The 57,671-nt window shown below is 40.9% G+C and carries 52 protein-coding genes (1 of these 52 running past the window's edge); 21 read left to right on the top strand and 31 right to left on the bottom strand.

Annotation, left to right across the window (positions count from 1 at the left end; genetic code table 11):
- Window positions 1–163: 163 nt before the first annotated feature.
- From L6773_RS08775 to gatB, 7 genes are read right to left on the bottom strand one after another with little or no spacing between them, the layout of a single operon-like run.
- Window positions 164–919: a ThuA domain-containing protein gene (locus L6773_RS08775; RefSeq protein WP_237853503.1), complete on the bottom strand. Its 756-nt coding sequence runs from the start codon at window positions 917–919 to the stop codon at window positions 164–166.
- Window positions 920–969: 50 nt separating this feature from the next.
- Window positions 970–2,049 (bottom strand): hypothetical protein, encoded by a 1,080-nt coding sequence (locus L6773_RS08780; protein WP_237853504.1) that lies wholly within the window; start codon window positions 2,047–2,049, stop codon window positions 970–972.
- Window positions 2,042–3,037, bottom strand: coding sequence for a LuxE/PaaK family acyltransferase (locus L6773_RS08785; protein ID WP_237853505.1), 996 nt, complete (start codon window positions 3,035–3,037; stop codon window positions 2,042–2,044). The genes L6773_RS08780 and L6773_RS08785 overlap by 8 nt, the downstream gene beginning before the upstream one ends.
- Window positions 3,038–3,094: 57 nt before the next feature.
- A complete protein-coding gene (gene purD / locus L6773_RS08790; protein ID WP_237853506.1) occupies window positions 3,095–4,381 on the bottom strand; it encodes a phosphoribosylamine--glycine ligase in 1,287 nt (428 codons plus the stop codon).
- Window positions 4,382–4,386: 5 nt separating this feature from the next.
- Window positions 4,387–5,151 (bottom strand): triose-phosphate isomerase, encoded by a 765-nt coding sequence (gene tpiA / locus L6773_RS08795; RefSeq protein WP_237853507.1) that lies wholly within the window; start codon window positions 5,149–5,151, stop codon window positions 4,387–4,389.
- Window positions 5,148–6,521, bottom strand: coding sequence for a TlpA family protein disulfide reductase (locus L6773_RS08800; RefSeq protein WP_237853508.1), 1,374 nt, complete (start codon window positions 6,519–6,521; stop codon window positions 5,148–5,150). The genes tpiA and L6773_RS08800 overlap by 4 nt, the downstream gene beginning before the upstream one ends.
- A 28-nt stretch (window positions 6,522–6,549) precedes the next feature.
- On the bottom strand, window positions 6,550–8,001 hold the full coding sequence (gene gatB, locus L6773_RS08805; RefSeq protein WP_237853509.1) for an Asp-tRNA(Asn)/Glu-tRNA(Gln) amidotransferase subunit GatB: 1,452 nt from the start codon (window positions 7,999–8,001) through the stop codon (window positions 6,550–6,552).
- A 245-nt stretch (window positions 8,002–8,246) separates the two neighbouring features.
- Between gatB and L6773_RS08810 the strand changes: the two genes are divergently transcribed.
- Window positions 8,247–9,041, top strand: a complete 795-nt coding sequence (locus tag L6773_RS08810; RefSeq protein WP_237853510.1) for a superantigen-like protein SSL4 — start codon at window positions 8,247–8,249, stop codon at window positions 9,039–9,041.
- 60 nt (window positions 9,042–9,101) lie between these two features.
- Here the strand turns inward: L6773_RS08810 and L6773_RS08815 are convergent, their stop codons facing one another.
- A complete protein-coding gene (locus L6773_RS08815; protein WP_237853511.1) occupies window positions 9,102–10,328 on the bottom strand; it encodes an endonuclease/exonuclease/phosphatase family protein in 1,227 nt (408 codons plus the stop codon).
- A gap of 60 nt (window positions 10,329–10,388) precedes the next feature.
- Window positions 10,389–10,556 (bottom strand): hypothetical protein, encoded by a 168-nt coding sequence (locus L6773_RS08820; RefSeq protein ID WP_237853512.1) that lies wholly within the window; start codon window positions 10,554–10,556, stop codon window positions 10,389–10,391.
- Window positions 10,557–10,595: 39 nt separating this feature from the next.
- Here L6773_RS08820 and L6773_RS08825 point away from each other — a divergent pair, with 39 nt between their 5' ends.
- The 7 genes from L6773_RS08825 to L6773_RS08855 are packed head-to-tail and all read left to right on the top strand — an operon-like array spanning window position 10,596 to window position 19,930.
- Window positions 10,596–11,237 (top strand): thymidine kinase, encoded by a 642-nt coding sequence (locus tag L6773_RS08825; RefSeq protein ID WP_237853513.1) that lies wholly within the window; start codon window positions 10,596–10,598, stop codon window positions 11,235–11,237.
- Complete coding sequence (locus tag L6773_RS08830) at window positions 11,237–12,565, top strand: NupC/NupG family nucleoside CNT transporter (protein ID WP_237853514.1); 1,329 nt, start codon at window positions 11,237–11,239, stop codon at window positions 12,563–12,565. The genes L6773_RS08825 and L6773_RS08830 overlap by 1 nt, the downstream gene beginning before the upstream one ends.
- Window positions 12,566–12,608: 43 nt before the next feature.
- Window positions 12,609–14,507: a peptidylprolyl isomerase gene (locus tag L6773_RS08835; protein WP_237853515.1), complete on the top strand. Its 1,899-nt coding sequence runs from the start codon at window positions 12,609–12,611 to the stop codon at window positions 14,505–14,507.
- A 6-nt stretch (window positions 14,508–14,513) separates the two neighbouring features.
- A complete protein-coding gene (locus L6773_RS08840; RefSeq protein ID WP_237853516.1) occupies window positions 14,514–15,413 on the top strand; it encodes a peptidyl-prolyl cis-trans isomerase in 900 nt (299 codons plus the stop codon).
- 9 nt (window positions 15,414–15,422) lie between these two features.
- A complete protein-coding gene (locus L6773_RS08845) occupies window positions 15,423–16,796 on the top strand; it encodes a peptidylprolyl isomerase (RefSeq protein WP_237853517.1) in 1,374 nt (457 codons plus the stop codon).
- Window positions 16,797–16,801: 5 nt separating this feature from the next.
- Window positions 16,802–17,797: an AAA family ATPase gene (locus tag L6773_RS08850; RefSeq protein WP_237853518.1), complete on the top strand. Its 996-nt coding sequence runs from the start codon at window positions 16,802–16,804 to the stop codon at window positions 17,795–17,797.
- A gap of 12 nt (window positions 17,798–17,809) precedes the next feature.
- Window positions 17,810–19,930, top strand: a complete 2,121-nt coding sequence (locus L6773_RS08855; protein WP_237853519.1) for a hypothetical protein — start codon at window positions 17,810–17,812, stop codon at window positions 19,928–19,930.
- 53 nt (window positions 19,931–19,983) lie between these two features.
- On the opposite strand, the gene L6773_RS08860 is transcribed toward L6773_RS08855, so the two are convergent.
- From L6773_RS08860 to L6773_RS08870, 3 genes are read right to left on the bottom strand one after another with little or no spacing between them, the layout of a single operon-like run.
- Complete coding sequence (locus tag L6773_RS08860; RefSeq protein WP_237853520.1) at window positions 19,984–21,219, bottom strand: hypothetical protein; 1,236 nt, start codon at window positions 21,217–21,219, stop codon at window positions 19,984–19,986.
- A complete protein-coding gene (locus tag L6773_RS08865) occupies window positions 21,216–21,677 on the bottom strand; it encodes a hypothetical protein (RefSeq protein WP_237853521.1) in 462 nt (153 codons plus the stop codon). The genes L6773_RS08860 and L6773_RS08865 overlap by 4 nt, the downstream gene beginning before the upstream one ends.
- Before the next feature lie 58 nt (window positions 21,678–21,735).
- On the bottom strand, window positions 21,736–22,287 hold the full coding sequence (locus L6773_RS08870) for an adenine phosphoribosyltransferase (protein WP_237853522.1): 552 nt from the start codon (window positions 22,285–22,287) through the stop codon (window positions 21,736–21,738).
- Between the two features lie 54 nt (window positions 22,288–22,341).
- On the opposite strand from L6773_RS08870, the gene tadA reads away from it, so the two are divergent.
- Window positions 22,342–22,803: a tRNA adenosine(34) deaminase TadA gene (gene tadA, locus L6773_RS08875; protein WP_237853523.1), complete on the top strand. Its 462-nt coding sequence runs from the start codon at window positions 22,342–22,344 to the stop codon at window positions 22,801–22,803.
- A gap of 1 nt (window position 22,804) precedes the next feature.
- On the opposite strand, the gene L6773_RS08880 is transcribed toward tadA, so the two are convergent.
- Window positions 22,805–24,388, bottom strand: coding sequence for a VTT domain-containing protein (locus tag L6773_RS08880; protein WP_237853524.1), 1,584 nt, complete (start codon window positions 24,386–24,388; stop codon window positions 22,805–22,807).
- A 31-nt stretch (window positions 24,389–24,419) separates the two neighbouring features.
- Window positions 24,420–25,187, bottom strand: coding sequence for a lysophospholipid acyltransferase family protein (locus L6773_RS08885; protein WP_237853525.1), 768 nt, complete (start codon window positions 25,185–25,187; stop codon window positions 24,420–24,422).
- Window positions 25,188–25,353: 166 nt separating this feature from the next.
- Between L6773_RS08885 and L6773_RS08890 the strand changes: the two genes are divergently transcribed.
- The 5 genes from L6773_RS08890 to L6773_RS08910 all read left to right on the top strand — a co-directional run bounded on the left by L6773_RS08890 (window position 25,354) and on the right by L6773_RS08910 (window position 29,709).
- Window positions 25,354–26,163, top strand: coding sequence for an alpha/beta fold hydrolase (locus L6773_RS08890; protein ID WP_237853526.1), 810 nt, complete (start codon window positions 25,354–25,356; stop codon window positions 26,161–26,163).
- A 140-nt stretch (window positions 26,164–26,303) separates the two neighbouring features.
- On the top strand, window positions 26,304–26,744 hold the full coding sequence (rpiB, locus tag L6773_RS08895; protein ID WP_237853527.1) for a ribose 5-phosphate isomerase B: 441 nt from the start codon (window positions 26,304–26,306) through the stop codon (window positions 26,742–26,744).
- Between the two features lie 7 nt (window positions 26,745–26,751).
- Complete coding sequence (gene glyA / locus L6773_RS08900; RefSeq protein WP_237853528.1) at window positions 26,752–28,050, top strand: serine hydroxymethyltransferase; 1,299 nt, start codon at window positions 26,752–26,754, stop codon at window positions 28,048–28,050.
- Window positions 28,051–28,179: 129 nt separating this feature from the next.
- A complete protein-coding gene (tatC, locus tag L6773_RS08905) occupies window positions 28,180–29,040 on the top strand; it encodes a twin-arginine translocase subunit TatC (protein ID WP_237853529.1) in 861 nt (286 codons plus the stop codon).
- A 117-nt stretch (window positions 29,041–29,157) separates the two neighbouring features.
- Window positions 29,158–29,709 (top strand): FKBP-type peptidyl-prolyl cis-trans isomerase, encoded by a 552-nt coding sequence (locus L6773_RS08910; protein ID WP_237853530.1) that lies wholly within the window; start codon window positions 29,158–29,160, stop codon window positions 29,707–29,709.
- Here L6773_RS08910 and alr read toward each other — a convergent pair.
- Window positions 29,693–30,769 carry an alanine racemase gene (alr, locus tag L6773_RS08915; RefSeq protein ID WP_237853531.1) on the bottom strand — a complete coding sequence of 359 codons (1,077 nt, stop codon included), beginning with the start codon at window positions 30,767–30,769 and terminating at the stop codon, window positions 29,693–29,695. The genes L6773_RS08910 and alr overlap by 17 nt on opposite strands.
- Entirely contained in the window at window positions 30,766–32,373 is a 1,608-nt protein-coding gene (locus tag L6773_RS08920) for a phytoene desaturase family protein (protein WP_237853532.1), read from the bottom strand. Before L6773_RS08920 ends, alr begins: the two co-directional genes overlap by 4 nt.
- 115 nt (window positions 32,374–32,488) lie before the next feature.
- On the opposite strand from L6773_RS08920, the gene sppA reads away from it, so the two are divergent.
- The gene (gene sppA, locus L6773_RS08925; RefSeq protein WP_237853533.1) at window positions 32,489–34,273 is read left to right on the top strand and encodes a signal peptide peptidase SppA; all 1,785 of its coding nucleotides are present in this window, start codon (window positions 32,489–32,491) and stop codon (window positions 34,271–34,273) included.
- Between the two features lie 5 nt (window positions 34,274–34,278).
- Window positions 34,279–35,124: an MBL fold metallo-hydrolase gene (locus L6773_RS08930; protein WP_237853534.1), complete on the top strand. Its 846-nt coding sequence runs from the start codon at window positions 34,279–34,281 to the stop codon at window positions 35,122–35,124.
- Window positions 35,125–35,404: 280 nt separating this feature from the next.
- Here the strand turns inward: L6773_RS08930 and rho are convergent, their stop codons facing one another.
- The 7 genes from rho to L6773_RS08965 all read right to left on the bottom strand — a co-directional run bounded on the left by rho (window position 35,405) and on the right by L6773_RS08965 (window position 43,275).
- On the bottom strand, window positions 35,405–36,940 hold the full coding sequence (gene rho, locus L6773_RS08935; protein WP_237853535.1) for a transcription termination factor Rho: 1,536 nt from the start codon (window positions 36,938–36,940) through the stop codon (window positions 35,405–35,407).
- Between the two features lie 80 nt (window positions 36,941–37,020).
- A complete protein-coding gene (locus tag L6773_RS08940; RefSeq protein ID WP_237853536.1) occupies window positions 37,021–38,322 on the bottom strand; it encodes a bifunctional folylpolyglutamate synthase/dihydrofolate synthase in 1,302 nt (433 codons plus the stop codon).
- Window positions 38,315–39,187, bottom strand: a complete 873-nt coding sequence (locus L6773_RS08945; RefSeq protein ID WP_237853537.1) for an aminotransferase class IV — start codon at window positions 39,185–39,187, stop codon at window positions 38,315–38,317. The genes L6773_RS08940 and L6773_RS08945 overlap by 8 nt, the downstream gene beginning before the upstream one ends.
- The gene (locus L6773_RS08950; RefSeq protein ID WP_237853538.1) at window positions 39,180–39,713 is read right to left on the bottom strand and encodes a TlpA family protein disulfide reductase; all 534 of its coding nucleotides are present in this window, start codon (window positions 39,711–39,713) and stop codon (window positions 39,180–39,182) included. The genes L6773_RS08945 and L6773_RS08950 overlap by 8 nt, the downstream gene beginning before the upstream one ends.
- Before the next feature lie 217 nt (window positions 39,714–39,930).
- Window positions 39,931–40,515 carry a gluconate 2-dehydrogenase subunit 3 family protein gene (locus L6773_RS08955; RefSeq protein ID WP_237853539.1) on the bottom strand — a complete coding sequence of 195 codons (585 nt, stop codon included), beginning with the start codon at window positions 40,513–40,515 and terminating at the stop codon, window positions 39,931–39,933.
- A gap of 2 nt (window positions 40,516–40,517) precedes the next feature.
- On the bottom strand, window positions 40,518–42,215 hold the full coding sequence (locus tag L6773_RS08960) for a GMC oxidoreductase (RefSeq protein WP_237853540.1): 1,698 nt from the start codon (window positions 42,213–42,215) through the stop codon (window positions 40,518–40,520).
- Between the two features lie 112 nt (window positions 42,216–42,327).
- Window positions 42,328–43,275, bottom strand: a complete 948-nt coding sequence (locus L6773_RS08965) for a sugar phosphate isomerase/epimerase family protein (RefSeq protein WP_237853541.1) — start codon at window positions 43,273–43,275, stop codon at window positions 42,328–42,330.
- A 136-nt stretch (window positions 43,276–43,411) separates the two neighbouring features.
- Between L6773_RS08965 and L6773_RS08970 the strand changes: the two genes are divergently transcribed.
- Window positions 43,412–44,281 carry a PfkB family carbohydrate kinase gene (locus L6773_RS08970; protein ID WP_237853542.1) on the top strand — a complete coding sequence of 290 codons (870 nt, stop codon included), beginning with the start codon at window positions 43,412–43,414 and terminating at the stop codon, window positions 44,279–44,281.
- A gap of 2 nt (window positions 44,282–44,283) precedes the next feature.
- Entirely contained in the window at window positions 44,284–46,053 is a 1,770-nt protein-coding gene (locus tag L6773_RS08975) for a DUF2207 domain-containing protein (RefSeq protein ID WP_237853543.1), read from the top strand.
- A gap of 5 nt (window positions 46,054–46,058) precedes the next feature.
- Here the strand turns inward: L6773_RS08975 and L6773_RS08980 are convergent, their stop codons facing one another.
- Together L6773_RS08980 and L6773_RS08985 are read right to left on the bottom strand one after the other, a co-directional pair.
- On the bottom strand, window positions 46,059–47,564 hold the full coding sequence (locus L6773_RS08980; RefSeq protein WP_237853544.1) for an NAD(P)/FAD-dependent oxidoreductase: 1,506 nt from the start codon (window positions 47,562–47,564) through the stop codon (window positions 46,059–46,061).
- A complete protein-coding gene (locus L6773_RS08985) occupies window positions 47,561–48,514 on the bottom strand; it encodes an archaeosine biosynthesis radical SAM protein RaSEA (protein ID WP_237853545.1) in 954 nt (317 codons plus the stop codon). The genes L6773_RS08980 and L6773_RS08985 overlap by 4 nt, the downstream gene beginning before the upstream one ends.
- A 146-nt stretch (window positions 48,515–48,660) precedes the next feature.
- Here L6773_RS08985 and L6773_RS08990 point away from each other — a divergent pair, with 146 nt between their 5' ends.
- Window positions 48,661–50,118 carry a capsule assembly Wzi family protein gene (locus L6773_RS08990; RefSeq protein WP_237853547.1) on the top strand — a complete coding sequence of 486 codons (1,458 nt, stop codon included), beginning with the start codon at window positions 48,661–48,663 and terminating at the stop codon, window positions 50,116–50,118.
- Between the two features lie 94 nt (window positions 50,119–50,212).
- On the opposite strand, the gene L6773_RS08995 is transcribed toward L6773_RS08990, so the two are convergent.
- From L6773_RS08995 to L6773_RS09015, 5 genes are all read right to left on the bottom strand, one after another.
- Complete coding sequence (locus L6773_RS08995) at window positions 50,213–51,541, bottom strand: asparagine synthase-related protein (protein ID WP_237853549.1); 1,329 nt, start codon at window positions 51,539–51,541, stop codon at window positions 50,213–50,215.
- Between the two features lie 99 nt (window positions 51,542–51,640).
- Window positions 51,641–52,099 (bottom strand): RES family NAD+ phosphorylase, encoded by a 459-nt coding sequence (locus L6773_RS09000; RefSeq protein WP_237853551.1) that lies wholly within the window; start codon window positions 52,097–52,099, stop codon window positions 51,641–51,643.
- The gene (locus L6773_RS09005) at window positions 52,099–52,527 is read right to left on the bottom strand and encodes an Xre family toxin-antitoxin system antitoxin (RefSeq protein ID WP_237853552.1); all 429 of its coding nucleotides are present in this window, start codon (window positions 52,525–52,527) and stop codon (window positions 52,099–52,101) included. Before L6773_RS09005 ends, L6773_RS09000 begins: the two co-directional genes overlap by 1 nt.
- Window positions 52,528–52,608: 81 nt before the next feature.
- Window positions 52,609–53,664: a sugar phosphate isomerase/epimerase family protein gene (locus L6773_RS09010; RefSeq protein ID WP_237853554.1), complete on the bottom strand. Its 1,056-nt coding sequence runs from the start codon at window positions 53,662–53,664 to the stop codon at window positions 52,609–52,611.
- The gene (locus tag L6773_RS09015; RefSeq protein WP_237853556.1) at window positions 53,661–54,818 is read right to left on the bottom strand and encodes a Gfo/Idh/MocA family protein; all 1,158 of its coding nucleotides are present in this window, start codon (window positions 54,816–54,818) and stop codon (window positions 53,661–53,663) included. Before L6773_RS09015 ends, L6773_RS09010 begins: the two co-directional genes overlap by 4 nt.
- Window positions 54,819–54,975: 157 nt before the next feature.
- On the opposite strand from L6773_RS09015, the gene L6773_RS09020 reads away from it, so the two are divergent.
- Window positions 54,976–56,232, top strand: coding sequence for an MFS transporter (locus L6773_RS09020; RefSeq protein ID WP_237853558.1), 1,257 nt, complete (start codon window positions 54,976–54,978; stop codon window positions 56,230–56,232).
- A gap of 2 nt (window positions 56,233–56,234) precedes the next feature.
- Here the strand turns inward: L6773_RS09020 and L6773_RS09025 are convergent, their stop codons facing one another.
- On the bottom strand, window positions 56,235–57,077 hold the full coding sequence (locus L6773_RS09025; RefSeq protein WP_237853560.1) for an O-fucosyltransferase family protein: 843 nt from the start codon (window positions 57,075–57,077) through the stop codon (window positions 56,235–56,237).
- 325 nt (window positions 57,078–57,402) lie between these two features.
- Here L6773_RS09025 and L6773_RS09030 point away from each other — a divergent pair, with 325 nt between their 5' ends.
- Window positions 57,403–57,671: the 5' portion of a PIG-L family deacetylase gene (locus tag L6773_RS09030; protein ID WP_237853568.1), read on the top strand. The gene runs 1,870 nt beyond the window's last position; the window shows 269 of its 2,139 coding nt (coding positions 1–269); its start codon is at window positions 57,403–57,405; the stop codon falls past the right edge of the window.

Below are 57,671 nucleotides of genomic sequence, written 5' to 3' on the forward strand. Positions count from 1 at the left end.
CGGCGTATTTGTTCGCTGAATTTGCGGCGTTTATTTAGTTTTCGTGTGTTCATAACTTGGTATTTAACCGGTCAAGCTATGCTAGGGATAGACAGAGATCCTTAAACCTTGAACATATAAACCTCATACATTTAAAAAAGATATTTTAAAATTAAGTCTGAGCTTAGTCTGCGTTAGCGACTCCCATAGTATAGTTGATACCACCGAGGATATGTTGCAGATATGCTTCTTCAGAAAAAGATTCTGAAGTATGGCCAAGGCCCGTATAGAATGCACGTCCACCGTCATATTCGTGATACCAGGAAATTGGGTGGTCGCCCGGGTGTTCACTTCCTTCATAGCTGTCCGTATCTAGTTCGAGGAGTGTATTGGTGCCTTCATTGAAGTACTTATAGTTATACCATTCGTCTGCCCGATTCCATTCATTCGGAAGATGTTCGGTAGCTGGGTGATCTCCATCAACCAAAAGTACAGTTGCATCACGAACGTTTGGATCACTCGGATGGCTATTGAACCAGCCTCCTACTAAATCGCCATACCATGGCCATTCATATTCGGTGTCTGCCGCTGCATGCATACCAACAAATCCACCACCGTTTTGAATGTAGTTTTCAAACGCAATCTGCTCCGGTTCATCCAAAACATCCAAAGTAGTGTTCAAAAATATAACGGCATCATATTTTGCCAGATTTTCCTCAGAAAAGCTGTAAGGGTCTTCCGTCCATGTGACAGTGAAACCATTTTCCCGGCCTAATTCTTTTACAGCCATTGCACCCGGTTCAATTGATGCATGCCTCCAGCCTTCGGTTCTTGTAAATAGAAGCACCGAGTTCTCAGGTTCAATGTTCTCATTTTGAGCACATGAAAGTGAAGAAATAAGTAAAGTTACTAATAATGTTAAGGTGATAAATCGAGCCATGTTCCAAAAGTTTATGTGTTAAATGATGATTGTTTAAACTGTGAGTTTTTTTAATGATGTGCCACTTTTTTTTGCAACCAATTTATTGTATCGATCTGATCCGGTTTCCACCACACTGGAGGAGCCTGAGCCTGCGATAACGGTTCAATATGATAGTCCTCAAGCTTTTCTCCAATATATCTTGATGTTGAATAAACGGATTGCAAACCATCTGCATATTTGGTGACCAGGTTTGAAAGAGTATCAAAATCACCTTTTATCCAATAGAGCAAAAATTTTTCTTTGGGATGAGAGAGTTTCTCTTCGATCAAAAAATCATTCAGCCAAGCCTGTGGAATTTCGAGTGCCTTGTTGTAGGCATACCTGTAAAATAAAGACTCATCCGGTTTTTGATGCTGAGGATTCTTTAACCAAAAAGATTCTACGTAATCCGTAAATTCACATTTTTCTGAGTCCAGATGATAGGGAGCCACAACAATTGCGACAGACCTGCACCCCGTTCCTCCATACCGAAAAACAGCTTCCGTTAAATCTTCCATGGTTTGAGTGTCATTGCCCTCAATAAAAGCGATTGAAAAATGAGCTATACGCATCAAGGTGGGGGTCTGGTCATCAATCATATTTAATGAACGTAAAGATGATTTCACCTCTTTCGCTGATGACTTTGAACCGGCAAAAAGAACAGCATTCATTGGGATCCCTGAAAATGCACTGAGATCTGTGCTCCACTGATCCTCTTTGATCAGATCATATGCACTAAGTTTTTTTATAAGTGTTGGCAACAGGTATGGATCTTTTTTTGAAATTTTTCCAACATAATCCCCTCCAGCTAATACCACAGCTAAAAGATCCTGGAGACCGACCAGAGGCAAGTTCCCTGCATGAAGACATAAGATATGATTATGTTTCAGGGAGTTGTACTCCAGCCCGGATCGCTCAGCCCAAATTTCCAGGTTCTTTTTTTGGAGGGTTGATTTCAGAACTAGAATCTGATGTTTGATATCCTGAAAACTAAATAAACCTTCTTCTACAGTTCGATCGATTGCTTTTTTTAGTTCAGAATTATCCGGTTGAAGCCATTCATCAATCGCTTTTGATACAGATTCGATATGTATTTGCAGGTCACTCATGATCGATCAAAAAATTGCAACCTCGAAGATCCTCGGGATTCCACCTGCCGAGCACTTTAAATCGTCCTTTATGGTCCATCACTCCCCTGTCGTCAGTAAGAATGAATGAACAAGAATGGATATTAGCCAAATCAATGATTCCAATTTTCCCCTCCTCTCCAGGTTCACATATTCTGGATGGATTTTTCGGATCACGGATACTCACCTGAACCCAATGTGGTGTTTCAAACCATTCTCCACCGGTTGCATACATCTGACTTAAAAGCTCGCACATTCCGTATTCCGAGTGGATATTGTCTGTTGCTACATCAAAACCATCTGAAAGCGCATGTCTAAGTTCCGGTTTCGTCATTTCCCGTCGATGAGTCTTCATCCCTCCTGTTTCTAAAATTTCTAAATGTTCGACCGGTTCAAAATTTCCTGATTCAATAATATCCATCAAACCAAATGCAGCCCCAAATAGAAGGATTTTCTTTTCTCTATTTTGAAATTGAAATTTCAGTTCATCCAAATTCTCTCTGGTTACAAACTGACTGCTACCGGACGGATCACTTTTTATTAAATAATTTGCCATCCATATTAATGAGGAATACGGATTTTGATCGTATCCGGGGAGGTGAAAAAGCACGATATATTCGTTAAACGGAAAATGTTTTTTGAACTCTTCAAGTATGGCCTTTTCGTAGATTTGTCGACTCAATATACGATGAATACTTCTACTCATATTGGAAGTGCCGCTACTTTTAAAAATAAGGTCCGGTTCTTTATCCGTTTCGATGAGAATTCTTCCGTCCTTAAATCCTCTAATCGGAAAGAGCGGGATATCCTGTGGATCAGGTTTGTCTGTTGGTTTTAAACCAAATGGCTCGATGAACCTTCCATAAATGGAATTGAACAATGATTGAAATTCAAAAATTTTCGAACATCTTTCCTCAAATGGAATGGATAAATCGAAAATGAGTTCGATCGCTTTCTCCGGATTTTTCATATCAGAAAAGCATCAAAATTAATGCTTCAGAAGGTGATAAGAGATGAGAATTATTATCTAAGGTCTTCGCAACCCTTTATGTCCAATATCTTTACGGTAATATCGATTTTCGAATTGAACGTGATCGATATTTTTATAGGTTTTATCGATGGCCTGTTGAAGGGTATTTCCACTGCCCACAACATTTAGTACACGGCCACCATTAGAAAGCAGTTTACCATCTTTTTGGGTAGTACCGGCATGGAATACAAAAATACCCTCGTCAACCTCATCGATACCGGTGATCTCCTTCCCTTTTTCGTACTCAACGGGATAACCTTCACTGCTTAAAACCACGCAACAATAATGGTCGTTATTGATATGAATTGATTTCTCATCCAATCGCTGCTGAGTTGTTGCCAGGAAAAGATCCAAAAGATCGTTTTCGAGCGGCGGTAAAATAACCTGGCACTCGGGATCTCCAAACCGGCAGTTGTACTCCACAACTTTGGGGCCATCGTCGGTTATCATCAATCCTAAATAAAGAATACCCGAGTAGGCCGATTCTTCAAGCTGCATTCCTGCTATCGTTGGATTAATAATTTTTTCCCGAACTTCTTCAAGGATCTCATCTGTCAAAACCGGGGCTGGGCAGTAAGCTCCCATTCCTCCTGTGTTGAGACCTGTATCGCCCTCTCCTATTCGTTTATGATCTTGTGCATTGTGAATGACGTGCGAGGTGTGTCCATCAGAAATTACAAAAACGGAAGCTTCCTCTCCCTCCATGAACTCTTCCACTACAAGACGATCGGCAGCCTCAGATAGCGATTTATCATGTTTGAGTTTGTTAAGTCGTTTTTGAGCTTCCTCTTCGTTGTCACAAATAAAGACTCCTTTACCACCGGCTAATCCATCTGCCTTCAGTACAATTGGATAAGAGTCTTTTAATTGAATGAATTTGAGGGCATCATCGAACTCTTCCGACCCAAATACAGCGTAATCTGCTGTTGGGATCTCATATTTCATCATGAAATCTTTGGCGAACTCTTTGCTGCCCTCAAGCAAAGCTGCCGACGCTTTAGGACCAAAAACGGGAATGTTTTTGTCTGATAGGTAATCGGCAATACCAGCAACCAACGGAGCTTCAGGGCCTACAACGACAAGCTCAATCTTGTTATCGGTTACAAAACTTTCAACTTCCTCAAATTTAAGAGGGTCAATACTTACATTTGTACCATATTGAGCGGTTCCGGGATTCCCGGGTGCCGTATACAGTTTTCCAAGTCTTTCCGATTGAGCCAATTTCCAGGCAATGGAGTGCTCTCGGCCTCCACTGCCAATAAGTAAAACGTTATAGGTATCCATTCAATTTAGATTGATTCAGCAATATCAATGATGTCGCTAAAGCTTTCCGCTTTAAGGCTGGCTCCGCCTATAAGCCCACCGTCAACATCTGTTTGTGAGAGTAACTCTTCAGCATTTGCCGGCTTCATGCTTCCGCCGTATAAAATACGAATTTTTTCAGCTTCATCTTCGCCCCATGCATCAGCAAGCAAGCTTCTAATGAATTGATGCATCTCTTGAGCTTGTTCTGGTGTGGCAGTTTCGCCGGTTCCAATAGCCCAAACCGGTTCGTAGGCAATCACGAAGTTATCGGCATTATTTGCATCAACGTGATCGAGAACGGCTTTAACCTGTGTTCTAACTATGTTTTCATGGTTTCCGCTTTTACGGTCTTCAAGCTTCTCGCCAACACAAACAATTACTTTCAGGTCGTCGGTCAAGACTTTTTTAGCTTTTTGGGCAATCAGTGCATCATCTTCGTGGAAATATTCTCGACGTTCTGAGTGTCCGACAATTACGTATTCACAGCCGGTGTCATTCAACATCGAGGTACTGGTTTCACCGGTAAACGCTCCGTTATCCTCAGTATGCACATTTTGGGCACCCACTTTCAGATGTGAACCACTGAAAGACTCAGCAACTGCCGGAATTGAAATAAAGGGAGGACAAATTAATATATCAGATGAGTCATCTTTTCCTTGTCTTGCAGCAACCATCCCATCAGCTAACTCTTTGGCTTCGGTAGGGCCTGCATTCATTTTCCAGTTTCCTGCTATTAATAAAGTTCTCATAAATCTGTTTGTTCTTCTGTTTGAGTTGTTATTTGTTGGAGTCCGCGAACAATATCATCATACTCTTCACCTACATATCTGCGTATGATGTTACCGTCGCTGTCAACTAAAAACCGTGTTGGTATTCTGTTTAAATTTAATCTTTCAATGAGCTGATCAGCATCAAATGAATTGGGGTGTGCCACTTTCCATAGCTGCGTTCGTTCATTGAAAAATGCATCTACAGTTACTGCGGTGTTTGCAAGTGGAATTGTGACGATCTCCAATTCAAAATTCTTATATATCTGGTGTATTGCAACCGTCCGGCTAAATTGCTGTTGATAGAGTGCATTATCAAGTCTTGTAATTTCCAGCAAATAGGGGTTGCCCAACAGATCCCGGGTGTTAAGTGAATCACCATTCAAAAGCCGGAACCCTATGTTCGGAAAGGCATACCCGGGCGCCAGGAATTCAAGATCGTAACTGATGTCTTCTGCCCATTCCATAGCTGCGTCGTACTCAGCGTACGTTTCTTTAAACTGATCGAGTACTTGTGTGGCTTGCAACGTTTCTGAACTGTCATAAAGTAGTTCAATACGCTCCATTTCAAGATCCATTTGATCTTCGAGGCCAATTTCTTTGCTTTTTAAATTTTCAATAAACGTGAGAGCTCTATCCAGTCCTTCTGTTTCGGCATAATATTCAAGAAGCGTGGATCTTGTGCTGGGTAAAATATCGTTGTAGTCTTGTATTAACTGACTAGATCGCTGGATCATCAACGAGTCGTTGAATCCGCTTAGCATAGATACAGACGTCTCCCCGGCCAGTTTTGCACCAAAAGTTTGAGGATATTTTTCATATATATCCCAATAAATATCACTCCACTTATTGATTTCAATACGAACACTGTCTGATGAGAAAGCCCCGGCATTGATGAATTGAGCAACCCTGGCAAAATTCCGTTCAACCCTCTGGAAAACATCCAAAACCTCATTTTCGCGGGAATCAATTTCAATACTTTGTTCAATATCGGGGAGTTGTCCCTGTACATTTACAGTATCATTATTGGCAAGTACAACATTTATAACACCAAACGTATTGTTATTCCGCGATATCAAGAGTGGATAGATATCTTTCTCAGGAAAAGTGGCTTTGTTAGAAAAATGACCGGTAGAATCTGTTACTGCATAATAAAGCGTATCACTTTGTTCTCCCGATGTACGTATAGAAGCAAAAATCTCAATTCCGCTGTAATCACCGGTATCATCCAATTCTGGATCAACAGTGATTTGACCCTTAATTATTGTTGAATTTTCGTTGGTTTCATTATCTCCGGAGCAGGAGAAAAGAAAAAATGCCAGAAACAGTAGTGCTAATTTTTGAGCTTTCATGTACCTGTAAGGTGCGTGTATCCCCGAATTAATTCAATTCAAGTTTTTTGGAAATGAGTTCCCGTACTAATTTGGGATTTGCTTTCCCCTTTGATTCTTTCATAACCTGGCCGATAAAAAATCCAATCAACGCCTTTTTGCCTTCCTTGTAGCGTTTTACCTCATCCGGATTCGATTCGATAACATCCTCAATAATTGGTTCCAGGAAACCTGAATCCGAAACCTGAATCAGGTTCATTTTCTTTGCAAGTTCAAGGGGCGATTCACCGTTTTCAAGCATTTCATTAAAGATTGACTGCATTGCAGATGAGTTAATTTTATCATCTTTCTTCAACTGGATTAACTCCGTTAACCGTTCCGGTGTGATTGAGAAATCAAGGATGGATATACTTTTCTCATTCAATACCCGTAAAACTTCTGTTAAAACAACGTTAGCAATCGCTTTCGGATCATCTAAAATATCAAGGGCTTCTTCAAAATAGTCTGCCAGGTATCTCGACTCTGTAAGAATTTCAGCATCATCTTCCTTTAGTCCAAGGTCTTTCACAAATCGTTCAAACCGAACATCCGGAAGTTCTGGCAGTTCCTCTTTTATCTCATCCAACAAATCCGATGTAACAATAATCGGAGGCAGGTCCGGTTCCGGGAAGTACCTGTAATCGTGAGCTTCCTCTTTAGATCTCATCTGCCGGGTCTCCAGTTTATTCGGATCCCAAAGCAGTGTTTGCTGGACAACTTCGCCACCGGATTCAACGAGGTCGATCTGACGTTCAATTTCGTACGTTAATGCACGCTCAACGTTACGGAATGAGTTCATATTCTTAAGCTCCGTTCGTGTACCAAACTCTTCCTGTCCACGTGGACGAATGGAGACGTTGGCATCACACCGAAGACTACCCTCTTCCATGTTACCGTCACATACTTCAAGATATTGAACGATCTGTTTGATCTTTTTGAGATATTCATATGCTTCAGCCGGAGTTCGAATATCCGGTTCAGAAACAATTTCTATGAGAGGTGTTCCGGCCCGGTTCAAGTCGATTAATGTATGATAGGGATCCTGGTCGTGAATGGATTTCCCCGCATCCTCTTCCATGTGAATTCGAGTAAGCCCGATTCTTTTGTCGTAATCATCAAGTTCGATATGAATATGACCATCATAGCAAATGGGTGTTTCATATTGAGAAATCTGGTAACCCTTAGGAAGATCGGGATAGAAATAATTTTTACGGGCAAAAATTGATTTTTCAGCAACTTTACAGTTTGTAGCAAGCCCCATTTTAATGGTATAGCGAACTAAATTTTCGTTCAAAACAGGGAGTGTTCCGGGATGTCCTAAACAGAGTGGAGTAACTTGTGTATTTGGTGCCCCCCCGTATTCTGATGAGACGGGGGCAAAAGCCTTACTGTCTGTTAGTAGTTGAGCGTGAACCTCGAGGCCAATTACCGCCTCGTACTTTTCATTCGCTATCGTAGGCATTACAATTATTCAGATTATAAATTCATAAAAGTTAAAGATAACAAAGTATAAATAGAATGTAACAAAGAATGTATCTGAAACTCTCAAACTTGTGTAACTGGTTCTAAGTTCAACATAAAGCAGCTGATTCTTAATTTATTTCAATTCTAAAAAGCGCTTTTTTAATATTCTGAGTAAGATTATTTACTATATGTTTGAATTATTTTGTTAATTAAAGTAAACCCAAATTAAAAGGGAATACTGGTATGAATAAGATAACTCTCTTCTCTATCCAATTGCTTATGCTCGCACTAATCACGCAACTGGGAATGTCTCAATCAACTGAGGGATATTACATGCACATTGATTATATAAATGTTGAAAAAAATGATATTCCTGAGTTTGAAAACCACATTTCCAATATCCTCAAACCTGTACAGGAATCACGTATAAGGGATGATGTTATTGCTGAATGGTATATCTACAAGGTAGCGTATCCCGGTACGCAAGATCCCTCATACAATTATGTGTTCGTTTCCCTGAGTGATGACCTGGAAGATTTCGATGATTCAAATGAACAGATAATAGATCGGATGTCGGAATTAGCGGATTCTGATGAAACGAACGAGTTCCAAAAATGGCTCATCCCCTACCGATCTGAACTCTGGAGAATAAACAACAGTGTTCTTACTGAGAATGATTCTCGGGCAAGTAAATATTTTGTGATGGATTATATGGACGTTCAGCTGGGAATGGAATACACTTACCAGATGATGGAAGATGAAGTGGCTCTACCGATTCACAGGCATCGAATGGATATCGACCAAATGAATGGCTGGGAGTTATTTAGTTTAATTGTGCCCGGCGGAACTGAATATGGCTATAACTTTGCCACCGGAAATTACTTTTCAGACCTGCGTCATTTTGAATTTGGTTTTACAGAAGAAATTATCCGTCAAAGCCATCCCGATACGGATATCAATGAGATTAATGAAACATTTGCCGAAACACGAGACCTGGTTCGGTCTGAAGTTTGGGAACTCATCGATCATGTAAGGTAGATATTCTAATCAGCTATAAAATGAATCTCTCTTCAAGCAGGTTTGCCTCTGGAGAGGGATTCATTTAATTAATGTCATTTTTTGAGTTCGGCTCTCCCCTGTTCCCAGTTCCATTCGGTAAATGTAAATTCCACTCGTTAATCCCTCAGCATTGAATGTGAGTGTATGTTCTCCGGCATTGAATGATTGATTGTCTGAGATAACAGAAACTGTTCTGCCCATAATATCATAGACAGTCAGGGTTACCTCGGTTGGCTCATCCAGTTCAAAAGGGATAGTTGTATTTGGGTTAAACGGATTGGGATAGTTAGGCCCTACCAAAAACTTTTCGGGGAGCTCCTCATAGGTATCATCAAAATCCCGGGTAAAATCAAAACGTGTCCAAACGGGAGCATGATCTGAAGTTGTGGTTTCAAAATTTTCGATATAGCTGATATCCGCAACCTGTTGAGCACCATCAATATGGATATTTTTTAAGGCATTCGTTGCGACTATGTGGTCGATAAAACTTCGAAACTCTTCAGACAGGTAAGTGGCTTGTCCATCTTGTTCTAGCGGCAGTGTTACCGGCAGATAAAACTCATCCTGCACAAAATGTTCATAAGGTGATGGTTCATTTTGAAATGTCGATTTCGTCAGCCCGTCATTAAAATCGCCCAAAATGATCACACTGGCATTGCTTCGTGAACGATCCAGGTACTCTTTTAATGATGCTGCGGAATTGCTCCTCTGGTTATAGGAATTTTGATCGGCAAATGCTTTTGAATGCAGATTATATGTAAACACCCGCAGCGTTTTCTCACCAATCGTCAGATCAAATTCAAAAAAAAGTGGAAAGCGCCCTCCGGCCCAATCAGATTCATTTTGTTGAGCTTCCAACAGGCCAGAATCCAGTGAATCGATAATAGAGGTTCTGAACATGTAAGCAGTTTTTTGTGATTGGGAGTAGCTGGAATAAAAACCGCTAAAATCTTCCAGGCTATCTCTAAGTGCAAAATAACGGGGTTTATCCACTATCTCCTGGAAGGCATAAAGATCAGCATCGATCGTTCTGATTACTTCTAAGACGTTCTTCATCTGCAAGTCGAGGTCATCCGGTCCATTTGTTTCGCTGCCGAACCATTCAATGTTCCAGGTTACCACATCAAATGTACTGTCTTTGGAGATCTCCTGGAACGTAAGATCAGGGAGATTCTGCGCATTGGCTGAATAAACTGTGGAAAGGATAAATAGAATTAAAAAACCAATTTTCCGGGGAGTCCTTCCGTAAAAGAATCGTTGAATCATAGCCTGTTTGTCGTCGAATTTTTTAAATAATCGCCCGCCGAGGCCATCTCGGCTCTCGAGTTATTGTGCTTTAGAGGTAGAAACCGGTAGATGAAGAAAAAAATCACCAGCCGGTAGATACATCATCAGGTTACCGCCTGTAAAGTATAAGACATGCTGCTTAACAAGCGCAAAAACAGTTTGTAAATTCTTCTCTTTCTGTTTTGATTTGAGCGGGATATATTCCATCCATCAAATCATTTTAGAATATGCAGGCTTAAACCATATATGATTAATGAACCGTCTTTTCTTCCCAATCACGCTGGGTGGATCGAAGTTGTTTGCGGGGGAATGTTTAGCGGAAAAACAGAAGAACTGATTCGAAGGGCAAGACGCGCTCATATTGCAGGGCAAAGAGTGGTGATCGTAAAGCCTGCACTTGATAACCGATACAGCGATTCGGAGGTTGTCTCGCATAATGAAACAGCACTTCCTGGATTAACCGTAGATACCGCAGATCAAATTATTCTATTAACATCATCCGCAAAAGTTGTTTGCATTGATGAAGCCCAATTTTTTGATGATCGCATAGTTGAGGTTGCAAATACATTGGCTGATGATGGCAAAAGAGTGATCATCGCCGGATTGGACATGGACTACGAGGGACGCCCATTTGAACCGATGCCTCAACTTTTAGCTATTGCTGAGTATGTTACCAAACTTCATGCTATCTGTGCGGAAAGCGGAATGATGGCCAATTTTTCACAGCGCGTTGTTGAAAATGATGACAAAGTTCTTGTTGGTGAAAAAGATTCTTATGAGCCACGAGCTCGCCACTGTTTCCGTCCACCGATAGATAAAAAGCGTGGAAAGACACTCCCTCCGTTGAATCAAACTACATCAGATACAGAAAACGAAAAAACAACTTAATGGATATACTCAGAGGCGCTATTGGAATGATAGCGATTATTGGCATCGCAATAGCTTTCAGCAATAATCGTAAGGCTATCGACTGGAAACTTGTTGGCACGGGACTCGGTATCCAGTTTGTGTTGGCTGTTTTTATCCTCAAGGGTTCAGTAATGGCAGAATATTGGTCTCCCCTCGGCTGGCCCAAAGCATTTTTTAGCTGGGTATCCAGCTTTTTTGTGATCGTACTGGATTTTACGACCGAAGGCGCTGAATTTATTTTTGGTGATCTTGCAAAAAGTCCCGGAATGGAAGGTAGTTTGGGGAACTTTTTTGCGTTCCAGGTTCTACCTACAATCGTCTTTTTTGCATCTTTAACGGCCATTCTATACCACTATGGGATCCTCCAAAAAGTTGTGAGCTGGATGTCATCCGGTATGCAGAAACTGATGGGTACCTCGGGAGCTGAGTCGCTCTCAGTAGTTGCGAATATTTTTGTGGGTCAAACTGAATCACCACTTGTGATTAAGCCCTATATCGAAAAAATGACGAAATCAGAACTTCTGACCATCATGACAGGTGGAATGGCTACCATTGCCGGTGGAGTAATGGCTGCTTACGTTCAGATGCTTGGAAATTCCTACAGTGCAGCGCAGGGAGTATCACTTGATGTGGGCCGCCTGATGTTTGCCGAGCAGCTCTTGGGAGCCAGCCTGATGGCCGCACCTGCTGCATTAGTTATTGCAAAAGTTATTTTCCCGGAAACTTCTGAACCGGCTACTAAAGGTGATGTGGAGATGAGTGTGGAGAAGACGGATGCTAACGGCATTGATGCAGCGGCTACCGGTGCCGGTGTTGGCCTAAAATTAGCTGCAAATGTAGGCGCTATGTTATTGGCTTTCATAGCATTGCTGGCTATGGGAAACTATTTTTTAGCAGAGATTGGAAATTTAGTAGGGTTAAATCAGGCCTTAGGTTTTGAACTAACTATTGAAACACTTCTCGGTTGGGTAATTGCCCCAATCGCTTTTATTGTGGGAGTGCCGTGGGCAGATGCCATAAATATGGGATCTCTTATCGGTACAAAGGTAGTATTAAATGAATTTGTAGCCTACTTGCAGCTTGCCGATATGGTTGAGCAAAACACACTCTCCCCTAAAACAATTACGATGGCCACATTTGCCCTCTGCGGTTTTGCAAACTTTTCATCGATAGCCATCCAAATTGGCGGTATTGGTGGATTGGCACCCAGCCGAAAGTCTGAGCTTGCAAGTTTCGGTTTACTTGCGGTTTTGGCCGGTACGCTTGCTAATCTTATGACAGCCACCATCGCGGGTATGCTTTACTAATCAATTTTGAAATATTCATTTTGAAGACGTGCGAAAATCGCTCATGAGAATACAACAGTTATTGTGTTTTGGATTGATATTCATAACGATTCTATCCTGCAAAATCTCTGAAACTATACCAACAAATGACGTTCCGGGAAACGTTATCGCCACTATTGCAGATGAACCGGTAACGATTGAAGAACTCAAAACAAATTTAAATCGAAACCGAAACGCTGAAGAGATCGATTCTACAGAGATCCTTGAATTTTATCCGTCGTATATCAATTATCGTTTAAAACTGTATGAGGGCTACCAGAAGGGATTTAATAGAGATTCTACTATTCTTGCCGAGTTTAACGAATACGCCTCGGAAATAGCCAATCGGTTTTGGATTGAAAATGAGATAAAAAGAGAACGAATTGAGACGTTCAAAAACCGTTTTAACCACGAGTTGAAAGCGTTTCATATTTTAAAAGAGTTACCCGAAGCCGCCCTGCCCGGTGATACCGCCGAGGTGTACAATACTTTAACAAGTGTACGTGACTCATTACTAAATGGAGAAAACATTGAACTGATGAACGAACGGCACTCATCCAAAAGAGAAGGGCTACCGGTTGGGGGACAACTTTCCTGGATTACAGCCGGAACCACAATCGAACCGTTTGAAAATGTATTGTACAAACTGGAGCCGGGAGAAATCTCTCTTCCCGTTCGATCCCAGTTCGGGTATCATTTAATTCTTTTGCAGGAAAAGAGGCCTCGTACTGCACAGAGGCAGATAAAGCATATTTTTGTTCGCAAAAAGGGAGATGGAAACGGCCGCCAAAAAATTAACCGGGCCTACCGGGCTTTGAAAGCTGACAGCTCCTGGAGTGATGTCCTCAAGAACTACACGGAAGATCCCTCTACCCAAAACAGGAATGGTACCCTTGGATGGGTTGGATATGGTGCACGATTTCCTGCGGAACTGGTCGAATTTGCCATGCAAACAAGTCCGGAGAGTGCATACTCGGAGCCTTATGAAGCAAGTTACGGTTATCACATTATGAAGGTGGATTCAATTCGATCTTTTAAAAATGAGGAGCAAAAAGAAGAGTTCATTGTAAATAGATTAGAAAATCTGGGACGACTGAATCCGGATCAAAAAGATCTGTATAATCGCATTGCTGAAGAAAGTAATCTGACAATCAATCGAGAGAACTTTTCTGAACTCCTTCGGAGTGGAGCAGATTCGTCAGGTAGTATAAGTCCGCAATCAGAAAACAGCCTGATTGAGTTCAACAATAAAACCTACACCTGGTCTGATTTTCAATACTGGTTGGACAACGTATCTTCAGACGAAGAGGTGATGCAATCGGGTAATATCATTGAATCGTACAGGGATTACCTGATTCAGCAAAACCTGGTAGATTATACCAGGACCGAATTCCCGGAATTTGCTGAACAAGTTGATCATTTTCTTGAGGGCTTGATTGTGTTTAAAGTGAATGAAGAGAATATCTGGAACCCGGAAGAAGTCGACCGGGCCCGACTACAGGCATTTTATGAATCAAACCAACAAAACTATAGAAAAGGAAAAACCTATCATTATAGTGAAATATCGGCCCCTTCAGACAGTATCATGCAGGATATTTATCGTGATCTCTCGAATGGGTTCACCGGTGATGAGATTTCTGAGCGGTTTAATGAAGTATCTGTGCACCAAGATTCAACTTACTATCCACAGAATCCAGCCTATTCTATTCTGGAAACTCTGAGGCCCGGGGAATTTTCTGAACCAACTACCGTTAGTGACAGGGTATTTATCTATATTCTTAGAGATGTTAATGATGAACGAACTCTATCTTTCGATGATGCCTTTGATCGGGTTTTTACTGATTATCAACCCATCCGGGAAGAGAATTACATGAATCAATTAAAAAGCGATTATAACTTGCAACTATACCCCGAAAACCTTTAATAATTGATGAGAAATAACCCCCAATTTTGGATTCCTTTCTTGATGATCTTGCTTGCTGTCGGTTGCTCAAGCAGGCAACGATCATCCGGAGATGCGATTATTGCTTCTGTTGACGGTGTGGAACTCTCACTTGATGATGCTCTGAATGAGATTCCGCCCTTTGTTTTTGAGGAAGATTCAGTTGGTGCAATCCAGAGATTTGCTGACCAATGGGTTCGAAAACAGGTTACCCTGCAGCATGCCGAGCGAGAGGGTGTTCATGAAACAGAACGCTTCAGGCAAAAAATGGACCGCTATTACCAGCAGGCGCTTGATACTCAGATTAAAGAATTCATTCTAGAACAGAACAGCGAAGATCTTGAAGTGAGTCGTGAGGAAGCACAGAATTACTACCAGGCGAACAAAGATCGTTTTGTGTTGGATGAAACATATTTGCAATTTCGTCACCTTACAGCGACAACCCGGACAGAGGCGGACAATGCAAATCGCGAATTAGCGAATGGTATTCCGTGGGAACAGGTTGTACAACAATACAGTGTAAATCCGGATCAACAGTTGCGGGAATCGGCTATGTACTGGCCAGAATCAATGGCTGCGGCCGATATACCTGCTTTGAATGAGTATTTAAGTGTGATGGGAATAACTGAACGTTCTCCCATACAGTTTTTTGAAGGTGAATATCATTTTGTACAATTAACGGATATAAAGTCAGCCGGAGAGTACCCGGAACTGGATTGGCTGATCCCTCAAATACAGGAATGGCTTAAACTTGAAAAATCCAGAAGAATAACAAATGCTTACATTCGAAATCTTTATCTTCAGGCGGAAGCGAATAATGAAATTGATTTGGCTAACGTTAGCGATATCGAAACCATTCTATCTGAAAAATTTAGAAATCAACAATAACTGATTTTAATGAATACGTTTTTTAAAGGACTCAATACATTTTTATTACTGCTTATATTTTCAGCCCCACTCCTCTCACAGGATGCCCAGGTATCTGACAGGATTGTTGCCATTGTGAACGATCGAATTATTTTAAAATCGGACGTTGATGAAGAGGTGCAAAATTACCTGCGCCAGGCCCGGGTTGAGGGACAGACCGTTAACTTTTCAGAAGATATTTGGTACAGTGCTCTGCAAAGCATGGTTGATAATTACGTGCTTCTGCAGAAAGCGCAGATAGACTCCGTTGTGGTAAGTGATGAGCAGGTGAATCGAATGATGGACCAACGGATTCAGCAACTGACCAGACAAGCAGGCAGTGAACAAGCTCTTGAGAATGCCTTTGGACAGAGCCTTGTTGAGATTAGAGCTGAATTCAGGGAGCAATTCCGGGATCAGTTGACTGCACAGCGTGTTCAACAAACCAAGATTCAGGAGATCAGTATTACAAGGCCTGAAGTTGTGAACTTTTTCAACCAGATTCCGGAAGATCAAATTCCAATTATCCCTGAACAGGTGGCCATTTCTCAAATCGTGGCTATTCCTCCCCCTCTCGATGATGCTCGTGAAGCGGCTTTCCAGGAGGCATTAGCGCTCAGGGATTCCGTAACAACCGGTGGTAAAAATTTTGAAGAGATGGCCGAAAAATATAGTGACGGGCCTACCGGACCCAGAGGAGGGCTTTTACCACTAATGCCGCTCGATGATTTAGTAGCAAACTATTCTGCTGCAGCCTCTGCTCTTGAACCCGGTGAAATATCTGAGGTTGTAGAAACTCAATTCGGTTTTCATGTAATTCGGCTAAATCGTAGAGTGGGCGATGAAATTGAAACAAATCACATTCTTATTGAGATCGGTGATGAGAGTTTAAATGAAGAAGCTGCCATTAACAAACTGGAAGCTCTCAGAGACAGTGTATTAAATCACGGTGAGTCGTTTGACGATCTCGCGCGAAGACATTCAGAAGATGAGCAGACAGCTCCTCTTGGCGGTAAAATTTATGATCAACAAACAGGGGCTCGTCTTATCCCCCTCGATCAGTTAGATCCGGCACTATACAGAATTGTTTTACTCCTGGATGAAGAGGGACAGATTTCTGAACCGAAATCATATAATCCCAATAATCCAAATGTAAACCGGGCCTTCCGGATTGTTAGTCTTGATCGGAATGTACCTGAACACAGGGCAAACCTGGAAACGGACTATGACAGAATCAGGCAGAGTGCACTTTCGCAAAAACAGAACAGAATTATGCGGCAATGGATCGATGAATTGCGAAATGAGGTTTATGTAGAATTCAAAATCCCGGTTCCTGATAACGTCTCTACACAAGCGCAAATATAGAATTTATGCAAGAAACGATTCCAGAAGCACCCAAAGAGGCGGCTCAATTTTTCAGCGACTCTTTCAATCAAATTAAAAAAGAGATTTCAAAAACAGTAGTTGGCCAAAAAGATGTGGTTGACCAACTGTTGATCTCTCTGTTTTCTCGAGGACACTGTGTTTTAGTTGGTGTTCCGGGATTGGCAAAAACATTGCTTATCCAAACACTTGCTGAAACTTTGAACCTCTCGTTCAACAGAATTCAGTTTACACCCGATTTGATGCCCGGCGATATTACCGGAACCGAGGTGATTGAGGACATTAAAGAGACCGGTAAAAAACAATTTAAGTTTATTAAAGGGCCTATCTTTGCAAATATTGTTTTGGCAGATGAGATTAATCGAACTCCGCCCAAAACACAGGCTGCACTGCTTGAGGGAATGCAGGAGTATAATGTAACGGCATCTGGCCAGACTTTTAATCTCGATCGGCCTTTTTTTGTACTGGCAACTCAGAATCCGATTGAACAGGAAGGTACCTATCCCCTGCCGGAAGCTCAGCTCGATCGATTTATGTTCAATATTTGGCTGGATTATCCACTGTTTGATGAGGAGAAACAGATCGTCAATCAAACTACGGCACCAAGAGATGTTCAAATTGAATCTGTACTTGAAAAAGATCAGATTATTGAGATTCAAAATCTTGTTCGCGAAGTTCCTCTCCCTGATCATGTTTTAGATAAAACTGTGAAACTGGTAACCCAATCGCGTCCTAATACGGAGCACAGTCCTGATTTTGTTAATAAATACCTAAGCTGGGGTGCCGGCCCGAGAGCGTCTCAATATCTTGCCTTGGGAGCAAAAACGAGGGCACTCTCGAAGGGGCGGTATAATGTGGAGATGGAAGATATCGAAGCACTTGCTGTTCCGGTACTACGCCACAGGATCGTTACCAATTACGCAGCAGAAGCAGAAGGATTAACAACAGTTGATATCATACATAAACTGTTGAAGAACATTTAAAATCGGGACTCTATGAACGTTGTGTTTATCCAGGGTTTTAGTCCGGTTCTTCCTATTCTACTCATTGTAATCCTTGCCTCTGCATCCATTTTTCTTTCCTGGTGGAGCTATAAAGATCTTCATTCCGTAAAACCACTGAAACGTTATTCGCTAATTGCGCTTCGTGCTTCATCTCTGTTTATTCTGCTTTTACTTCTTCTTAATCCATTTTTTGTTCGAGAGAACACCAATTCAGAACGTCCCAAAATTGCCGTTTTCCTGGACGACAGCCAAAGCATGACCGTAGAACGAGGTGATTTCACCGGTTTAGAGTCTTATAATCAAGTTCTCAATCAATTTAGAAATGCTGAGGATGGCAATTTTGAGTACGAATATTTTTTATTTGATGATGAAGTCACTGATGGCCAAAGCATTACAGGGAATGGATTTCGAACAAATCTAAACTCCCTGGTTGACTATATTCGAGAAAGGGAAACTGATTTTCGTGCTTCTGTCATCTTCTCCGACGGAATCATCACGAATGGAAGAAATCCGGTTTTCGCGGCACAGAACCTGTCAATCCCGCTCATAACTGTACCTGTTGGAGACACAACGGACGTACTGGATATCGCTATCACCAATGTCGATTATATTCAAACCGTGTATACTCAAACAAGGCAGGCATTTACTGCTGAAATTCAACAGGAAGGATTTGAGGGAGAAGAAACTACCGTTCAACTTTTAAGAGATGGGGAACTGATAGAAACTCAAAACCTCTCTTTTACAGCTCAAACCAGCAGTCAAATTGTTGAATTTGAACAGGAGTTTACACAAACCGGTTTTTTTGATTTTGAAATTCGTGTGCCTGTAAAAGAAGAGGAATTTACAGATCAGAATAACAGATACTCCTTTACAATTGAGGTACTTGAGGATAAAACGAATATTCTTTCTCTTGCTTTTGATGTCCATCCGGATGTCGGTTCGATTCGTCGGATTATTGGTACGGATCAACAAAATGAGCTTTTCAGTTCTACTTATATAGGAAATAATCGATTTGTTGGAGTGAATCCACAGGATATAGATGAACAGATGGATTTGATTGTGCTACATGGCCTTCCAACTATTGGTTCATCTTTATTTGAATGGCTTCAAAATCAACAAACCCCTGTTCTTTATTTTGCTGCACCGAGTTCCTTTCAAATACTGCGGAGTGATGATATTACCGATCTGACTGCTTTTTATATTGCAAACATAGGTTTTCAGCAGATTGATATTCAAATTGAGCCGTTTCAAACGACTGTCTCTCATCCCATTCTGGAGATCCCCCAAAATGGGCTTCAGCGTTTTCCAACATTAAATACCTATCGCGGTAGCTATCAGACCTCTCCCCTTGCACAAACGCTGCTCACAGGGAGTTTCAGGGGGATCGATTCGGGAATCCCTGTACTGATTGCTGAAGATGCATCCACTAACAGGCGTGCCTCACTTTCAGCTTTCGGGTGGTACCGGTTTGAGCAGAGTCAAAACCCGGATACCCGTGAATTTTTTGAACTGTTGATAACAAACCTTGTCTCCTGGACATCTACATCACCAGACAGAGAAAATCTTACGATTGAACCTGCCAAGAGTGTTTTTTCTGAAAATGAAGCTGTAGAGCTGCAAGCCACACTTTTTAATGAGCGCGGGGAACCTGAACCGGATGCAGTAATTCAAATTGAAGTTATTTTTGAGGATAGCGAAGAAGAGAGCAGTATTTTCAGGATGACTCATCGTCAAAATGAATCGTACTATGCTGAAATTGGAAATTATCCCCAGGGTATTTATCGAGTAGAGGCTACAGCAACGAAAAACAACAGAACCATCGGCACGGCAGAATCAAGGGTTCGTGTGAGTCAGTCATCCGCCGAATTTTTAAACACAAAACGTAACGACGCACTATTAAACAGACTGGCTGAGTTTACCCAGGGGTTATTTCTGGTTGATTATGATATGAACCGCTTAAACGAGTTTTTACAAACCAGTGAAGTTATCCAAGAACAGACGGAGGTAAGTGAAGAGTTGGTGTATATCCACCATTCGGCATTATGGTTCTTTATTGTACTGTTACTTTTATCCGCTGAATGGATGCTGCGTCGGTCGGTATCTCTCCCATAAAAAAGACCGTCCCGGTTGACCAGGACGGTCTAATACAAAATTCTTGTTATCGATTACGTTTTTGATCCGGAATCAGATTTTCTCGTCAACAGTAGAACAATCAAACCAATAATCACGGCAACACTCACAATTAATAGTATAAATGTGAGGTTTGATTTTGGAGTTGCTTCATCACGCCAGTTATCTAATTTCAGATCCACTGCTGCAATTTGTGCTTGAGTAAGAATATCACCTTCGATAAACATTTCCCCCCATTCGGTTTTCACAGTATCATTCCAGAATGAATTGAAATTTCGATACACCTGGTAATCTTCTTCACTGTTTGCATCCACGCTTACTTCGTAGGCGCTGTCGATATAATTATGGAGTGCATCGTTAAACTCATCAGAAGATGAAAACTCATTAAGTTGAATATCATTTTCACTGAAAGCGGCCTGTAGAGAAGCCCAAAGATTTGTGCTTATCGATTCCTGCCAATTAGAAAGCAGCTGATCTATATTTGCACGTGCCTGTTCCGGATTATCAGGCATAAATGTGGTTGTGAGCTGTTCTCCTATCTGATTCCAAACTTCGACAAAATAGCCATGTTGGGCTTTCATGGATACAAAATCGGGGGTTTCCAATCCCTCGGCTTGTTCCATCATCGTGATGTACTCATTGATTACATTTTGGATTACGTCAACTGGATTTTCTTCCAACCGTCCTGCTGCTTCAGTAATCTCCTGGCGCTGAGCCCGGTCCATCGACTGATACTCAGATAGCAGGTCTCCCAAAAAGTTAGATACAAACAGATTTCGCTCTTCAATGTTTTCCCTGTACTGGCGAATTAAAGCAGCCTGTCTCGCTTCATTTTGGGTTGATTCCCGAATCTTCTGCTGGAGATCTGCCGTCTCCCGATTCATTGTTTCAAGACGGGATCTAAAATTATCTAATTCGCTTTCAAGGCTTGATATTTCTTCATTCAGATCTTCGATGGTTGTGACATTCTCAACAGCCTCAGCGTGATTGTTTCGAAGGGTTCTTATAACGTTATCAAATGTCTCAGGATATAGCGCTGCATTAATGATATCAGTATGTTCATTGTAATTGGTTTCCAATTCATTAATTGCATCCTCAATTTCAGCAAGTGCTTCTGTTGTAACGGCCTGTTCAATTCGCTCTAAAAGTTCAGTGTATTCAGTCTGAAAATCCTGCTGAATCTGGTAATCAGACTGTTGGCCAAATGCTGAATATCCTGTGAATAAACTCAGTACTATAAATAGAGATATCTGTTTTACAAATGTATTCATTCTGTCTCCTCCTCTATAATTCCTTCTTGATCAAGCCTGTACGTTTCGCCGTCCGACAAATCAACCAATTCTATATAACTGCTGCGTTGATTAAAGGCCGGTTCTTGCAGATTATTCTCCAGAAACTCAATACTGTTTTCAAGTTCCAGTTCGCCCTCTCCGGGTGCAAATACATATACATTTTGGAATCCACTGGCAGTCACGAAGTAGTAACCGGCGGAATTTCGAATTAAACGTATTTCATTGACCGTTTCTCTCCCTTCAGATTCAAGAATGGGTGAAACTGAAAATTTAATTGCGTAGCGCTGATCGTGTATAACGTTCTCGCTGTTTGGTGTAAGAACGCTCTCCAGCGGCTGTGAATAATCAACGTTTTCGATGACCAACGAGGAACCGCAAGAAACTGTGCCGATCATAAGAATACACAGTAAAATTGCTTGTATTGTTGATTTAATCATGATGTTTGTTGAGTTAAGGTTTCAAATGCTTAGATGTAGTAAATTTCTTTTTGTTCCGTCATACAGAGAGAAGGCAATGACACGGTGCAATGCTCTCAAGTTTTTTGCATCCTTCTAGTGCGCTAATCTCCATTACAAATGAATATCCTACGATCTCTCCTCCAAGTTTTTTAACTAAATCTGTTGCTGCTTTTGCACTTCCGCCCGTTGCTATTAAGTCGTCGTGAATCAGCACTTTAGCCCCGGTTTTAATGGCATCACTGTGTATTTCAAGTGAATCTGTGCCATATTCAAGCTCATAATTCACTTCTTCTGTCTCTGCAGGAAGTTTGCCCGGTTTCCTGATAGGGATAAATCCGGCATGTAGATCTTGAGCTAAGTTGGTTCCGAATAGAAATCCACGAGATTCCAAACCAGCAACGTGATCAATCTTTTGGCCACGAAACGGTTTTGCGAGCAGCATGGATGTGAGTTCAAGAAGATAAGTTTCATTCAGCAGCGGAGTGATATCTTTAAAGACAATCCCGGGTTTTGGAAAATCCTCAATTGAACGAATATTTTCCAACAATAGTGATTTTATAGACTGCTCAACATCCGTAAGTTCTGGCATTGAATACTTGGTTAGTAGCTTTGATTAATAATTAACTTAACATTTTCTGATCTAATGTTTAACGGAAAAAATATTCATCAAAATTATATGATGCAGGCTTTTAAACAAGCTGAAATTGCATTTGAGAAGAAAGAAGTGCCGGTAGGTGCCGTGGTGGTTCACGAAAACAGAATTATTGGACGGGGATACAATCAAGTAGAGATGTTGCAAGACTCCACAGCCCACGCAGAGATGATCGCAATCTCGGCAGCTTGCTCAACTCTTCAAAACAAATATCTCGATGATTGCACACTTTACGTTACGCTCGAACCCTGCCCCATGTGTGCAGGTGCCCTGGTATGGAGTAAACTCAAGCGGGTTGTGTTTGGTACGATGGATGAAAAAGCCGGTTCCTGTGGATCTGTATTCAACATCTCATCAAACAAAAAACTGAACCACAGTGTAGAAGTTATACAGGGAGTGATGGAAGCGGACTGTAAATTTCTGTTGAAGGAGTTTTTTAGATCGAAACGATAATTCACATCCCTAAATATTTCTCTCTGAATCGCCCGACCTTCACCATTACTTTTCTTCTTCCCGTTGGGGTCGATATGAGGGTAATTCCCTTCACCACAATATAAATCACTCCCAAAACGATTGGAATCAGCCAAAGAGCATAATCTTGGTACGAAGTTAGGTATGAGATCATTGGCTGCCCGACGAGAGCTGAAATCCACACCAATAGAGGTGCCCAAATGATCATCGCCAAGATAAAATAGAAGAGGAAAAAGGAGAATTTTACATTAATCATACCGGAAACGAGATAAACCGGCAGGCGTGTACCCGGTAGAAAGCGAGTGGCAAAAATAATCTCCACTCCTCTCATCCTGTACATCTGTTCGGCTTTTTCGATGTCTTCATGTTTAATAAACCATCGAAACGGAATGTAATACAGAATTGGATTTCCGATCCACCTGCCGAGTGCATAGAGTATCACATCGGGAATCAGTACACCGAGACATGCCGCCATAACAGCGAACCAAAAATCAATAATGCCGCCGGCAACCAGTAATCCACCGGCAATGCACGCCAAATCTTCGCTAAAGATGGCGATAAGAATAATCAAAAACATAATAATGATCAGCGTCCATCCCCCAATCGTTTCAAAATTTTCGGTATCAAAAGGTTTGATAGAAGCCTCCACCCTGCTGAATTCTGCATTCTCCCGGCCGGTTGCAAGATTCTTCTCAGCCATAGAAATAAATTCCATGATCTGAGGAGTAAAAGCTGAGGGATTCTCTTTTGTTGAGATGTGATCGCCATTTACAACAAAAAGTGAACTGTGCGGAATAAGCCTGTAAATCTCTCTGGCAATTGCCAACGATACATAACGATCATCCTCCGGCTGAAGAATATTCACAGGCATTTTTATTTGCGATAGTTGTTCTCGAACCGGCCTTTGATCGAGGGCTGTAAGTGTTCTGGCAAAGTCGAAGTCTACAGGTTGCTCATAATACCACCCCATGTGCGGAACCAGGTATTTGAATACCGTAACCACCGGATAGAGCATTGAGTAAAGCGACTTATTAATCAAATGATTTCCCAGGAACTGCAGCTCCTGTGGTCCGTATGACGATAATAATGTTAAGCTTTTGTACTTGTCCGAAGATCTTCCTTCAGCAAGATCTATTGCAATGAGGCCGCCGTAACCGTGTCCTAAGAGGTGAGCTCCATCCAGGTTTAAAGAATCCGTCAACATATCAATATAATCGGATCGCTTTTTTACAGTAAAACTAACATCTTCGCCATCTAAAGCAGATTTTGGATACTCAGGAATTATTACTCTGAATGAATCCCGGAGAGAATGAGCTAATGGCAGTAAGAACTCCGGTCCTCCAAAAAGGTCAGGGATCAGAATTATTGTTCTTTCAGATTTTGGTTGATCCAGTAAGTAAAAGGGATGTATCACCCGCTTCCCATTCGCAAGAATTTCCTGCTCCTCTATATAAAGATTGGATTTGTCCACCGTTGGAAAAAAGTATTGGATACTCCATGAAAGCAAAAGTGCACCGACATAAATCGTAAAAACGAGCTTGATAAATTTTTTAAGATTATTCTTCAAAAATGGCCAGTGTTACTTGAGTGATTCGTTTTTAAGCCTTGGCTTGTACCGGAACAAATATTTTTTCCGCTTCCCGCTGCAGTTTTTTTGCAAGCACTTTTCTGTCTTTATGCTTGATACTTTTTTTCCCAAATGCAACTCGCGCTGTAATGGATCGGTTGGATGCGAGGTTCAGCAGGTGCTGCAGCAGGCTCATATCCTGCCACCAGCAGACAGAATCCCTTGCGTGCGGATCACTTTCTCCAGTTTCATACCGGATAACCGCATAATGTACATCAAAATTTGCCTCAACCGGATGTTGTAAAAGTCCCGCCCTGAATCGTAAAATCTGATCTCCCGGCGATGTTCTGCCCTCTGGAAAAAGTACAACTCCCTGGTTTCTGTTAATCTTACTTGAAATAATTGAATTAACCCGTCGGACGTCAAGCTTATTTTCCCGATCTATAAAAATAATTCCTAATGTTCTGGCCATAAACCCGACAACCGGCCAGTTTTTAATCTCCAGTTTGGCAACAAATGTGGTTTTCAACGCATAATAGTAAACCGGGATGTCAATATAGCTCAGGTGGTTACTTACAAGAAAAAAGGGCGGCTCAGGCGGAGTTCCCTCGATTTCAATCTCAACTCCCAGGCATTTCATAGAATATTTCCCCCAAAATTTCAGGCATCGGTTTCTCCACGGTTCACAGTTACGCCCAAGTAGTTTGGCAACCATCAAACCAACTGCAAAAAAGGAGTAGTTGGCAATGGTGAATGTGATGAATATTAAAATCTTTATGGTCGCAATAATTTTTCTCATGTCAGACCTTTTTTTTATTCTTCCGCCAAGATATAAAACAAATTGAATTCGTTCTTTATGATTTGATGAAGATTGATTGAGAAATGTTGTTCATATTCCCTGACTCCGAATCATTTTTGTATATTTTTTCGTTACTCTTTGTGACTGATTTAAGAATAAACACCAAATGCTTTACACTAAAACATATTTCAACTCACCAGAAAAAGACTGGGTAGTTTTTATCCACGGAGCGGGAGGTTCCTCCGCGATCTGGTTTCGGCAGGTAAAAGCGTACCGCGAGGAATTTAATGTACTTTTAGTTGATCTGCGCGGTCATGGAAAATCTAAAGAGATGAGTTCCCTCCAAACTTATTACAAAGAGAAGTATACATTCAAGACCGTCAGCAAGGATGTCATTGAAACGCTCAATACAAATGATATTGACAGAGCACATTTTGTGGGTGTTTCATTGGGGACAATTATTATTCGAACGATTGCTGAGATGGAACCGGACCGGGTGATCTCTTCTGTAATGTGCGGCGCGATAACACGCCTGAATACTCGTTCAAGAATACTGGTTTGGTTGGGGCATACCTTCAAAAAAATTGTGCCATTCATGTGGTTGTACCGCCTCTTTGCGTGGATTATCATGCCGAAAAAGAATCACGAGGAGTCTCGATTGTTGTTTGTAAATGAGGCGAAAAATTTGGCGAGAAAGGAGTTCCTGAAGTGGTTTCGGCTCACATATGACGTAAATCCACTGCTTAAATATTTTAAGGAGCGAGAGATGGAAGCTCCTACCCTTTACGTAATGGGGGAAGAAGATCACATGTTTTTACCGCCTGTAAAAAAGATGATTAAAGATTTTGATCATTCTTACTTAGTAGTGGTAGATGGAAGTGGCCATGTGGTAAATGTAGAAAAGCCGGAGAAGTTTAATGAAGTTTCCATGGAGTTTCTTTTAAATCATAAGAGATACCTCCAGCAAACGGGCTGATAATTCAGATATCTTCAGCAAAACTAGAAACCCTTCAATTTTATCGGCCTGAAATTTGTTTCAAATAATAAACAAAGTGGCTTTTCCGTCACTATTTTTTTCAGGATATTTAATCACTCCTTAAAAAAAGAGATATTATTATGATTGTGCCGATTGCCAGTGATCATGCAGGTTTTAAAGCCAAAGAGCTCACCAAAAAAATGCTCAAGGATATGGGACATATGCCCGTAGATTTTGGCACACATTCGGAAGATTCTGTTGATTACCCGGATTTTGCCATCCAGGTAGCTGAAAAGATCAACACCGGTGAACACGAAATGGGCATACTTGTATGCGGCAGCGGACAGGGAATGTGTATGACTGCAAACAAGTATCCTAAAGTTCGGGGAGCTTTGGTTTATTCTCCCGAAGTTGCTAAACTCACGCGGACTCATAATAATGCCAATATCCTTTGCTTACCGGGAAGGCAGTTAAGTGCTGATCAACTAAAAGAAATTCTGGAAAGTTGGTTTTCGTCTGATTTTGAAGGCGGACGTCATGAGCGAAGGATTAAAAAAATTAAATCACTAACCGATCAATAATTTTTACATGAGCGTATTGAAAAATCAGGACCCTGAACTATATAAATACATAGAACAGGAAACAGAAAGAGAGAACAAAAATTTTGAGCTTATTGCCTCTGAAAATTTTGTTTCCAGGGCTACAATTTCAGCAATGGGTACGGTTCTGACCAACAAATACGCTGAAGGATACCCCGGCAAAAGATATTATGGAGGCTGCGAACATGTCGATAAAATTGAAGATCTAACTCGCGATCGCGCTAAAAAATTGTTTGATGCTGACTGGGTGAATGTACAACCCCATTCGGGTGCATCTGCAAATGCGGCAGTCTATTTAGCATTTATGAATCCGGGTGATACGCTCCTCGGATTGGACCTGTCACATGGCGGTCATCTCACTCACGGTTCTCCCGTTAACTTCTCGGGAATTACCTACCAGGCAGAATTTTATGGAGTAGAGAAGGACACAGGCCGTATCGACCTGGATAAAGTCCGCGATAAAGCTAAAGAGGTTCAACCCCGAATGATCTCCATCGGTGCAAGCGCATATCCCCGTGATTTTGATTACAGTGCCTTCCGGGATATTGCTGATGAAGTTGGTGCTTTCCTCTGGATGGATATGGCACACACAGCCGGGCTTATTGCTGCCGGTGTATTGAATGATCCCCTTCCCTACACAGATGTCATTACAACCACGACTCACAAAACGCTGCGCGGGCCGCGCGGTGGAATGATTCTTTTAGGAAAGGACGGAAAAAACAAGTTGGGAGTAAAGGCCCGAAAATCCGGTCGAGTTAAAAATATGAGTGAAGTGTTAGATTCGGCGGTTTTTCCAGGTTCTCAAGGAGGTCCATTAATGCACGTGATTGCAGCCAAGGCAGTTGCTTTTGGAGAAGCACTGAGACCTGAATTTAGAACCTATCAAAAACAGCTCCAGGTTAATGCCAAGCATATGGCGGATGAGTTTAAAAATCGCGGATATAACCTTGTGAGTGACGGTACGGATAATCACCTGATTTTAGTGGATTTAAGGAATAAGAATCTGACAGGGAAAATTGCAGAGGAATCGTTGGATAAAGCCGGAATTACCGTGAACAAAAATATGGTGCCTTTTGATACGGAAAGTCCATTCGTTACATCAGGAATACGCCTGGGTACCCCGGCGCTCACAACAAGAGGTTTCAAAGAAGATCAATTCACAGAAGTTGTACGCTTAATTGATACCGTACTTCAAAACCCAAATGATGAATCAACCTTGAAATCGGTTAAAGAGCAGGTGCAGGATATCTGTGCTGAATTTCCACTCTATGATTTTGTTGAGGCCTAAATAATTTTCCAAAAAATTTGTTGGCGGTTTATTGCTACATATTTGATAACTTTCAACGCTTAAACACGTTGTAATCAACTTCCATAATAAATATCACACCAGATTATTTTTAGAGCAGGTTTAGGATAAATGAGCGAGTCTACAGAAAGTTCCAACAGAAGTATCATGGGGTCCATTCTACCCAAAGCCAAGCCTCCTAAAAAAGATCCCACTGCATCTATGTCTTTCCTGGATCACCTGGAAGAACTTCGGTGGAGAATTCTGAAAGGTTTGGCCGGTGTATTTGGCGGCGTAATTATTGCATTCATTTTTTCTGATTTCTTTATCAATGAGTTTATACTCGGGCCGGCAAAGGAAGATTTTTTCATGTATCAAATTATGCCAATTGATGCCATTGGACTTGAACTAATTTCAAGGCGATTGCCGGGTCAGTTTTTTACCTACTGGGGAACTTTGATAATAATTGGAGGAATTATTGGTGCTCCGTTTTTTATCTATCAGTTATGGGCGTTTATAGAACCTGCTCTTGAATCCGGGGAGAAGATAAAGACGTTCCTGAACTCCATGTTCATCACGTTCTTTTTCTTCCTTGGTGTATCATTCGGATACCTGATTTTAGTACCTTTCGCAGTCCAGTTCTTTACTCAATTTGTAATTGCCGATTTTATCAACAATGAGTTTGATATCAATGAATATTTTACATCCGTTGCAGTATGGACTCTTGCATGCGGGGTTATTTTCCAGGTTCCGGTCATCAGTTGGTTTCTCTCAAAAATTGGGCTTGTTACCCCTGAAGGAATGAAAAAGTTTCGGCGCCACGCAATCATCGGTGCTCTGATTCTCTCTGCTTTCTTAACACCACCTGACCCGGTTTCACAGGTGATGATTGCCGTTCCGCTTATTTTATTATATCAGCTATCTATACTTCTCAGCAGAATTGCTAATCGTAAACGCAAGAAAGAGATGGAAGCTGCGTTTTCTAATCAGTAAATCATCAATTTGATATATAACATTTATGTTTCTGTTTAAAGAGTCTGTGAATACTGCTATTTTAAAAGACTTAATAAGAAACTGAATTTTTTTAAGAAATAATTTCAAAAATATTTAATGGCACAATCCCGATTAATAGTCTTACCACTGCTATTACTTTTCTTTTCAATTTTTATCTCGTGCGATACTGAGGATCCTTTTTCAATTCCACCACCGGATTTTTCAACAGTTCCGGAGCCGTACGATACATCAAATGTTGAATCTGTAGATCTACGTGAAGGTGTCAGAGCCTATATACATGAAGAAGGACATGGAGAGTTTAAAGTATCACCCAGGGACCAGGTATCCGTTTATCTTAGCCTTCGTACTGATGCAGGTGAAATTATTTACAGTACCTTTTCAAGCGATCGTACAAATCCGGTTACTGTTACAATGAGTGTTGTGGGTGAAACTCAGCAGGTTTTTGATTATTCAATCATTATGACATACACCCCGGGTTTTAAAATCGGATTACTTGGGATGAAACAGGGGGAACGTCGAACCATCGTAGTGCCGCCGGAACAGGGATTTCAGGGCCTTCCGGAGGGACATAATAATTACCAGTACAGGAACAATACGCTTATATATGATATAAGAATTTCCAATATCGGGCCTACGAAGAGCCAATAAATTCTCTGTAAACTCTCTTTTGGATGTTGGTCATAATTTCGTGGACATTGGTTTTTCCATGGTCGGCCCAGTCGTGAGCCGTCCATGAATCTTTGCCCATCAATATTCCATGCTGATCAGTTCTAACCTGATCCTGCCCAAGGTAAACCATGATGTAATCCATCGTAACATTTCCAACCTGTGGGTACATTTTGTTACCAAATCTTACTTGCAGTTTATTGCTGAGAGATCTCGGTATGCCATCTCCATAACCAACAGGAAGTGTGGCCATGAATCCATCCTCTGGACATGTCCAGGTTGAGGAATAACTGACGACCTCCCCTTTTTTGATGGGACGGACTTGCGCAATGGTTGATTTCCAGGTCAAAACCGGTTTCAGCCAATCATGTCGCGTTTCTCCGGGATTATAGCCTAACATTCCAAGGCCGGTTCGAATCATATCGAAATGATCGATCTTTGGGTAATTCGCCACAGCACCGGTGTTACTCATATGGATTAGCGGCACCTCTTTGAAATGCTCTAAAACTTTCTTGAAACGACGATGTTGAGTTTGAACAAACTCGGAACCCGGATCATCCGCCGTAGCATAGTGGGAATAGATCCCCGAACAAGATAATCTCTGATTTGCAACGGCAAGTTGTCTCACTTCTTGTGCCTGTTCCGGTTTAAATCCAAGTCTTCCCATCCCCGTATCAAAGTTTATTTGATACGATGTACCGTCCATCAAAATGGAAAAATGCGTTTGATGGCTAACAGTAGCAGTTAAGTTATGTGTTTGAAAAGCAGCAGCATTTTTGTAAGTGGGAACACCCAGTACCAGAATTGGCTTTTTAATTCCTCTCAGTCGAAGCTCAATAGCCTCATCAACATTTGCAACGGCCAGATAATCAACGAATTCTTCTATATGAGCAGAAACTCTGACTGCATCATGGCTGTAAGCATCACACTTAACAACCGCCAGGATTTTTTTGCCGCCAGACTTTTCTTTGATGGATACAAGATTTTTAGTGATAGCCGAGAGATCAATCTCAACAATAGAATTGGGAAAGTGAATCTTCAAAATGATACTCCAAAAAATTTCTTATTACGCTTTTTCAGGATGACTTGAGCCGCATTGTATCCTGCAGCTCCAAATACTCCTCCCCCGGGATGACACGACGCACTGGATAAAAACAGATTTTCAATCGGCGTTTCGTACCGGCTCAACTCGGGTGTTGGCCGAAACATAAACATCTGGTCAAAGTTCATCTCAACATGCATCACATTGCCCCTAAGCAGTCCGTGTTTACGTTCAATATCCAAAGGGCTCTGAATATACCAATCAATAAGCTTTCCTTTCATATTTGGTGCATATTTTTCTACAACCGAGTAGATTTTCTCTGCTTCGCGCTCACGGATGTCATCCCAGTGCCTTCCATCTGCCAGTTCATAGGGATGCCACTGCGCCCAGGCAAAGAGTGTATGATTCCCGTCTTTTGCGACTTCAGGATCGATTTTGGAGAATGTCATCGCCAGCACAGCCGGATCCTTTGGCGGTTGTTTTTTCATATAATCGCCAATCGCCCGGTTCATATAGTCGGTTGATGGAGCTAACAGCTGCATACCATTATGAATATTTGGGTCATCCGGTGCGGCTGTGTACTGAGGTAGTTCCTCTACCGCACATCGAATCACCATTCCAAAACCATTGCCCACCTGGATATTTTCGACTTTTTTAAAAAGTGAAGGATCCAATTTTTCACGTCCAACCATTCTCATCATAGTGGTCTGAACGTGAGCATTCGATACAATCAAATCCGATTTAAAATAATCATCATTTTCTGTAATCACCCCAACCGCTTTGCCATTTTTGATATCAATTTTTTTGACGGGTTGGTCTGTAATGAACTCTCCCCCATAGTCTTCGATGAGTTTTTTCATCGCCTGGGTTAACATACCACTCCCTCCTTTTGGATGCTTCGCTCCACTTTGGTGAAGCATCGCCTGCCAGCCGGCAAAATCCCCGGTAGCAGATTGATCCGGGAGCGGGCCGGACTGAGCTGCGAACCAGGTCAATGCTGCTTTCATGTAGGGACTTTCAAATGAATCATCCACCACTTTTCCATAACTGCCCAGAATTTTTTGAAGCCCATCCATCTGCTCCCCTTTTTTGAACATTGCTCCATCCTTTATCTGCCCTTTCAGCATTTCAGTAACAATATTTTTGCCGGTTGGCGGATTCATAAACGCTTTTAGTACATGCCGGTTAATTCGACTCCAGAAATCGACAAACTCTTTGTAATTTCCAACATCTTCAGGAGCAACTTTTGAGATGGAATCCAGGGTTCGATCCAGGTCTTTGAAAAAGTGGATTACACCTTTGCCATCCGGAACGGGATAGCTCATAAATGGATCCATCTCGATATATTCCAACCCGTAATTGGTCAAACCTAATTCCTCAATTATTCCGGTTTGATGGATCATGATATGAACAGAAGAACCTACATCCATCCGAAATCCATTCGGGTTTTTTGATGATTTGAACATCGTTTCCGTGCACACAGCACCGCCAATGGTATCACGTTTTTCTATTACACCTACTTTGTATCCGGCTTTTGCCAAATAACAACCGGTTATAAGGCCATTATGGCCTGAGCCAATAATAATTGCATCAAACTTGTTCATGCTGCGTATGGTTAAAAGTTCGTGGAATGAATATTACTTTTTAGTAAGTTCAGATCAACAAATCTAAACGGCTGGTCATTCGGTCACAAAAATAACATCTATTTAAGATTTAGCTATGCAATTTTTTAAAACTTTCCTGGCATCCGTTCTTGGAACGCTGATTGCTTTACTCATCATTTTTCTAATCTTTTTTGGAATACTCGCCAGTAGTTCATCTCAACCTGAACCCTATATCCGTTCGAATACCGTTCTGAAAGTTAATTTGTCGGGCAGTATTCCTATGCGGGTTGCATATGATCCATTCCAGGAGTTATTTAATCCTCAAATGATGAACAGGGTTTCTGTTACCGGATTGAAAGAAAATTTGAAAAAAGCTGCCGCAGATGATAAAATTCCGGGCATTTGGATCGAAGCAAATAATGTAACAGCCACCTGGGCAAATCTTGAAACGGTTTATCAAGATCTCCGGGAATTTAAAGAGAGCGGCAAATTTATCTACTTTAGTACTGACGATATCGGGATGAATGAAAAAGCTTATTTCCTGGCTACAGCGGCAGACAGCATCTTCTCACCTCCTGAAACTTTATTTCAATTTAGCGGATTCACGGCTCAACTTACTTTTTACCGGGAATTGTTGGATAAGATTGGGGTTGAACCTGAAATGCTTCGTGCCGGGCGATACAAATCCGTAGTTGAGCCTTATTTAAATGAATCCAGCTCTCCGGAATATCGCGAGCAGATCAACGATATTCTTCAGTCATTTTCCGGTACCTTTGTAGATGCAGTAAGCCAGCGAACAGGTAAGTCGCCTGACGAAATCAACGACTTAATGAATACGCCTCCAATTAACCGCCTGCAATTTGCTGTTGAAAACGGTTTGATAGATTCACTGATTTACAGTGATCAGGTTGTTGATATCATTAAAGAAAGAATCGGAGATGATTCTGAAGAGGACCTCAAAACAGTTGACTTTGGACGATACAACAGAGTTTCGAATAGCAGCGCTGGCCTTGAAAGTTCTGAAACAACCGATAAAATTGCTGTTATTTACGCGTCAGGCACGATTTTACCGGAGATTGCCGAGTCACCCTTTGATAACAATACAGGAATTACAGCTGGTAATTTTAAAAAGCAACTAGACGATGCGTTAGAAGACGATGATATTAAATCTATTGTGATACACATTAATAGTCCGGGTGGAGCTGCTACAACCTCCGACATTTTATGGCATCATATTAAGCAGGCATCCGGGAAAAAACCGGTCATTGCCTCCATGGGATCCGTTGCAGCTTCTGGCGGCTATTATATGGCGATGGGCGCTGATACAGTTCTTGCAAATAACAACACCATTACAGGGTCTATCGGTGTTGCAAATATGCTCTTTAATGTACAGGAGTTAATGGAAGAGAAAATTGGAATCAACTATGAGACATTGAAGACTCACGAGTATGCAGACCTTTTTGACCTTACAACCCCTCTGACGGATGATGAGCAGGCGATCTTCGAAGCTAATATTGAGCAGAGTTATAATACATTTTTAAGCGTAGTTGCGGAAAACAGGAGGATGTCGGTAGAGCAAGTAGATGCTGTTGCCCAGGGTCGTGTTTACTCCGGTCAACAAGCGCTTGAAGTTGGTTTGGTTGATGCAATTGGTGATATCGACGATGCCTTGAGAATCGCTGCTGAGATGGCCGAAATTGAGGATTATAAAATCGAAACCTATCCTAAGAAGCAAGACTTATTCGAAGCCTTTTTTGGAGGAGCCAATGCCCAGGTGAAAAGCTGGATGTTTGGCTGGATACCGCGTGATATTCAATCAGATGTGAACGACGTAAATAATCTACTCAACCAAAAAGGAATTCAACATTGGACCCTTCTTCCATACAAAATTGACTCCTGACATAGATGAAGATTGGTGAATTTACGATTGAACAGCTTAGCGAGGGTTTTTTTGAACTTTTCGAGGATGGAACATTCCAAAAAATAGAATCCTCGCGGCTGGATAATCTTAAGGATGATCCAAACATCGGGAAGTTCACATCCGCTATTGGGATCGATCCGCTCTTGATACAAAAAAGCGGAAAAAATATATTGGTTGATCCCGGTTTAGGATGGGGATTGGATTCCGGGAGCCAATACAAAAAAGCTTCAAATGTTGTTACAAACCTGGATATTTTTGATCTGTCACCCCGGGATATTCATTATGTAATCCTCACACACCTTCATTTTGATCATGCAGCCGGGATTTCCCGTGTATCTGAAGATTTAAAAACAGAACCAACCTTTCCAAACGCTGAGTATATTCTTCACCAAGATGAATGGGATTATGCACTCTCACAAATCAACCGGGATATAAAAATACCCGGTGCCGGTTACAAACTGGATGAAATGTACAAGCTGATAGCCGAAGAGAGATTTACATTTGTAGATCAGGAAATCTATGAACCGGTTGATGGAGTTTTTGCCATAAAGACTGGCGGACACACACCGGGACATATGATCGTAAAATTAAAAGATGGGGATAATTCTGCTTACTTCATGGGGGATCTTGTACCTACGGAGTATCATCTCAACCACTACTCGATGCGAAATATTGATATTGACCCGCTCCAGTCAAAAAAATCTAAAACGCTACTGCTCAAACAAGCGCTGAAAGAGAAGGCTGTCATGTTTTTTTATCATTCCCTTTTCAAAAAATCAGGGAAGCTTTCAAGGGATCCACAGAAAAAATATATCTTGTTGAAACCATAGGCACATCGAAAAGCTTGCCCGGTCAGAATAAAGATTAAAAAACCGATTGAATTGTCAGGCGAATGAAATATTTAAAACATTTCAATTCTACCTTTAAAAGAAGTTTGAGGTAACGGCCAAAGCTGCTCGTTGTACCTAGTACGCCGGACAGCTTGTCCGGCAATTCTAAATTTTCAATACATCAACATGAAAGAGTCCAGGCAAACTGATTATCTTCACCGTTTTTCTATAGTTAGCACTCCATGATGAGGTAACAGGCAAGGCAACCAGTTGTAAATTTTTACTGCTTATTCATCGAGATAAGAAATTCCTCATTCGATTTTGTGCCCTTCATCTTATCAAGCAGGAATTCCATCGCCTCAAATGCATTGTAATTATTCAGGTAACGTCGCAGTAGAACCACTTTTTCATGCTCCTCTTCAGCAACGATAAGCTCTTCGCGACGAGTTCCACTTTTGAATACATCAATTGCAGGGAAGATACGTCGTTCAGCAAGTCTTCTGTCAAGAACAAGCTCCATGTTACCCGTTCCCTTAAATTCCTCAAAAATTACATCATCCATGCGGGAGCCGGTTTCAACCAAGGCAGTGGCGATGATTGTGAGACTTCCCCCACCCTCAATATTTCTTGCAGAACTAAAAAGTTGTCGAGGTGCTTTCAGAGCTTCCGAGTCCACACCACCGGTCATTGTCCGTCCTGAGCTTCCCTGTGCTACGTTATAAGCGCGTGCAAGGCGTGTAATCGAGTCCATCAACAGCAATACATCATGACCACTCTCTACAAGTCTTTTGGCCTTCTCAAAGACAATTTCGGATAGGCCAACATGGTTTTCGGGTTTTTCATCGAATGTAGAGGCAACAACTTCAGCATCTTTAACCGTCCGCTCCATTTCAGTAACCTCTTCCGGTCGTTCATCAACCAAAAGTATGATTATCTTTGTGTCAGGATGATTCCTGTTAACCGCATTCGCTACATTCCGCAGAATCGTAGTTTTACCGGTCTTGGGTTGGGCAACAATCAAGCCTCTCTGCCCTTTTCCAATAGGTGTAAACATATCCATGATACGAGTTGTATACTCTGCAAAATGGTTTTCCAGTTTAAATCTTGAATCAGGATATATCGGCAGCAGGTCTTCAAAATCTTCACGATTGTCCATGTCCCGCGGAATCTTGCCATTCACGCCTTCAACCCGAAGCAATGCAAAATATCTCTCACCTACTTTAGGCGGACGGATAATGCCGATCACACAATCCCCTTGCTTCAGTCGGAATCGCTTTATTTGAGAGGGTGATACATAAATATCATCCGGGCTGGCTTTATAGTTGTAGTTAACAGATCGCAGAAAGCCATAGCCGTCGGGAAGAATCTCAAGCGTTCCTTCATTCAGGAGAAACTTGCCGAGCTTGGGTTGGATCTCAGCCAACTTCTCTTCAAGTGTATCCGCATCCGATTCAGGAAGCACGTTACTTACGTGCTTCTTATTCTTTTTTTGATTGTTTCGATGCTGCCTCTTTTGGGAACTGGATGATGTTTTTTTCCTTTTTGGCTTCTCATCATACGTTTGGATGTGAGACTGTTGCCCATAATTCGAACTCTGAACCTCTTTAGGTTTCGATTCCTTTTTGCGGTTCTTCGAATTTTCTGAGCGATTTTTGTCAACACTATCCTTAATACGATCGATAATGCCCTGTTTTTTTAACGTGGAAATACCTTTTAACCCCATTGCCTTTGCAATGGCTTTAAGGTCTTTAACATTTTTTTGATGCAGTGTTTCCAGGTCGATTTGAAAATCTTTATCGGTTTGATTCTCCGACATAATGAAAGTTTAGTTCAAATATTTAATTCATGTAGAAAAGCGAACAACTTAGTCTCAGTAGTACGCCGAGGGTAAATTTCTTATAGTGCGGAAGGATTTAAATGATCAGCAGAAGCTATGGCACCCATCCAATTGCTGACTACACTGTAAAAGTAAAAACTTCCGCTAAAAATTACTAATTCTGATTTAAATTGATTAGAGATTATTTGATCCGGGAATTCTATTGTCTTCGCGGTTGGAAAAAAGGTTTTCATTTCATCAAAAGTTGCCGCACGCTCTCCTTCCATCTCGTAGAGATAAAGATGATCAAATTTACTCCAGAGCTCTGCAATTTCCGAAGAAAGTTTATCTCTCATAAAACTTAATACCACTCTCCATTCACTGGCAGGTGCCATTGAAATGAGGTGTGACGTCAGCGATTTAACAGATTGTTCATTGTGGGCTCCATCAAAATACCAATTATAACCTGAAGAGAGCTTTTCAAAAACTGCTCTTCTTGGAAATCGAAGTTGTACGTTTTCAATTCCCTTTGTGAAGATATCTTGACTAACAGGGAATTGATCTTTAAGTACTCGTAACACTTTGTAAACAATCGCTATGTTCCGGGTATCAACCTCTTTCCAGTTTTGAGCATCTATCAATACCGGTTCACCTTCCTTCTGAAGAGTGATTTTTCGATTTTGAATGGTTGTTTCAAGCTGCTCAATGGTAACAAACTTTGCTGATCTATCTTTCGCAATTTTTTGAATGGTTGATTTGGCTTGAGAGGGCAATTTTCCAATCACAACCGGTTTATTTTGTTTGATGATACCCGCTTTTTCCGATGCAATTTTTTCAATGGAATGACCCAAGATATCTGTATGATCCAGGCCTATTGATGTAATAACACTAATGAGTGGATCAACTACATTGGTCGCATCAAGCCGGCCGCCTAATCCAACCTCAAGTACAGCCAAATCAATTTTTTGTTGAGAAAATATCCAAAATGCAATGGCAGTTGTCATTTCAAAATAAGTGAAATTTTTCTCTCGTATGTACTCACCAAATCGATCAAAAAATTCAATAAATAGATCACTTTCTGCAAATTTTGCATTGATTTGAAATCGCTCTCTGAAATCCACCAAATGTGGTGAAGTATACAATCCAACATTATATCCCGCTTCCTGGTAAACGGATGCTAACATCCGACAAACCGTTCCTTTCCCGTTTGTTCCGGCCACATGAATGGATTTAAAATCATTCTGGGAATTTCCCAATCGATCACAAAACTCTTCCATGCGACTCAAATCGAAGTTGGTAGCATTTTTTCCCGATTTACTGAACTTCGGGATTGAATCAAGGAAAGCTTCTATTTCTTTTAGATTGGTAATCGATTCAGACATACTGCATATTTTCCTTCTTATATGCTTCTAAATTTCTTTGTAAATCTAATAAGAAATCAGGATTGGGTTGAAAAGAGTTTTCAGCAATCGTTGAAACCGGTACAACCTCCATTACACTATTTGTAAGCCAGGCAAAATCGGCCTGAGTCAGTTTACCAATTACAAACATTCCTTCATTAACTTTAAGCTTCATTTTATTTTTAATGATCTCTATAATCGAATTTCTCATAATACCCGGAAGAATATCGCAAGAGATTGAGGGAGTGAAAATCTGCCCATTCTTCATCCAAAAAATGTTGGCTATGGAAGTTTCCGCAACAAATTCATCCACGGTTTGCATCACTGCATCATCAGCTCCATTCATACTGGCCTCACGAAAAGCCTGGCGGTAGTGAAGCATATTACTCAATTTCAAACTTGATGGCCGGGCTGATGAGGGAACGACATTCGTTTCAGATACAATGAGTTTTTTGGGTTCTGTATTTTTCTCCGCTACATGTGAGGAAATTATCACGGTGAGAGAAGAATCATTACTTTTTGAATATCCACCCTTATCAGCTAATGAAGCCTGAATGCGAATTCGACTTCTCTTCCCTAATAAATCATTTTCAGTTAAGAGTATTTTGATCTGTTGAAGAACTGTTTTTTTATCTATGATTTCCGAATCTGGTACTCCAAGGTATTTCAATCCCCTATTCAGCCGGTCAATATGCTCATCGAATTTAAAAATTCCGCCCTGATCTGCAATAAATGTTTCAAAACAACCTGCCCCATAATAAAGTCCGGATGTACGTGCCGGAATTTTTGCATGATTTTCAGGAATGCATGAACCATTTAAAATGATATAGTTGCGAGATTCACTCACCAGCAATAAGCCGATCTAATTTAGTTCTGATTTCGGTGGTATCATTTCCCACATGAGTATCAAATATCTGCTTCCTTCGATCAATGAAAATTTGAGCGGGTAATCCCGGAGTCTTAACGGATTGGAAAAGGTCTGTTCCTTCTACAAAATGAAATTTTCCAGATTGACCATTCACATAATCCCGGACCTGTTCATCTCCATCTCGTACAGCTGCTGCAATTACAATAAGCTGATTTCCGTCATCTGCATATGTTCGCAAAAAATCTCCAACCCCGATCGATTTGTCTGACCATGTAGACCAAAAATGAATGACCAACGGTTGATCCGGTAAATTATTCAGATATAAACTATCGGTATTCGAAAATGATCGAAATGAAAGCGTATCAGGTTGGATTTCTGAGACGTTATTATTGAAATCAGTTACCTGCCTTTGAAAATAACGAAATGTACTGTAGATAATAACAACGACTGTAATTGCAGCACATATTGCTATGAAACGATTAAAATATTTTGGGTCAATTCTCATTCAAAAAGCCTGAATTTGCAATCAGCCACTTGAATATTATGGTGGTTAACAGATCTGAAATTAAAAGGTTCCTTTCTTGATTTCATTCTTTTTTTAAATTTCTACTCAGAAATTTTTATGCATAGATAAATACAACTGAACTGACAAGATTTAAGAGTATCTCGTGTAATCAGGTAACATTTATAAATTTAGTAACCCTTGAGTCTGAATTTAAAAATTATGTGGCCCAGGTTTTGCCAACCTCTTCAAAGGGCATGCAGCCATTGTACATTCCGGGAACCGGCTCATAGCGAAGAACTTCCGTAGCACCAACTTCGGATGTGAAGTACCCTAAAATGGTTAACTCCTTAAATCGCAGAAAAAATGGAGCATCCTGACCCCGATCTATATCCAGCGAATTTTGATTTTCGTTGTAGGTGAATTCGTATCGATCTTCTTCGGCACTTTCATAGTATTCACCGCCAAGTTCCAGTCTTGATTTATCTGCAAATGTATCTAAGCCTTCAAGGAATTCTGCCTGCTGTTCATCAGTATATACATCGTTTATCATCGATTCTATAAATGCAGGGACTCCAGCTTCGCTTGCGGAGGGATACTCATCCTTCGGGATAATTACATCAGCCAGTGCCGATGTCAGACGAGCTTGTTCATCGGTAAAAAGTACCGGTTCCCAATTTACACCCGGCTGCGCCGTGCAACCTTGCAAAACACCTAATGCATTGGGGGCAAATACAGCACCACCGATCAAAAGTGCAGTTCGTTTAATCGCTTCTCGTCTGTCAATTTTATTTGATTTATCCATGTTTAAAGATTGTCTTTTTTAAGTTGATCAGCAGCATAGTTGGCCGCCCTGGCAGTTAAAGCCATGTAAGTTAATGAAGGATTTTGACAAGCCGCTGAAGTCATGCAAGATCCGTCGGTTACAAATACGTTTTTTACGGCGTGAACCTGATTCCATCTATTCAAAACTGATGTTTGAGGATCGCGCCCCATCCGGGCAGTGCCCATTTCGTGAATTCCAAGTCCCGGACCGCCCGGGTCATCGAACATCTCAATATTTTTAGCGCCTGCCGCTTCCAGCATCTCGGCAGCATCGTTCTTCATATCTTCACGCATTCTATATGTGTTATCACTAAACTCAACATCAAACACAAGAATCGGTTGTCCCCATTTGTCAGTTTCTGTTTCACTTAGATACACTTTATTGTCGTGATTTGGAAGCATTTCTCCAAACCCACCCATACCAATTGTCCATGAGCCCGGTTCCCGGAGCAGTTCTTTGAGCTCCATTCCCACGGCCAATTCGCGTACACCACGTTGCCAGGCTTCCCGGCTTGCACTCCCCTGGTAGCCAAATCCACGAATATATTCTCTGTTATTGCCATTAAGATTTCTGTAGCGCGGAATATAAAAACCGTTTGGACGGCGCCCCCAGTAATATCGGTCTTCAAAACCGTCAATATCGCCACTGGCCCCAACTCCTAAATGGTGATCCATCACATTACAGCCCAACTCACCGGAATCATTTCCAAGTCCATTTGGAAATCGATCAGACTTGGAATTTAACATGATCATTGTAGAATTCATTGTCGATGCATTCAGGAATATTACATCCGCATAAAACTCCTCCGTTTCTAAAGTTTCTGCATCAATAATACGTACGCCGGTTGCCTTTCCTTCATCCTCATCATAAATAATTGAATTTACGATTGAATGTGGACGAAGTGTCATATTCCCGGTAGCAGATGCCGCGGGTAGAGTTGACGAATTACTGCAAAAATAGCCACCGTACGGACATCCGCGGTCACAACGATTACGAAACATGCAGGGACCTCTACCCTCGTGCTGCTGCGTTAAATTAGCTACTCGTCCAATTGTAAGAGTACGGTCAAAAATATCAGCTATCGATTCCTTAAGTTTTTGCTCCACACAATTTAATTCCATTGGGGGAAGAAAATTCCCGTCCGGTAGTTGTGGAAGTCCCTCAGGTTGTCCGCTGATACCGGCAAAGCCCTCTATATAATCATACCATTCGGCGAGATCCTCGTACCGGATTGGCCAGTCAATAGCTATGCCCTCTCTCAGGTTCGCTTCAAAATCCATTGGAGACAAACGGTAGCTCTGGCGACCCCACATAATGGATCGTCCACCAACATGATACCCACGCATCCAGTCAAATCTCTTAACCTCCTTGTAAGGCTGATCGGTGTCTTTAACCCACCAATGCTTAGTAGATTGGCGAACTGTGTAACCCGTCCGCATCTGCTTTTTATAGTGTTTAGCTTCCTCTTCTGTGAGTCGATCGGCATAGGGCAGCTCCCACGGATCTTTTAAAGCCGTTGGATAGTCTTCGATATGTTTAACATCCCGTCCTCGTTCAAGGACAAGTGTATTTAAGCCATTTTCTGTGAGTTCTTTTGCAGCCCAGCCGCCGCTTATACCCGTTCCCACTACAATAGCGTCATAGGTATTCTTCTTTTTTGCTTTAACATTCAAATTCATTTGAAGGAGATCTGGGGTTATAGATATGTCTGTACAAAGCAATTCCTGCTCAACCCTTAAAATGGTTTAAAAAGAGTTTTATTGTGAATTTTACAAAATTGTAAAGCAGAATTTAATCAGTTAACTCTGCACCAACCTTCTCCAGGAGAGCTTTTGTTGCTTTTATACCTTCATCTTCAGATAACCGGTTTCCTTCATATTCAATTCCAACATAACCAGTATACCCTGCATCTTTTACAATTCTCATCAGACGCATGACATCTAATGTGGTTTCGTTTCCTTCCTCATCAAAGTCGTATGTTTTGGCGCTCACGCCTTTGGCATGCTCCATCAATTTCTCGGTGCCTTCATAATAGTCGTACATCTCATCCTCAGAAATTCTGAAGTTTCCAAAATCAGGCAGTGTACCACAATTTGGATGATCTACCATCTCAATGGTTCCTACCAACCAATCGGCATTACTTGATAGGCCTCCGTGATTTTCTACAACGACACTGATTCCTTCATCATCAGCGTACTCTGTTAAACTTCTGAGGCCATCGGCAGCACGTTCCATCTGTTCTTCGTAGGTGCCTTGGCTGGCTGCATTTACACGAATTGCATGGCACCCGAGGAAACTTGCCATATTTACCCATTTGTAGTGATTTTCAACAGCTTGTTGACGATCGGCTGAATCGGGATCACCGAGATTCCCTTCCCCGTCACACATAATTAAGACACTCTCAACACCTTCATTATCAGCTACATTTTTGAGCTCATTCAGATACTGTTGGTCCTCAGCCTTACCAAAATAGAACTGGTTAACATACTCAATTGCTCCAATATCGTAACGCTGACGCGCATGCCTGGCAAAATAGAGTGGATCAATCTCACCCTTACCAACTTCGCGAGAAGGCCCAAAATAGCTTCTGTTGAGAGACCACTGAGCTAATGAAATATCAAAAAACATGTGATCGGACATGTTTCTTTTTTGAGCAATTGATGATAATGGCAAACCCGCCGCTGTTACTCCACCGAGTGTAACAGCTCCTAAACTTTTGAGAAATTTTTTTCTATCCATAGAGCAAATATGTTTTTATTTATTTAGAGAACAATCAAAAATACAAGAAAGAAAGAACTCTCAAAGTGCATTTAATATTTTTTTCAAAAACATGCATATTGTTTGAGAGTTTTTCTAATGAAAACTATTCAAGAATATGTACAAAACATTAAGTGTTGGTGAAGTTCTTTGGGATATCTTTCCCGATTATAAAAAGCCCGGAGGATCGCCGGCGAATGTTGCTTATCATCTTCATTCTCTGGGAACTGCCTCTCTCCTGTTGAGCCGGGTAGGAAAAGATACTAATGGTGATGATTTATTGGATTTTTTAACTCAGAAAAGAATCAACTGTAAACTTATCCAGCTTGATGAAGAATATCCTACCGGTATTGTAAATGTTAAATTCGATGAAGGTGAACCCTCATATTCAATTGAAGAACCCTCTGCCTGGGACTTTATTGAATTAACGGATGCACTTATTAATCAGGTCAACTCTCTGGATGCCATCTGTTTTGCGTCATTATCTCAACGAAATGATAAGACAAAAGATACAGTCCAATACTTGCTTTCGGCAGTACCGGGAAATTGTTTAAAAGTATTCGACCTGAATCTTCGACCTCCATTTGTGGATCAGGGCCTGATCATCTCATCCATTCAAAAATCGGATATCATAAAAATCAATGAACATGAATTTAAAATATTGGCTGAATGGTTTGGAAAGCATAGCTTTACAGATAATATCTTTGATGATGATCCCAATAAAATTATACTGCTGACAGAGGGTGAAAATGGGAGCACAATGTTTACAGCCACCAATACTGTTCATGAAAATGCTCACCCAATTAGCGGAGAAGGAGATTTTGTAGGCGTTGGTGATGCATTTCTCGCATGTTTTACATTTTTGAAATTAAATCAAACACCGGAGAACAAAATTCTATCACTCTCTAATCAATATGCCGCATTTGTAGCTTCTCAGAGAGGAGGAATGCCTGATATTCCTGAATCAATACTTGAACAAATCAATTGATCATGATGAAAAAGTTACTGGGTACAATTCTGTTTACTTTTTTAATTGTCAATCTAAGCTATTCCCAGGATAAGGAGTACCAGATTCCCGATATCAGAGTAGATGTGGAAATTCTTGAAAATGGTATTGTTCGAATCAGTGAACAACGAACGTATCAATTTCAAGGTTCTTTCAGCTGGGCGGATTATCGTCTTCCGAAAAGCGGATATGCGGAGATCATGAATATTCAAGTCAGCGATCAAGATAACTCTTTTATTAACGAGAATAGCGAGGAAGTCGGTACATTCAGCGTATCTGAGAGTGATAATTCTGTAATCATTACTTGGCACTACAATGCTTCTGATACAATACGCACCTTTACAATCAACTATGAACTGACCGATGCCATCTCCGTAGGACCTAACTGGACTGAATTCTTTTGGAATTATATAGCTTCCGGCCGTGAAAAGCCGACAGAGAACCTGGATGTACAAATTCGTTTGCCGCAAAACATATCTCCTGATTCTCTCTATGCTTGGACGCGTACGGAATCAACCCAAATTCAAAGCAATCAAAGCACAGGCCGGTTTTCTATATCTGCAGACAATCTCTCAACAAATCAATCCTTAGAGGTTCGATCGGTTTTTCCAACCCAGGTATTCGATGAAGGTTCAATTTCAATTACAGACCCGGATCTGACACTTGAGTGGATCCAAAATGACGAACAAGCCTATATTGCTGAACAGCAGCGTATTGAGGAACGCAATGAATACTATCAATCGATTACTCCTGAAGTCACCATTTTGATTTGTACTGTAAGTATTGCTGTTTTCTTGTTGCTTTACAGGAGGTTTGGGAAACGATATCAGACAGGAACCATTTCAGATCGCGAAACCGTTATGATTCCCGATTCCACTCCTCCTGCTATTATTGGACCACTTTTTGGTACAGGTACACCCTCCGGAAACCATCTCGCAGCAACAATTTTCGATTTGGCAAGACGTGGTTGGTTTACAATTCACGAGGAAAAGAAAGAGAAAGAAGGATTTTTCTCACAGGAGAAGACATACTTTAGAATCAAAAAATCAGAACCACAACCTGAAACGTCTGTACCCCTGTGGGAGCAGATGATTGTTGATCACATCAATCAGCAGATTGATCGGGGAGTGAACCGATTCGATAAACTATTTAAAGATGGCGATGATTTTAAAATGTCTGAATGGTTCTCTGATTGGAAGGAGGAAGTAAAAAAAGTGTATGATGAGAAAAACTGGCAGGATCAGAAGAGCATGAGAGGCGTTGTTATCAATTTCATTATACAGTTTCTGCTTGTTGTACTCTTATTCATACTAATGATAAATGGTTCCACTGAAATAGCCCTGATTGGCTTGATCTTTACAAGTTTAATGTCTGTTGCATCTTTAGCAATTAAACGGAGAACACGTCAAGGAGAAGAGACATATAAACGATGGAAGGCATATAGAGATGGGTTAAAAAATGCCGATAAACGAACCATTCGAATGGAGATGATGGATAGACATTTTGTCTATGCAATTGCACTTTCGCTATCAGGAAATAAAATTGAGAACTTAGTGCAACAATCGGATGGCAGTGATGGGGTAATATTCACATGGATTATTCTAATGGCCGGCTCAGACCATACACCGGCAACTGTGGCAACGACAGTTTCTACGTTGGCAGCATCAGGTACTTCTACTTTCTCCGCTGCGTCGGGTGGTGTTGGAGCGACAGCCGGAACAGCAGGAGGTGGAGCTTCCGGCGGAGCGGGTTAGAAGGGTTATAACTCAACTGCTGTATGCTGATACATATTATTGAGTTCCGGATTCATTAAACCAACAGTGTTAAATGGCTCAATTCGCTTTCGGAATTTTTTAATCTCTTGATTGATCTGCGACTCTGATAGTTTATCAAGATTCAGATTTTGAATCTGAGCAAATGAGTCTTCGATAATCTTCCTGATTTCAGGATGACCGGCACATAAAAAAGTATCAGGAGTTTCTCCCGCCAATCTCTTCTGTTCATATCGAATCGAAGCAATAAAATAGATCATAGTACACGCCGAAAAAAGATCAAAGAGTCCTCTTGTTTTATAACACATCGAAACGAGTAAATCTATGACAGACAATTCACTATAAATTTTATCTTCATAACTTTTAAGAAGCTCCTTTCTCTCTTTTTTATTAACACTTGGATGAAATAATTTCAAAAGAACCTCTACCCCGCTTAATGTATATGCTATTCCTGTGCTATGGAGAGGGTCAACAAATCCTGCAGTATGTGGCAAGACCACCCATCCATTTCCATAAACTCGGTTTAGTTTTCGTTGAAGTCTACCTGTTTTTATAAACTGATTTGGCGATTTGGCAATTTCAGCATCAATAAAGAGATCCTGCAATGATGGATATTGCTGAATAATCGATTTCCAAGACTCTTCAGGGATATTATCTGAGTATTTTTTTTGAGCTGACTCATCAAGGAGCATTCCGGCACTTAAACGGTTATTGTTAAATCGAAGCATCCAAATCCAGCCCTCTTCTATTAGATGATGAAGAGCCGAGAAATCAGGATTATAGGGATAGTCCGAGGTTTTCAATCCCTTTAATTTCAGATAGTCCAACCAATGAGCAACCTCCTCAAAATGAGTATAAATTGCTGAAGAATGGGTTTTGAAACCGCTCGAATGGCTTTGAGTATTGAGAAAATTACTTGAGAATTGTGGACTCCCGCTCGCATCAATGATCCAATTGGATTTAACTTCTTTTATCCTTTGGCTTGTTTCCAGGAAAATAGACCATCTTTCTTTTTTAGGATCTCTCGAAAGTTTTTGAATGTTCGTCTGATCAAAAAAACACACGCCGGTTTCTACCGCTTTATTAACCAAAAAATGATCCACATCACTTCGAAGCCAGTTTGTATCGGAATTCTGGTCATTTTCGCTTGCAGCCACCAATAGTTCACTGTTATGGTTCTTATCGGAACTGAAACTCTGCCCTTTTTTGTGGTGGTAATAGCTGAAACCACGTTTTAAACCACATACTACTTCCGGATGATTTCTTTGCCACTCACCGTACCTGGATAGTTTTTTGAGAAAAGATAAGTCATAATCATCTGCCAGATCGCGTAAAATCATGTCAGCAATAGGAGTTGATGATTCACCGATCGCAAATCGGGGATGTTGATCGTTTTCAATCAAACAAACAGAATAGCCCATTTTGGTTAAAGCCATTGAAATGATTGAACCTGAAAAACCTGAGCCTACGATTAAATAATCAAACCTCTTCATATATGAGCAGTTGGTGGATTACATTCACATTCAATTTCAGGTAATATTTTTTGAGTAAGATTCATTTCATCAAGTCGTCGCTTTCTTTCATTGAAACATTTATCACACTCAGAGAATCTTTCAAGGTCCCACAAATCACAAAATACTCGTCCCCTGTTCATTTTTAATGCATCCGTAAATACCGATTCAAGAGCCAAAATAGTTGGGGGAGTATATTCACCAGTTTTCTTCAGCTCCTCCATGATTCCATTTCCATCACGTACCGGTATAACTGAACAAGCCGTGCATCCACTATCGAAGGCAAATTCAACGGATCTGAGCGTCCATTCAATATTTTTAAGTGGATCAGTCAGGAATGGCGGGTTCAAAAGAATAAATGAACGAACATCGATCTCATTATTAACCAAAAAATGAGTAGCTTCAAAAAAATCTTCCTTTGTGATCTGTTTATTTAACTTTGGTAGAACATCCGGATGAATCGTCTCAAGGCCCATTGCAATTTCAAGTGATCCGCTAAGCAGATCTCGAAATTCAAGAATAAAAGATCCAATCAGCTTAGGATGGTTTTCTACAATCACGTGCTCATAATCGCTGAGAAGTTCAGCTATCTGTTCATATTCACTGCGTGGGATCGCCTTTCCATCAAAAAAATTGCCGCTGTTATATAGTTTAATCACTTTAGCTGATGGCAAGCGTTCCATCGCATATTCAATTTGAGCGGGAATTGCCCCGGCAGGAGTTGGATCATCCAGGGTATGGCGCCACAGATCACACATCACGCACTTAAACGGACACTCACGATTTGTTAAAAATACTGTATTTACATCTTTGACCGATCCATCCTTTTGCATTTCCTGCTCATGCAAATACATGTACGGCTTCTCCGGGTCTACTCTAACCTTCGATGGGCGGTACTTCTCTACGGTTCTATTACTTATTTCGTGAATCAAATAATGATTTTTTAATCAGTTAATATTACCAACCTTTAGATTATGATACCATTTTCAGTTCGTTTTTAACAGGTTAATTGATCTGTAAAATTGCAGTTTTTTATTATCTTTGATTCAAAATAATTCAACCTCAGATATAGAATTTCGTGGCCATTCTAAAACGGTTTCTGTTCCTGGCAATTTTTTTTTCAATCATCTCTTTGCCTAATCTATACGGACAATTTTCAATTGAAACGTCAGGAATTTTTAGTTCTGAAAATACAACTCCATTTTGGTTTCAATCCAACCGATATGGTGTGTACTCAGACGAAGGCAGCCAGTTTATGTCCAGATTGCAATACCATAATTCGTATGATACAGAGAACATTGATATTCTTTATGGTGCAAGTGCCATCGCTCGGCCGGGTGACCGATCAACTCTCTCATTTAACCAGGGATATCTGAAAGTTCGGGGATATGGACTTGAGTTTTCGGGAGGGCGTTTTATGGATCCCTCACCTCTTTTTTATGATAATGAGCTCGGCATGGGATCTCTTGGAGTCAGCACGAATGCAACTCCTATTCCAAAATTAAAATTAGGATTACATGACTGGTTAACCGTTCCCTACACAAACGACTTCCTGCAAGTATTCGGATATATCACTCATGGATGGCTCGGGAGTGCTCGTTTTGGAAGCGATGTTCTTCTGCATGAAAAAGCCGGATACTTTAAAATTGGGGGTGATCGAGTCCTAAATTTTTATGGTGGACTTGTACATTATGTAATTTGGGGCGGTAGTACGCCAGAAGAAGGTAATATACCCAGTGGATTATCGGATTTTATTGACGTTTTCTTTGCGCAGAGTGGCGATGCATCTACTCCCGGGAGTGAGGAAGCGTATGTCCTGGGGAATCAATTAGGTACGTGGGCTTTCGGCTCTCTGATAGATCTTAATGAAGCAGATATTTCTGTTTACCTGCAATCACCTATCGAAACCAAGTACGACTTAAAACTCAGTAATATGAGTGATATTCTTACCGGTGTTTCTGTTAATTTTTCTGAAGAGTTGAAGCTGCCAATAGATAGTTTTGTGTACGAATATATGTATACAAAAAATCAGAGTGGGCCCAGGCGGTTAAACCCCGATGCCGATCCGAGTATTGATAAATACAGGGGAAACCAAAATTACTATAACCATGAGATTTATGAGACTGGCTGGGCTTATCAATTGAGAACCATCGGGAATCCACTTTTTAAACCAGACCCGGATTCTCTGGGAATCCTTAATAACCGGATTGTGGCTCATCATATTGGTTTAGAGTCGAGCTTCAGTCAAACGAAGATTTTTGGAAAAATTACATACAGCAAGAATTTCGGCAAGCGATGTGATAATCGTGTACCGGATTTGGGAGAGGGGGAACTTTTTGGAATCCAGTGCGATAACGAAGTAAAAATAGGATCAAGCCGATCTCTCACGCAATGGTCATTTTTAGCCGGTGCAGAATTTCCACTGCCAATTAATCTGAATGAAAATATCCGACTTCGCTTAGAAGCTGCTTTTGATGATGGAATCCTTTTTGGAGACCAATTCGGAGTACTAACCAGTATTAAGTGGACTCTTTAAAAGTAAAAAAATTCATCGGATGAGCATTTCAATCAACAACTGATATAAAGTTTTATTACTCACTCATCCGATGAAAAAATATTAATTGGCTCTATCACTTATACAGAGATCTGAAATAATCCCGGTAAACCATTTCATTATCCGGGAAAACCTTCTCAAAATCATCCATCTTTACAGTACCATGCTGCATTCTTCGCTTTGGAAAAACCGGCATATTCAATCCGGTTATGGCTTTTACTCCTCGTTGAACGATCTCACCTTTTAAAGCATAAAGCTCTTCATGTTTCCAGTCCGTTAACTGAATGAATGGGATCCCTTCCGAAACTTCAATCACATTGGGAAGTGAATAGGGACTGAACCCCTCAAAACCATAGTAATCAGCAGTAGCATATGTTCGAACACTTCCACGGCTTTGGCCTCCGCTATATGTTAATGAATGCTTAATTTTATCGACACCCCAACCTTCATGATAGAGCAATGAATTATTCAGAACACTGCGAATGGTAAGTTCAGGATTCTCTTCGATAGGGTAAGACTTAAGGTTTTCATCTCCCCCGTCTCCATCAACAAGATATTTCCAGTTTGGATATTTCTTCCTGATCAATTTACAGAGAGCTAATGCGGTGGTTGCGGCTTCTACATCCCGTTGTTTATAATCCTCAATAACTCGAATGGTCTGTTTGTAATCCAAATCTGAAAGCTCACCTTCTATTACTTCCAGGAACATGCTTAGATCCAGTGAATCCAGGAATTCATATGCCTGTGATGCATCCGGACCATTATTGACAGAAAGTGTAAATGCTTTTAATCGAGCCGGTGACTCTCCCCTCTTTAGTAACAAATTATATAAAGTCAGAAATACAGAACCACTGTCTATACCTCCGGAAAAAAGAACTCCAATGGGTTCATCCTTAGGAATTGAATCCAACCATTTCCCTAATTCATTTGCCATGGCACCAACATAGGCTTCGCCAATTTGATTGAGGTCGGCATTGATTTGATTCCGTTCGGGAGTAAAATAACGCTTGTAATCCGGGTTCGGATCCGGGCAGCCCACAACATCCAGTTTTGTGACATAATGAGCAGGTACCATTCGGGTATAATCCGGACGAAATTGATGGTGTAAATCTAACTCTTTAAGGTAATCATAGATATGATCTATCCTTTCAGCAACCACAAGCAGTGGTCCGTCAACTTGTTTAGCCATGAAATATCGCATGGGCCGTCCAATTGATCGAGCCATGCGAACTTGTTGGCCCTGCTTGGTTACAATAGCAAAACTACCGTCAATGTTTCGGACTTCTTCAGGGTCACCATTTGCTACGATATCTTCAGCCTCTTTGTGAGACATGTTAAATATTTGATTTTTATCTGGATCAATCAGATTGGCAAAATCGTGGAGTTTTTGAATAATCTTAGGCATGGAAATCAGTCTTTTATCATGTTGTGTTTTCATTTGATGAAAACGATGTAGTCTGGATTAAGTTTGAAATGTACTCACTATCTGGGAAAAAATAATAACCTATTCAGGAATTCTTGAATCAAACTGAAAATTGAATACCTCTTTAATTTTTACCTTATCCATTTGAGGATGAGCGGGATTGATCAAAACATTCCAGTCTGTTCGTACCAAAGCTGACGGCACTTGCAGCATCAGGCTTGCCCCGGACTGTACCCATCTGCTTCCTATCCTTGCTAATTCATGTGGTGAAGGATAATCCATCCAATTATCGGGTAATTCGTTAGGGTCAACACTTTTAAGTGCAATGGATGAAGGTATCGACAACACCAATAAACTCAAATCATTCGGAATTTCTGAAATGGGAGTATGAGCAAGTATTTCAAGAGCAGCCAGGGATTCATTCTGAGAGGCATAAAGCATTGCCGTTCCTTGTTCATTCCATCGTCCTCCAAATCTTCTTGAACCCTCACCGCTCAAATCACGAATGTATTGTTTTTTCGTAATTCTGAAAAGATCCATCAGGAATACACACCATGTTCCAGCCTTCCAAGTTCATTCATTATCATTCGGATGCCAAAACTTGTATCAAGCAGGCTCAGAGGAGTTTGGCCACCCAAACCAACTAATGAGCTTTGCAACCACCGCTGAAAGGATTCTCTGTTATCAAAGACTTCAGCTCCTTTGGCGAATACTTCTGCAATGAGAAGAGCATGATCGGATACTTCTCGTGGGAGAAGATCTCCTCCACTGTAGCGTTGAATGGTTCGAAGGGAAACAGGCAGTAATTCAGTGAATTGCTTTATTGACAGACCACCAATTTCTGCGAGTTTTTGAAGTGATTTTTTTGAGATTCCAAGACGAGCCAACTCTACCAAATTCATCGACGAAGATGTTTCGTAGGATACTGCAGCTTCTCTAAGAATATTATCTATGGATTCTATACTCATGGAAATATGCAATTTGTCATTATTCTAACGACAAATTACATATTTTCTTTTGATTTAAAAACCATGAGTCAAAAAAAATTTCTATTCTATGCCTAATATTTTCTTATTCAGCTCTGTATCTCCACCGCCACCGGCAAAATCATCAAATGCTTTTTCGGTAACCTGGATGATATAATCGCTGATTAGCTCCGCACCCTCTTTAGCACCCTGTTCAGGATGTTTAATGCAGCACTCCCACTCTAAGACAGCCCAGCAATCGATATCATATTGAGAGAGTTTAGTAAAGATACTTCTGAAGTCAACCTGCCCGTCGCCAATTGATCGGAAACGTCCCGGTCGATCGATCCAGCTTTCATAGCCTCCATAGACACCTGCTCTTCCGGTAGGATTGAACTCAGCATCTTTCACATGGAATGCCTCAATGTAGTCTTTGTATATATCGATAAATTCCAGGTAATCTAACTGCTGAAGAACAAAGTGACTTGGATCGTAAAGAATTCTCGCTCGACGATGGTTATCAGTTGCTTCAAGGAATTTTTCATAAGTAATTCCATCGTGAAGATCCTCTCCGGGATGCAGTTCGTAGCAAACATCAACGCCATTTTCATCAAACTCGTCCAGAATCGGTTTCCAGAGTTTAGCAAGTTCAGCGAAACCGTCTTCAACAAGCCCGGCCGGGCGTTGAGGCCATGGATAAACCGTATGCCACATTAGTGCTCCGGAAAATGTTATGTGTGCATCCAACCCTAAATTTTTGCTGGCCTTAGCAGTATATTTTAACTGCTGAATGGCCCACTCCTGTCTCTCTTTCGGTTTCCCGTGTAGTTCTTCGGGAGCGAAAGCATCAAACATGGTATCATACGCAGGGTGAACTGCCACAAGCTGACCAATTAAATGAGAAGCCAGCTCGGTGATTACAACACCGGTCTCTTCAATTTTACCTTTGTACTCATCAGCAAACGTTTTGCTTTCGGCAAGTTTTTTCACATCTATCAAACCGGTTTCCCATGTGGGAATCTGTACCCCTTTGTAGCCAAGTGATTTTGCCCACTTGCAAAGTGATATGAGATCATTAAACGGTTCTTCATCTCCTACAAATTGTGCCAGAAATATGGCGGGTCCTTTTACAGTTTTCATAATTCAATGGGTGTCCATTTAGTTTCAGATTTGCTTGATTCAATCATTGTGTCAACAAAAACCATTCCGCGAATACCATCTACAACATCAGGGAAATCATAATCAGAGGCTGATTTGTACTCTCCTGACTGATGATCCACGACAGCTTGATGGAATGCCACATAAATATTGGCAAATGCCTCAAGATATCCTTCCGGGTGGCCAGCTGGTGTTCTTGTATTGGCCTGGGCTAAATCGGAAAGATAACCCGTACCTGCACGGATAATTTGGTGCGGTCCTTCAAGGGGTTTATAAAGCAGAGTATTTTGATCTGACTGTTTCCATTCTACCCCTGCCTTTTCACCATAAACACGAACTTTAATATCATTCTCTTCACCCGTCGCAATCTGGCTGACCATTAAAACTCCTGTTGCTCCATCTTCAAATTTCAAGAGTGCAGCAGCGTTGTCATCGAGCTTACGGCCCTCAACTTTTGTGTTTATATCAGCACAAATATGAGTAATGTTCAACCCGGTAACATATTCCGCCAGATTTGCGGCATGGGTTCCAATATCGCCAATCGAACCTCCCGCGCCAGATCGTTCGGGATCTGTTCGCCAGGATGCCTGCTTATTTCCCTCTTCTTCCAAAGGCACTGAGAGCCATCCTTGAGGATATTCAACATACACTTGTCGAATTTTTCCGAGTTTACCCTCACGAACATATTCTTTGGCTTCCTTCACCATTGGATAGCCGGTGTACGTATGTGTAAGCGCCAAGACCAATCCAGTGTCATCTACAACCTCTTTTAAATCTCGTGCCTCTTGTGTACTAAATGCCAGGGGCTTATCAATAATCACATGAAATCCATGTTCCAAAGCCATTTTAGCCGGATCAAAATGAACGTGATTTGGAGTAACAATAGAGACTACATCAATTCGCTCATCTTCAGGCAGTTGACTCTCCTTTTCCATCATCTCCTTGTATGATCCATAGGTGCGATTGGGATCAATACCCAGTGCCTCCCCTGTCTTTTTCGATTTATCAGGACTGCTGCTGAAAGCACCAGCAACCAATGAAAATTTACTGTCCAATGCAGCGGCCTTTCTGTGAACTTCCCCAATGAAAGCATCAAGGCTGCCACCAACCATTCCATATTTTAATTTTTTGCTCATTGTTATGATATCTAGCTTTAGTTTTTTTTATGCTGTTTAGAAATAACGAAGTTTTAGAAAATCTGCAAACGTTTATCATGCTTTTACTTGCACTTAACGTTCATAAAATGAATATTCTTCGAGATTAAATACTAACCAAATTTAATAAAGTCTTCCCATGAAAAAATTTGTTCAAGCCAGGTTAAGTGGTATGATGTTCCTTGAGTTCTTTGTTTGGGGGGCTTGGTACACAGCCATTGCAGTCTATATGTCGAATAATGGTATGGAAGACTTAACGCACTGGCCTTTTACTGTGAATCCCATTGCAGCAATTTGTGCGCCGTTCTTCGTTGGATTAATAGCTGATCGATATTTTGCAACAGAGAGGGTTTTGGGAACACTCCATATTCTTGGCGGAATTATTATGGGGCTCACACCTCTTGCGGTTAATAATCCACTCGTTTTTATACTCATGCTGTTGGCATATAATCTCTGCTACATGCCTACTATGAGTTTATCTAACACTCTAGCATTTCACAATATCCAGGATCAGGAAAAAGAGTTTCCGGTAATTCGAGTATTTGGAACTGTTGGTTGGATTGTAGCAGGTCTTACCGTTAGTTTTGGTTTAGTAAGTTTTGTTTCAGAAGGAATAACACCCGAAGCTACTGCTCTGCCACTTTATTTAACATCCATTGCAAGTATTATTTTGGGGCTTTACAGTTTTACACTTCCACATACCCCACCCCCTGCAAAAGGCGAAACTGTTTCTGTAAGAAGTATTGTAGGAGTCGATGCACTGAAACAATTGGGGAGTAAATCTTTCTATATTTTCCTTGCAAGTTCACTTCTTATTAGTATTCCGCTGGCTGCCTATTACAACTTTACTCAAATATTTCTGGGTAATGCCGGATTTCAAAATATTGCAGCGACACAGACGATTGGTCAAGCTTCAGAAGTTCTGTTTATGCTGTTAATGCCCTTTTTCTTTGCTCGTCTTGGAGTTAAGTGGATGCTTGGTGTAGGTATGCTGGCATGGGCATTACGCTATGCACTGTTTGCTCTTGGTGCCCCGGATGTAACAACCTGGATGATTCTCGGAGGGATTGCTCTCCACGGTATATGTTATGATTTCTTCTTTGTAACCGGTCAGATTTACGTTGACATAAAATCATTTGAAAAAATTCGCGGGCAAGCACAAGGCCTCATTGTCTTAATTACATACGGCGTAGGTATGCTTATTGGAGCTCAAGTAGCCGGGGAAACCTTTAATCTGTTTTTAGGTGAGCAGTCAGCATTAACGCTTGATCAATGGTATGATTTCTGGTGGCTTCCGGGAGCATTTGCAGTTGTAGTTTTTCTGATCTTCATATTCACATTTAATGATCGTGAAGCTGAAGGCCAGGTATCTGAAGAGGATATTAGTCCATTGTAAATTCAGATATCATCTACTCCATGATCGAAAGAATCTGTTGTTACATTTTCACATTCTATGCCTGTAAGCATAGCTGATATTGAGGAGAACGAGCTAAAATAACTGCCATAAACTTTCTTCGTTCTTGATAGACAAACCATATCTACCAGGGCATTTTTTATGCCCTGCCTCGAATTCCTGTCTAATATGTTATTATTCGACGTTAAAATTCTGTCTCCAAAACTTTCGATCAATTCACTTTCAACTTCTTTTGAATCTGTCGCAAGAAAAAACCAAGCATTGCTTTCTTCCTCGAGCTTCTTTCTAATGAAATTCTCAAAAACTACTGGCGGACTATATTTTTTTGAAAGTTGATTGTCTGTACTTCTTATGTGAATTCCATAGGTGGGTGATTTAAATCTGCTGAAAATCGTCTCCGCTCTATTTAAAATATCCGGATGAATCGTCAGTAAATCTTCTATTTTTGGTCCTTCATAAAAAGAGATGCAAGACTCTAAATAGATTGATGAATGATTTTTAAAAAGTGCCGAGAAATCATCGGTTTCATTCTTGATTTCTAAAATTTTGTTTTTCGTCAATACAAGATCATAGAAATAAGGCCGGAGTTTCGAAAAGCGTAATTTTCGTAGCGAAAATTCGTAAACTGTTTTTATTAACCCTTGTTCAAAATTACGAACCCGGCAATTGTCAGGGTGTATAAAAAGTTCATCAAATGGACAATTTAGATCCTTGCTGCAACCCCACAAAATTTTGATTTCGTGGCCAACTTCCCGGTTAATACCAATTACTGAATATAGAACACGAATTCTATTACCTAAACCACCATACGGTTTTACTGTTATCACAGTACAGATTATTTGATTGAAAAAGCAGTTAATTTTTTATAAACCAGATTTGCCTAATAAATATTAGACAAATCTATTGTGACCTTTACTAACCTAGTTTTACATAAATGAAAGCTTCACCAATTTAATACTTTTTTGCAAACCTTACTTTTGAATATGTTAACGTTTTCATATAATAGATAAATTTGAATTTGACAGATTATACATATTAATGATGTCAAAAAATCTCGAAACATAGGGGGTTACCGTGCGACACTTATTATTAACATGTATCCTTATTCTATCAACTCAATTATTCACATTTGCCCAAAACAGCAGGGAATTGATGGATATTGATTTCCTTTATATAAGTGCTCATCCCGATGATGAAGGTGGGTTTACAGGTACTATGGCTCGATATAATTTAGATGAAGGGTATCGTGGTACAATAGCCAATTTTACACTGGGTCAGGGAGGTGGAAATGCAATTGGACCCGAAGTTGGACAGTCTCTTGGGTTGATTCGATTTGAAGAACTTCGAAAATCTTTATCCTTTGCCGGTGTTGATCGTTTTTATTACTTAGGATTCCAGGATTTTTATTTTACACAGTCAGC

It is taken from the genome of Rhodohalobacter sulfatireducens, assembly GCF_022012475.1.
Taxonomy (GTDB): domain Bacteria; phylum Bacteroidota; class Rhodothermia; order Balneolales; family Balneolaceae; genus Rhodohalobacter; species Rhodohalobacter sulfatireducens.

Excerpts from the sequence above, each read along its gene's own strand:
- L6773_RS08810 (WP_237853510.1), top strand. The coding sequence starts at position 8,247 with ATGAATAAGATAACTCTCTTCTCTATCCAATTGCTTATGCTCGCACTA.
- L6773_RS09015 (WP_237853556.1), bottom strand. The coding sequence starts at position 54,818 with ATGAGCAAAAAATTAAAATATGGAATGGTTGGTGGCAGCCTTGATGCT.
- L6773_RS08940 (WP_237853536.1), bottom strand. The coding sequence starts at position 38,322 with ATGTCTGAATCGATTACCAATCTAAAAGAAATAGAAGCTTTCCTTGAT.
- L6773_RS08910 (WP_237853530.1), top strand. The coding sequence starts at position 29,158 with ATGGCACAATCCCGATTAATAGTCTTACCACTGCTATTACTTTTCTTT.
- L6773_RS08980 (WP_237853544.1), bottom strand. The coding sequence starts at position 47,564 with ATGAAGAGGTTTGATTATTTAATCGTAGGCTCAGGTTTTTCAGGTTCA.
- sppA (WP_237853533.1), top strand. The coding sequence starts at position 32,489 with ATGCAATTTTTTAAAACTTTCCTGGCATCCGTTCTTGGAACGCTGATT.
- L6773_RS09020 (WP_237853558.1), top strand. The coding sequence starts at position 54,976 with ATGAAAAAATTTGTTCAAGCCAGGTTAAGTGGTATGATGTTCCTTGAG.
- L6773_RS09000 (WP_237853551.1), bottom strand. The coding sequence starts at position 52,099 with ATGGATCTTTTCAGAATTACGAAAAAACAATACATTCGTGATTTGAGC.
- L6773_RS08920 (WP_237853532.1), bottom strand. The coding sequence starts at position 32,373 with ATGAACAAGTTTGATGCAATTATTATTGGCTCAGGCCATAATGGCCTT.
- tadA (WP_237853523.1), top strand. The coding sequence starts at position 22,342 with ATGTTTAACGGAAAAAATATTCATCAAAATTATATGATGCAGGCTTTT.
- L6773_RS08865 (WP_237853521.1), bottom strand. The coding sequence starts at position 21,677 with ATGATTAAATCAACAATACAAGCAATTTTACTGTGTATTCTTATGATC.
- L6773_RS08890 (WP_237853526.1), top strand. The coding sequence starts at position 25,354 with ATGCTTTACACTAAAACATATTTCAACTCACCAGAAAAAGACTGGGTA.
- L6773_RS08965 (WP_237853541.1), bottom strand. The coding sequence starts at position 43,275 with ATGGATAGAAAAAAATTTCTCAAAAGTTTAGGAGCTGTTACACTCGGT.
- L6773_RS08845 (WP_237853517.1), top strand. The coding sequence starts at position 15,423 with ATGAATACGTTTTTTAAAGGACTCAATACATTTTTATTACTGCTTATA.
- L6773_RS08835 (WP_237853515.1), top strand. The coding sequence starts at position 12,609 with ATGAGAATACAACAGTTATTGTGTTTTGGATTGATATTCATAACGATT.
- L6773_RS08775 (WP_237853503.1), bottom strand. The coding sequence starts at position 919 with ATGGCTCGATTTATCACCTTAACATTATTAGTAACTTTACTTATTTCT.
- L6773_RS08960 (WP_237853540.1), bottom strand. The coding sequence starts at position 42,215 with ATGAATTTGAATGTTAAAGCAAAAAAGAAGAATACCTATGACGCTATT.
- L6773_RS09010 (WP_237853554.1), bottom strand. The coding sequence starts at position 53,664 with ATGAAAACTGTAAAAGGACCCGCCATATTTCTGGCACAATTTGTAGGA.
- L6773_RS08885 (WP_237853525.1), bottom strand. The coding sequence starts at position 25,187 with ATGAGAAAAATTATTGCGACCATAAAGATTTTAATATTCATCACATTC.
- L6773_RS08780 (WP_237853504.1), bottom strand. The coding sequence starts at position 2,049 with ATGAGTGACCTGCAAATACATATCGAATCTGTATCAAAAGCGATTGAT.
- rpiB (WP_237853527.1), top strand. The coding sequence starts at position 26,304 with ATGATTGTGCCGATTGCCAGTGATCATGCAGGTTTTAAAGCCAAAGAG.
- L6773_RS09005 (WP_237853552.1), bottom strand. The coding sequence starts at position 52,527 with ATGAGTATAGAATCCATAGATAATATTCTTAGAGAAGCTGCAGTATCC.
- L6773_RS08785 (WP_237853505.1), bottom strand. The coding sequence starts at position 3,037 with ATGAAAAATCCGGAGAAAGCGATCGAACTCATTTTCGATTTATCCATT.
- L6773_RS08830 (WP_237853514.1), top strand. The coding sequence starts at position 11,237 with ATGGATATACTCAGAGGCGCTATTGGAATGATAGCGATTATTGGCATC.
- purD (WP_237853506.1), bottom strand. The coding sequence starts at position 4,381 with ATGGATACCTATAACGTTTTACTTATTGGCAGTGGAGGCCGAGAGCAC.
- gatB (WP_237853509.1), bottom strand. The coding sequence starts at position 8,001 with ATGCCTACGATAGCGAATGAAAAGTACGAGGCGGTAATTGGCCTCGAG.
- rho (WP_237853535.1), bottom strand. The coding sequence starts at position 36,940 with ATGTCGGAGAATCAAACCGATAAAGATTTTCAAATCGACCTGGAAACA.
- L6773_RS08815 (WP_237853511.1), bottom strand. The coding sequence starts at position 10,328 with ATGATTCAACGATTCTTTTACGGAAGGACTCCCCGGAAAATTGGTTTT.
- L6773_RS08995 (WP_237853549.1), bottom strand. The coding sequence starts at position 51,541 with ATGCCTAAGATTATTCAAAAACTCCACGATTTTGCCAATCTGATTGAT.
- L6773_RS08800 (WP_237853508.1), bottom strand. The coding sequence starts at position 6,521 with ATGAAAGCTCAAAAATTAGCACTACTGTTTCTGGCATTTTTTCTTTTC.
- L6773_RS08820 (WP_237853512.1), bottom strand. The coding sequence starts at position 10,556 with ATGGAATATATCCCGCTCAAATCAAAACAGAAAGAGAAGAATTTACAA.
- L6773_RS08870 (WP_237853522.1), bottom strand. The coding sequence starts at position 22,287 with ATGCCAGAACTTACGGATGTTGAGCAGTCTATAAAATCACTATTGTTG.
- tatC (WP_237853529.1), top strand. The coding sequence starts at position 28,180 with ATGAGCGAGTCTACAGAAAGTTCCAACAGAAGTATCATGGGGTCCATT.
- L6773_RS08855 (WP_237853519.1), top strand. The coding sequence starts at position 17,810 with ATGAACGTTGTGTTTATCCAGGGTTTTAGTCCGGTTCTTCCTATTCTA.
- L6773_RS08825 (WP_237853513.1), top strand. The coding sequence starts at position 10,596 with ATGATTAATGAACCGTCTTTTCTTCCCAATCACGCTGGGTGGATCGAA.
- tpiA (WP_237853507.1), bottom strand. The coding sequence starts at position 5,151 with ATGAGAACTTTATTAATAGCAGGAAACTGGAAAATGAATGCAGGCCCT.
- glyA (WP_237853528.1), top strand. The coding sequence starts at position 26,752 with ATGAGCGTATTGAAAAATCAGGACCCTGAACTATATAAATACATAGAA.
- L6773_RS08950 (WP_237853538.1), bottom strand. The coding sequence starts at position 39,713 with ATGAGAATTGACCCAAAATATTTTAATCGTTTCATAGCAATATGTGCT.
- L6773_RS08975 (WP_237853543.1), top strand. The coding sequence starts at position 44,284 with ATGATGAAAAAGTTACTGGGTACAATTCTGTTTACTTTTTTAATTGTC.
- L6773_RS08955 (WP_237853539.1), bottom strand. The coding sequence starts at position 40,515 with ATGGATAAATCAAATAAAATTGACAGACGAGAAGCGATTAAACGAACT.
- L6773_RS08840 (WP_237853516.1), top strand. The coding sequence starts at position 14,514 with ATGAGAAATAACCCCCAATTTTGGATTCCTTTCTTGATGATCTTGCTT.
- L6773_RS08860 (WP_237853520.1), bottom strand. The coding sequence starts at position 21,219 with ATGAATACATTTGTAAAACAGATATCTCTATTTATAGTACTGAGTTTA.
- L6773_RS08970 (WP_237853542.1), top strand. The coding sequence starts at position 43,412 with ATGTACAAAACATTAAGTGTTGGTGAAGTTCTTTGGGATATCTTTCCC.
- L6773_RS08930 (WP_237853534.1), top strand. The coding sequence starts at position 34,279 with ATGAAGATTGGTGAATTTACGATTGAACAGCTTAGCGAGGGTTTTTTT.
- L6773_RS08850 (WP_237853518.1), top strand. The coding sequence starts at position 16,802 with ATGCAAGAAACGATTCCAGAAGCACCCAAAGAGGCGGCTCAATTTTTC.